Below are 56,967 nucleotides of genomic sequence, written 5' to 3'. Positions count from 1 at the left end.
CCCGCCGCGCTGCACTTGGCGAGCACCGCCTTGACGATGCCCGAATCAAACTCGAACTGCTTGCCGGTTGCAGCCTTATAGCGCCCGCGCAATTTCTCCAGCTTCGCCAGCACAATTCCTTCCAGCGTCGCTTCATCCAGCGGCCGATAGGCGACCACGGTCATGCGCGCCAGAAACGCCGGGCGGAAGGCTTGCAGGAGGACTTTGTGCAGGGCCTCGTTGAAGGCTTCCGAGCCGAGTTGCGCCACGGGCGTATCCAGTAAAAGCTCCGCGCCGACGTTGCTGGTCGCGAGCATCACGGTGTTTTTGAAGTCCACCACCAACCCGGTGCCGTCCTCCATCAAGCCTTTGTCGAAGACGTTGTAGAACGCTTCCAGCACATCCGGGTGCGCCTTCTCGATTTCGTCCAGTAGCACCACCGAGTAGGGCTTGCGGCGGACGGCTTCGGTGAGCACGCCACCGCTGCCGTAGCCGACATAACCGGGCGGCGCACCTTTGAGTTGGCTGACGGTATGGGCTTCCTGATATTCGGAGAGGTTGATGCTGATCAGGTTGCGCTCGCCGCCGTACAACGCATCGGCCAGCGCGTAAGCGGTTTCAGTTTTGCCCACGCCAGTGGGGCCGACCAGCAGGAACACGCCGACCGGTTTCTGTGGATCAGTGAGCCCGGCGCGGTAGGCCTGCAAGCGTTGCGCGATGGTGTTGAGCGCGGTGCTCTGTCCCATCACACGCTGGCCCATGCGGGTGCCGAGGGTGCGCACGGCATGGGCTTCGTCGGCGAGCATTTTGCCGACGGGGATGCCCGTCCATCCGGCAATCACGGCAGCGACGGTTTTGCTGTCGACCTGTTCCGGCACCAGCGGGTCGTCTTGGCGAATCGCATCCAGCCCGGCCTCAAGACGCAGCAATTCTGCAGCCAAATGGTCGATGCGGCTGTCAGTGGCTTCATCCGGTTTGTCGCTGTCGGCACTTTCGCTCAACGCCAGTAATTCGCGTCGTGTTTCAAGTAGCTCGCGCACGGCGACGCGTTCTTCGCTCCAGCGGGTTTCCAGTTCGCGGATGGCCTGCACATTGGTTTTCGATTCATCCTCCAGCAGGGTAATGCGTTCCCTGTGATCCAGGCCGGTAGCCTGTTCACGCCGCAAACGTTCGACTTCATCCTTGAGGCTGTTCTGCCGGTGACGCAGGCTTTCCAGCGGTGGCGGCACGTCGTGCTGGCCGAGGGCGACCCGGGCGCACGCGGTATCGAGGACGCTGATGGCTTTGTCCGGTAGCTGACGGCCGGAAATATAACGGTGCGAGAGTTTCACCGCTTCATGGATCGCCGCGTCGAGCACCTGCACGCCATGGTGCTGTTCGAGTTTGGCGGCGACGCCACGGAGCATTTCCACGGCGGTGATTTCGTCCGGCTCTTCGACCTGCACCAGTTGGAAGCGGCGGGCGAGGGCCGGGTCTTTCTCGAAGTATTTTTTATATTCCAGCCAAGTCGTGGCGGCGAGAGTACGCAGTTCGCCCCGGGCCAGCGCTGGTTTCAAAAGATTCGCCGCATCGCTGCCGCCCTCGGCCCCGCCGGCCCCGATCAGCGTGTGGGCCTCGTCGATGAACAAGATGATCGGTTTGTCGGCGCTGCGTACCGCGTCGATCACGCCTTTCAAACGCTGTTCGAACTCACCTTTGACCCCGGCGCCAGCCTGCAGCAGACCGAGGTCGAGCACGCGCAGACTGACCTCTTGCAACGACGGCGGCACGTCCCCGGCGGCGATGCGCAAAGCCAAGCCTTCGACCACGGCGGTTTTGCCGACGCCGGGTGCGCCAACCAGAATCGGGTTGTTCTGCCGGCGCCGCAAAAGAATATCGATGCACTGGCGAATCTCGCCGTCGCGACCAACGATCGGGTCGATGCGTCCGGCGTGGGCGTCGGCGGTCAGATCCAGGGTGTATTGGACGAGTACTGAATCCTGTCTTGGTGCGGAACCTTTAGACGTGGCGGTTCGGGCACCAACGTGTTCGCGGGAGTTCTCCGTCCACTCCAGCAGATTCGCCCGCAGGGCCTCCTTGGGAATTCGCAGCAGGGACGAAGCACTGTTGAGCAACAGACTGCGGCGCTCGTCACGGTCGATCAATGCCAACAGCAGAAGCCCGGAGCGAATGCTGTCGATCCCCAGCACACTCGCTTGCACCACCGCATCTTCAAGCAATCCCAACGTGTGCGAAGACAGTGCAGGCGTACGCGTGCTGCCAGCCTTGAACAAGTCCAGCGCCTTGTTGATTTCAGCCGTCAGTGCATCCCGTTCCAATCCAAAACGCGGCAGCAGAAAGGCAAAGTCGCCGCCCTCGATGTCGAGTAACTCCAGCAGCAAATGCTCGATCTCGACAAAGTGATGCCCGCGTTGCAAACAGCGTTGCGCGGCGCGTTCGAGGGCGCGACGGTTGTCCGGGTTGAGGCGTCCGATCAGGCTGGCGAGTTCCATGTCAGGTGATCTCCAGCTGACGAAGGCGGGTTTCAATGCGCTGCACGGTGAGGCTGGCCTGCCGTTGCAATCCGCCGTTCCAGCTCAGCAGGGCCGGGGCCTGGCGACCGAGTTTCATCGGCCCGGCACCACGCACCAACATCACCAGTTTCACGTCCAGATCCGGGCCGAAATACAGCGCGGCCAGGCTCGCCAGTGCCGGGTGCGCTTCGCCGTCCGGCAAAAAGCGCCCGGCCTGCGCCGAGGACAATGGCCCTAGTGTCAGGCGAATTCCGGCGTGCTCATCCCAGACCCGAGTGCCGGCGACCGCAGTGCGACCGAGTTGCAGATTGCGCCCGCCAGCCTTCATGACGCTGCGGCTGGCAGCCGGAATCTCACGCCATGCGCCTTCATAGGCGCTCAGCTCCACCGGCACGGCGAACTGCTCGCGGACAATTGCCGCGAACCCGGCCAGTGAGCGCCGGCCATCGGCGAACAAGGCGGTGCAGGCCAGCACCGCGCAATCGGGAATCGCCTGGCGCTCCTGCAAGGCCTTGGGTAACAGGCCGGTAAGGGCACGCAATTGCGCTTGTACCGGCGAGGCGCCCGGTGTGACAAAGCCAAGGGCGATGCGGTGCTTGCGCATCACTTTGTAGAGCAGGCTGAGCAGCCGATGCTGGAACAGATCGAGGAACTCGGCGGGCGCGTGATCCTTGGCCCGCGCGCGTTGTTGCAGCCATTCCTGATAGGCGTAGGGCAGCGGGCCGTCGGGTCCGCCGAGGCCGAACATCGGTGTATTCAGGGTCAGCGGTTCCCCCGGTTTTTCCTCAAGGCTTTCGATCTGGCTGGCGGCGAACACCGGCGTCAATGGTCCGCGCAGCTTTAAGGCTTCGGCCTGCGGGGATGTGCCTGAACCCAGGGAATCGGCCTGCGGCTGTTCGCGCTCCAGCAACAGCAACGCCTGCAACCACTCGAACGCCTGCGGATCGCGGCGCAGTCGCTCGCCCAGCGTCAGAGCGACAGGGGCATGCCGGCTTGGGGTTGCCATGCCTTGATCTCCTTGTCGGCCTGCATGAGCACCGTGCGCACAAAGCGATTAGCCGTGGCGTACACCGAAAAGAATTGCGCCAGCACTGCAGAAAACAACACCGCGCTGCTGCCGACAAAGTGCTGCGGATCAAGCTGCAACTGCACTTGCAGGCCATTGCGCCATCCGCGCCAGGCGTCGGCGCCGACATGGCCGATTACCCGTTCGCAGTTCAGGCTCAACAGTCCTTCGATCTGCCGCAGGGCGCTGGCCTCGTCGCGCAGATTGTGCAGGTGCAGAATCTCTTTCAAAGCATCGAGTGCCTGCGGGCCTTCGACCAGCGACAAGTGATTGAGGGTCAGTTGCGATACCAGCCGCCAGCGTGAGTCACCGTCCAGGCGCGGCAGACTTTGCGGGCTCGGAGGATTGCGCAGCCGCGCCCAGGCCACCGGCCCGGGCCGTTCAAAACCCAGCAGCGTGCCGGCCAACAGGCTTTGCGCCAAATGTCGATTGGTGCACAGCAGCTCGGCGGTGAGGCTGTAGTCGGGCAGGTCGGTCTGCGGTTCGAAACGGGTGTCGACCACACTCACCAACAGGTCACTGCCGAGCCGGTTCGGGGTCATGCCGCTGACCCTGCGTGCGTGCCAGTAACGCTGTTGATCGCCGCCGCTGTGCTGGCTGCCGTAATACGCCGGTAGCCGCTGTACCCCGGTGCTGGAGCTGGCGCGCATGCCGCGAATACTGTGGATCTCGACGCTGTTCTCGCGGTGGCTGTCGGCGATCAAACGGTATTCACTGCGGGTGCCGTCCGGGCGCAGCGGCTCGGAGGTACGCGGGAACAGGTTGATCGCCGGAGCGCAGCCGAGGGCGATGTCACTGGCCTGCAAATGCAGACGACTGTCCGGGGCGCGGTCGAAAACGATGTACAGGTACAGCGTCTGGCTGTCGCTGGAAACTTCGCTCAGCGGCAGATCAAAGAAATGAAATTTGTCCGGGAAGGCAAAGTATTCCGCCAGCAGGCGCATGCCCGGGTGCACGCCGTCTTCGTCGGGCAGCAGCACTTCGTCATCGCTGAAACCGACGATCTTCGGCAAGCCTTTCACCGGCGTCGGAATACTCCCGGGCGAGCCGGCCAGCACCTGCACCGCATGGGCGCCGAGCAGGTCATACAGGCCGGCGTTGATCACCGGAGATGCGGCCAGATGAATACGCAGTTGCTTGATGCCAAGCGCGACCCATTGGCTTTCACCGAGACAACGCAGGCTCAGGCGCAACGCCGAACGCGCTTGCGCCACACCGGTCAGCGCTTGCGCCTCATCGCTGCCAAGCAGCAACGCTTCGCTCACCTCGATCGGCCACAAATGCACAGGGGCCGAGGTGCGAAAGTGAATGCTCTCACCCTTGCCGGTGGTGACAAACAGCGGTGTGTCGGGGGGCAGCGGATAGCCGCCGTCGAGGTTGCCCTTGCTCGGGTCCGGCTCGAACTGGACGATGGCGCAGGACGGCAGTGGCCGCACCGCCAGCGGATAAAGCTGTTCGAGCAAGGCATCGCTGAATTCGGCGTAGTCGTCATCGAGTCTGCGTTGCAGGCGCGCGGCGAGCAGGGCAAAGCCTTCGAGCAAGCGTTCGACGTGCGGATCCGGACACTCGCCGGGTGACAGTTCCAGACGTCGCGCGACCTTCGGATAGCGCTCGGCAAACTGACTGCCGGCATGGCGCAGCCAGGTCAGTTCGCGTTGGTAGTAGTCGAGCAGTTGCGGGTCAATCGAGTCGCTCATGGCGCACCTCCAGCCCTTCGCCGCCGGGCTCGATGACAAACGCCACCGGCCAATACTGCAGACCGCTGCGCAACTCGCCGACGAGACGGATGCTCAGGCGTTGTGGCTGGTCAGGCAGGGGATTGACCTGAACTTCGCCCAGTTTCAGGCGCGGCTCGAAATGGGTGATGGCTTCGCGAATATCCCGCGCCAGTCGACGACGGTCATCGCTGCGCTGTTGTTGCAATGCGCTCCAATCCGCGATGCCGTAGTCGATCACGCTGGGTGGCTGGGTGAGGGGGCGCGGGCCACGACGGCTGTTGAACAGGCGCGCCAACTCGGCATGCACCGAGCCGAGCAAGCCCTGGCGATCAAACGCCTGCACGCTGTCGGCCTCGCCGGATGCGAGGCGTTCGAACAGCGGCGGGAGAATGCCGGTGCCGGCCATGGCCTATGCGTCCGGTCAGGCTGACTTGTTGGCAGCCATGTCCCAGGTCGAGGCGGCCGTACCTTCCTTGGTGCCGTCGTCCTTCTGTGCGGTGAGTTCCCATTTGATCTTGGTGAAGTTCAGGGAAATGGTTTCCACCGGTTTGCCGCCGGTGCCACCGCTGACACTGACGTTCGACAGCACCACGTTGGTCAGGGTGTAGATGATGAACGGCATCAGTTGCCCGCTGCCCTCGGCGGCGTTGCGGCCGATGGTGATCTTGGCTTCGGGGATCGGTTTGCCGGCGCAGCAGTAGCCATTGAGCGACGGCGTGGAGCTGTCGACGAACTTGGTCAGGGTGAACTCGCCGATGTGCGGCTTGCCGGAGGTCCGTTCCGAGTTGCTGACGTCGTTGGTCACCTGCATCGCCACGTTGTGGCTGTAGGACATGACCTCGATCTTGTCCTTGTAACCCTCGAGCAGGCTGTCACCTTTGATGTCGCCGCCGAGGTCGAGAATGATTGCATCCATCGCTTGAAACTCCTGAAGGTTATCGCGCTAGACAAACGGGGGAGCACCCGCAGGAAAATCCTGCGGGCGCAGGCAGGTCAGGCTGCTACCGGAGGCGGCAGGGTGGCGACCAGGCGGATCGATGCCGTCAGTTCTTCCAGCTGGAAGTGCGGGCGCAGGAACACCGTCGCCTTATAGGCGCCCGGCTTGCCGGCGACTTCGGTGACATCCACGCGAGCTTCGCGCAACGGGTACTGCGCCTTGATTTCCTGCGGCGCGTTATCGTTGATCAGCACGTAGTCGGCGATCCAGTTGTTGAGGTAGCTCTGCACGTTGTCGCGGGTCATGAAGCTGCCGACCTTGTCGCGCATGATCACCTTCAGGTAATGGGCGAAACGCGAAGCGGCGAGCACGTACGGCAACATCGCCGAGATCCGCGCGTTGGCGTTGGCCTCGTTGGTGTTGTAGACCTTGGACTTGTTGGTGGTCTGGCCGCCGAAGAACACCGCGATGTCGCTGTTCTTCTTGTGGCACAGGGCGATGAAGCCGAGGTCGTTGAGCTCTTTTTCGCGGCGGTCGGTGATCGCCACTTCGGTCGGGCACTTGAGCGACAAGTCACCGGAGCTGGTGCGGAAAGTGTGCGCCGGCAAGCCTTCAACCGCGCCGCCACCTTCCGCGCCACGGATCGCTGCGCACCAGCCGTACTTGGCAAAGGCTTCGGTGATGCGTTGCGACAACGCCCACGCGGCGTTGCCCCACAAGTATTTGCTGTGGTCGGTGCCGTTGACGTCTTCAACGTAATTGATGCCCTCGACCGGCGAGGTTTCGGGGCCATACGGCAGGCGCAGCAGGAAGTGCGGCAGCACCAGCGACACGTAGCGCGAGTCTTCGCTCTCGCGGAACGAGCGCCACTTGATCAGCTCCTGGCTCTCGAAGACTTTCGACAGGTCACGAGGTACGGCCAGTTCGGTGAAGCTGTTCATGTCGAACAGACGCGGGCTGGCGGCAGCGATGAACGGGGCGTGGGCGGCGGCGGCGACGTTCGACAGTTTCTCCAGCAGGCCGATGTCCTGCGGGTGCCGGCCGAAGGTGTAATCACCCACCAGCAGGCTGAACGGGTGCCCGCCGAAGGTGCCGTATTCCTCTTCGTAGATCTTCTTGAACAGCGCGCTCTGGTCGAACTCGACGGCTTTTTCCAGGTCGTTCTGCAGTTCTTTCTGCGTGACGTTGAGCAGGCGCAGTTTCAGGCGGGTACTGGTTTCGGTGTTCTGCACCAGCATGTGCAGGCCACGCCAGGACGCTTCGAGTTTCTGCAGGTCGGGGTGGTGCAGCACCTCGTTGAGCTGGGCACTGATCAGTTCGTCGATCTGGCTGATGCGGTCGTTGATCATCGCCACGGTGTCCTTGTCGATGGCCATGCCTTCGTCAAGGACCTGGGTGGCGAACTCCGCGAGCATGTCGCGGGCGTAGTCCTGCTGACTGTCATCGTGGGCCATGCGGCCCTCGGCGATGATTCGGTCGAGCAGGGATAAGGTTTCGGCTGCAGCATTGTCGCTGGCTTGATTCTGGGCGGCGGCGGGCATGGCGAATTCTCCCCTCGTTAGGTGGATGATCAGGCTTGCGGTTCGGCCGGAGCCTCGGCGTCAGCGGCCGGGGTAGCGGTGTCTGGGCGAGCCGACTTGATTTCCTGCAGGCCTTCGGTGTTGGCGATGACGTCGCGCAGCAGTTTGTCCAGGTCATCGTTGCCATCAAGTTTGGTCAGCAGATCACGCAGGCGCTGGCGTGCCTCGAACAGGCGACGCAACGGGGTGACTTGCTCCACCACCCTGACCGGGTCGAAGTCGTCGATGTGTTTGAAGTTGAGTTCGATGTTGAGCTTGCTGTCGTCGCCGCTGAGGGTGTTGTTGACCTGCAAGGTCGCACGTGGACCGATCGAGGCGAGCACTTCGTTGAAGTTGTCACGGTCGATTTCGGTAAAACGCCGTTCATTCAGTTTTGCCAATGGTTCGAGCGGCTTGCCCGAGAGGTCGGCGAGTATCCCGACCACCAGCGGCAATTCCTTTTTCTCGATGGCATCGCCGATTTCGACGTCGTAGGTGATTTGCACTCGGGGCGGGCGAACCCGGTCGAGCTTGTGCTGAGTACTTTCTGCCATGGTGGTTGACTCCGATGCGAAGGCGGGCGCAATGCATCGGGGAGGCCCGTTCATCGCTTTCCCTTACTGGACCGTAGGTTAGAAAGGGTGGCAGATGACCTGTCGTTCCTTTGACAAACCTTCCTCATTCGGCTGCGGGAACCGAACTACCCAAGACGCTAGAACAGGTCTATAAAAAAGCAAGCAAAAACGATTTTGGACTGCCACGGGAAAAGGAAAATTCATTTTGTGCGGACGATTTTTTGTAGCGTTTTTGTTGGCGCTGCTGACCGGGTGTTCCCTGTTCGGGCCGAAAGTGGATCTCGACAGCCTGACCCTCGACGTCGCGCCCAAGGCCAATGACGACACGCCGATTGCCGTGGACTTCATCGCGGTCAACGACCCGGACCTGCTCAAGCAACTGTCGGGCATCAGTGCCAGCCAGTGGTTTGCCGAGCGCGAGCAGTATCAGCGCGACTATCGTCAGCTGATGAGTGTGTGGGGTGTGGAGCTGGTGCCGGGGCAATTCATCGACCGCCAACCGTTCCCGCTGGGGGGCAAGAAGGCCGCTGGACTTTTGGTCTTCGCCAGCTATAACACACCCGGAGCACACCGCTTGCGGCTGGACGATCAGAGCGAAGCGTGGCTCAAGTTCGACAGTCGCGAGATGAGCCTGGTCAGCAAGGAAAACTGAAACACACCGTCCGCCGCCGGTTCGCGGTGCAGTCGAAGGGAGTCGTATGAGTCTGCTACCTGACGCGGTCTGCTGGCACGAAGGCATGCAATTGCTGCCCCAGCATTTTCAGTTGCAGGGCCTGCGAGCCGAAGCCCTCGGCGCGCACCTGGCGCACGCCTGCAATCCGTGGTTCTGGGGCGTCAGCCACATGGATTTCGACCCTTCGGCGCTGAGCGGTGGCGTGGTGCGGCTGCTGTCGTTGCAGGGAACGATGCCCGACGGTTTGCCGGTGAATCTGCAAGCCGGCAGCGGGTCGATGCTGGAGCTGGATGTCAGCGCGGCAATCAGCGCCACCGACGATGCCACCGTCACGGTGTACCTGGCGATCAGCCCGTTGTGGCGCGCCGGGCAACTGCTGCCGCTCAAGGGGCGTTTGCAGTCGGTGGTCGGCGAGGCATTGCCGGATCTCACCAGTGGCGAATTCCCGGAATCGATCACCGTGTGGCGGCCCAATCCGCGCCTGTGCACGCAAGCGAACAGGGCCGATTCGATCTGTCTGCCGCTGTTGAAAGTCCGCAAGGAAGGTGGTGGTTTCCTGCCATTGGCCTATACACCGCCAACTCCGGTGCTGTTGCCCGACGCGCCATTGGGCCGGCGTGTCGCCGGGCTATGCGCGCGGGCCCGGGAGAAATGCATGTTCCTCGGGGGCCGTCTGCGTCAGGCGCAACAGGCCGGCAATCAGGACGATGCGCTGGAGATTCGCCGGCAATTGACCGCGTTGTGGGCACGCCTGCCGGAAGTCGAAGGCGCGCTCAACAGCCGCATCGCCCATCCGCAGAGTGTGTATGTGCAACTGCTGGGCCTGGCCGGCGCATGGTCGGCACTCGATCCGCTGGCCGGGGTGCCGGCGTTTGCGCCGCTGGATTTTCTGGAGCTGCAGCGCGGTTACGACGCGGTGCTGCAATGGCTGGAAACCACCCTCGAACTGATCCGTGCCGGTTATCGCAGCCTGCCGTTCGAGCGCGGAGAGCAGAGCTTCTCCATTCAGTTGCCCGATGAGCAACCGAGCCAGCGACTGGTGATCGGCCTGCGCATGCCCAACGGTGCCAGCGAGCAGGCCGCCGGTGACTGGCTGCGGGGCGCAATCATCGCTTCGGCGCCGCACATCGCCTTGCTCAGCCGCCAGCGCATGAGCGGTCTGACGCATCAGGCGATGAGTCGCAGCGAGCAGGTGGCATATAGCGTCGGTGAGGACACGCGGCTGTTCGTGGTCACTGCCCAAGGGGCGTGGTTCGACGCGCAACTGCCGCTGATGATCGCCGCGCCCGCCGCGAAGCTGACCAGCAGTCCCTGGCAAGTGGTGCTGTTTGTCGCCCAGAACAGCGAAAGTGCCTGATCACACAAGGAACGCCGTATGTCCCAAGGAAGTGCCGCAAGCCTGGGGTTGCAGGACGCACCGCTGAGCAGCGCGTTCCGCCAGACCTGGCAGCAATGGCAAGTGGACTGGAGCCAGTTGCCCAAGGACAGCGAAGACGAAGCGGCGCTGGTGGACACCGTGGTCGAGTTGTCGACCCAGGCTTCGCAACGGTTGTGGCGCACGGCGTATTCGCGGGTCGGCGATTCGGCGACCGAACAGGTCAAGGCGCTGGTTTACGCGTTTGTCGCACTGGTCGATGAAACGCTGCTGTTTACGCCCTGGCCCGGACAGGCCGCCTGGCAGGACAAGCCGCTGGAGTCGCGGCTGTACGCCAGTCGGCAGGCCGGCGAGCAACTGCCGGCGGCGATACAGACGCTGCTCGACGAACAGCAGCCCACCAGCCGTGATCTGGCCAACGTCTATCTGCAGTGCCTGATCCTCGGTTTCCACGGTCGTCTGCGCGGCGAACACAGCCAGGCGCAACTGGAGAAATGGCGTCTGGCGTTGTTCAATTTTGCCTGGCAGGACGACGCCAGTTACGCCGATGTCAGCCAGCGGCTGCTGCAGCCCTCACGGGTCGCGCCGCTGCAACTGCCGGTGCGCAGCGCTTTGCCGGACGGTTTTCGGCTGGCGCTGGGCATTCTCGCGATGGTGCTGCTGCTGACCGGCCTCGGGCAGTTTTTCTGGCGTGACATTCGTTCGGAGCTGGAGCCTGTGCTGCAAATCAGCGATCCGGCGGTCACGGCGGAGCAAGACTCATGAGCGTCCTGTCGATGGTCGCGTGGGGCGTCGCGCTGCTGTTGTTGCTGGTGATCATCGCCGTAGCCGTGTGGTGGTTGCGTACTCAGAGCGGGGCGGCAATTCGCAGCTTTTATGCTGCGGTGCGGCACATGGAGCAAGAACAGGGCAGTCACGATCGTTATCAGTTGCCATGGCTGCTGTTGCTCGGCGATGAAGCCCAGGGCACGCAACTGGTCAGCGAATGGCGTTTGCAGCCGACCGACAAACCGGCGTGGTTCGGTCGCTGGTGGTCCGATCCCGAAGGTGCGGTGCTGGTGGTGCCGCAGGCGTTGTTCCTGCCCGAAGACGGCATGCACCTGCAGCGTGGCGGCTGGTGGCGTCTGCTCGGGCTGATGTTGCGTCTGCGCAGCAAACGCCCGCTGGACGGGGTGATCTGGACCGTACCGGCCAATCGTCTGGGCAATCTGGAGCAGGCCACCCAGCTCGGTCTGGCGGCGCGCCGCCGCTTCATCGACCTGTTGCAACGTTTAGGCTTGAGTGTGCCGGTGTACGTGATCATCACCGGCCTTGAGGAGTTGCCCGGGTTTCAGGAACTGATCAGCGCACTGCCCGACGAAGTTCGCGAGCGCACCCTGGGCTGGTCGTCACCCTACGCCCGCGACGCGGTGTGGCAGGGCCAGTGGAGCGATCAGGCGCTGGATTGCCTGCACCGCGCGGTGTCAGAAGCGGTGATCGAAATCGGCACGTTGTCCGGGCACTTGAGTGCCGACCTGTATGCCTTGCCGGAGCGCCTGGAGACATTGCGTCGCGGCTTGCAGAATGTGCTCGAGCCGGTATTTCAGGGTAATGCTCAAGGTGAGGCGCCGTGTTTTCGCGGCGTGTATCTGACCGCCAATCAGCCGTCGGAAGATGCGCTGGACGGTTTTTCCGCGGACGACAGCGGCTTGCAGCGCAGTGCGTTCGTGCGTCCATTGTGGCGCGAGCGACTGGTGGGCGAACGGGGCCTGGCCCAGGGCGTGCCGCGTCTGTTGCGTTTGCGCCAGCGTTGGCAGCGGATCACCGCCGGTGTTGCGCTGGTGGTCGGGGTGGTGTGGGCGGTGGCGCTGGTCTGGATCTGGCGCGATGCGGTGCGCGATGCTCACGAACTGGCGCGGCTGATGCAGGGCGCGCAGAAGAGTTATGTCGCGGTTACCGACGAGGCGCACCGGATCGAGCCGACCCGGCGCAACGTGCAGAGCTTCTGGCGGGTGCTGGAAAAAGCCCCGCACTGGCATTACGCGTCGCTGGTGTTTCCGAGCTCGTGGTTTTCCTCCTTCGACACCCGGCTGGAGCAGGAGCTGTTTCGCTCCACCCAGCGCCACATGCTGGTACCGCTGCACGACCTGCTGGTCGCGGAACTGGCGAAAATCAAGGCAATCCGCAGCACCGACCGACGCAACAGTGTGGAAAGCGAAGACCCGGCGCAGTGGCAGAACTATCAGAAAGCGAGCGACCTGGTGGATCGCGCGCTGCGTCTTGAGCAACAGAACCAGCTGTTCGGTGAAGTGCAGAATAACCAGAGAGTGCCGCTGGATGATCTGGTGCAACTGAGCAACAGCGCGCTGTCACTGAACCTCAACGCCGCCACCTTGCCCCACGCCGCTTACTACAATCGGCTGCTGGCGGCGGGCGACAGCGGCGAGTTGCAGGCGCTGGACCTGAGCGTGGACCGGCCGCTGATCGTCAGCAACTTCACCGGGATGATGGAGCGTTGGCTCGATCAGTATTTCCTCGCCGACAACTTCGTCAGCAAGGCCGGTTACCTCAAGCTGCATCTGGAGCAATTGGAGGCGGGCAGTGGTAACAGCCTGAGCGAGCTGGAGGATCTGCGTGCGCTGATCGACGATCTGCAAGCGGCCATCGCCCTGACCAACTCGACCTGGAGTCGCGGCAAGGGCCAGGAACTGGTGCCGGGCTATCGCGATTTCCTCGACAAGGTGCGCAAGAGCTCATTGCTCGGGCCGGCGGTCGAGCAGCAACTGGACCAGCAGGCGAGCAAGCTGCAACAGAGCTTTCGCGATCAGTGGATTGCCCAGGTCGGTTCGCGCGGTAACTTGCTGGTGCAGCAGGGCAGCGGGCAACTGGCGTTGCAGGAACAGGTGGTCAAGCTCAACAACGCGGTGCAGGCGCTGTTCAAGCGCGACTTCGTGTCGGTTGCGATGCGCGCCAGCCAGGACAACGTCAACCTGCAGGGCCAGACGGTCGACGGTGATGACCTCAATACCTCGCTCAGCTATTTCGCCAGCTACAAGAGTTATGTCGCCGAAGAGTTGCCGCGCATCCCGCCGGCGTATCGCGAAGCCTTGCTGCAGGCCGCCGAAAGCGCCGCCGCTCAGGCGATGTGGCTGAGCCTCAAGGATCACAACGATCAGACTCATCCTTACGCCGTGTTCAACGTGCAGGCAGAGCAGGCGATGGCCCTGCAGAAAGCCTTCGTCGAGGTGCATCGCAGCGATCTGGCGTCGCGCCTGCAGGGGGCGTTGAACCGGCGGGCGTTGGCGCAGATCGTCAGCGGCCTGGAGGAAATCACCGCGCAGCCGTTGTTCGGCGGTCGTACCGAAATCAGCCAGTGGGACGGCTCGAAAAACCTCGGTCTGCAACTGTACGGCGCCAGTGATGTGCAGGACCTGAAGCTGAGCCTCAAGCAGCAATTCAATACCATGCTCGGCATCACCGAGCGGCGCACCTCGGCGTTGCAGTGGCTGATGACGCAGCAGGGCAATCTGTCGGCGATCGATTACGAACGAGTGACCCAGTTCAGCGCGCTCAACGACGAACTGCTCAAGTATAAGGACGCCAACCCGGCCAGCTCGCCCGCGCAGATCGAGCAACTGGTCAGCCGTGACTTTGTCGAGATGGACACCGGCACCTGCGTGCAGCTGTTGCAGTCGGCCAACATCGCCGGTGGCCGTGGCACTCTGGCGATGCGCGCGGTGGAGTTGCAACAGAGCGCCATGCAGCGCTGCCAGTTCCTGCAACAGCAGCAGGCTGCGGCGGCGTGGAACGAGCTGGCGACCTACTTCAACCAATACCTCGCCGATCGCTTTCCGTTTGCCAACGGTGTACAGGCGCAAGATGCCGACCCGGCGCGGGTCCAGCACTTTCTGGAAATCGTCGACAAGCGTCTGGCGGTCGCCCAGGCCGGACTGGTCCTGAGCCAGACTCCGGAGCGGCTGGCCGCCGAAGATTTTCTCAATCGCCTGAAGCAGGCCAGCGTGTGGCTGACGCCGCTGTTCGTGCGTGACAAGAGCGGCATTCTCGGGGTTGAGCTCGACGTGCGCTGGCGCACCGATCGCGAGGAAGAAAGGGGGGCCGATCAGGTGATTGCCTGGGGCCTGCTGGCGGGTAATCAGCAGATCAACTACCCCGGTGCCGAACAGCCGAACCTGCGCTGGATGGTCGGCCAGCCGATTCGCCTGACCTTGCGTTGGGCGCGTAACGGCAAGGAGCGCCCGGTCAACGACCCGCTGCAACCGAACCTGGTGGTGCGCGACATGGAGGCCGGTTGGGAGTACGGCGGCCCGTGGTCGTTACTGCGGCTGATGCGTGCGCATTTTTCCGTGCAGCGTCAGCCAAACCTCGATTACACCGACTTTCCACTGGCGCTGCGCCTGCCGGTGACGGCGGCGACCGACAGCGTCACCAGCGAATTCACGCGGATGTTCGTGCGCCTGTCGCTGATGAGTCAGGGTTCGAAACTGCCGCTGGCGATTCCGCCGTTGCCGACCCGTGCACCGCGTTCGCCGTATCAACTGACCGGCGCCACCGCCGCCCTGGACGTGCGTAAAGAGGAGGGGCTGTGAGCCTGCCATCGACGACTTTGCCGGACCTGATCGATCAGTTGCTGGCGCCCATCAGCGTCGAGCAACCCTGCGGGGTGGATTTGCGCTATGAGCGCGAGTACGACCAGTTGCGTGACTTGCGCCGCGAGGATGACACCAGCCTGCCGACCGGGGTCTGGCAGTCGGCGATCAAGCGGGCGAGCTGGCCGGACGTGGAAGCGCTCACCACGACGCTGCTGCTGGAGCGCAGCAAAGATCTGATGCTTGCCGCGTGGCTGGGCGAGGCGTGGCTGCATCTGCAAGCACTGGACGGCTTGCCCGGCAGCCTCGCGCTGATCGCCGGCCTGTGCGAGCGCTACCCCGAGCAAGTGCACCCGCAAGCCGAGGACGGCGACCAGTCGTGGCGGGTGATTCCGCTGGAATGGCTGGTGCGCCGCTACAGTGAAGTCCTGCTGACGCGGGTGCCACTGTTCGGCGCGCACAACAGTGATTTCGAGGTCTACACCCTGGACGTCTGGCGCCGCTTGCAGGTGCAGCAGGTCAAGGCCAATGACAGCAAAAACGCCAAGACTTCGGCTGACACCGCGCGCAACGAACAGAAGAAACTCGGCGACCAGATCCGCGTTACACCCATGGCGTTCTGGTTGCGCATGCAGGGCAATCTGCTGCTGAGCCTGCAGCATCTGCAGCGGCTGGACGCCTGGAGCGATGCGTATCTGGGTGAGCAGGGGCCGGGATTTCGCCCCTTGCAGGAAACCATTCAAGCGTTGCTGACGCTGGTTCAGGAGTTCATTGCCATGCACCCACAACAGCCGGCACCGCCACCTGCGGTGGTTGAGGTTCCTGTCGCCGTGGCGCAACCGGATGCAGAGGCGCCGGCTGCGCAAGCGTTTCGCGAGCCGGCCAGTCGTGAAGAGGCTTACCGACAACTGCTGCTGATCGCCGAGTACCTGGCCCGCACCGAACCGCACAGCCCTGTGCCGTATCTGATTCGTCGCGGGGTGGAGTGGGGCAATAAACCGTTGAGTGAGTTACTCGGCGAGTTGATCTCGGCGGACGCCGAATCGCGGCGCTTGTGGACCTTGCTCGGGGTGCTTTAGTGCACCCGCTGATTGCCCAGGCGCGGCGGCAGCGCAATTGGCGTCAGCACCGGCTGACCGGAAAAGAACGCCACGAGGTTTTTCCCTACCAGTTCTACCGTGCCTCGGGTGGCTTCCGGTGATAGCCCCGCAACGTGCGGCGTAAGAATCACGTTGTTCAAGGTTTTCAGCGCATCCGGTACTTGCGGTTCGTGATCGAACACATCCAGTGCAGCGCCGGCAATCCGCCGTTGCTCAAGGGCGATGATCAGGTCGGCGGTGGCGATCACGCTGGCCCTTGCAATATTGACGATGAAACCTTTCGGGCCCAATGCGTCGAGCACCGGGCGGGTTACCAGATGCTGGGTACCGATGCCGCCGGGCGTGGCAACGATCAGAAAATCCGCGGCCCGCGCCAGTTCGGTCGGCGTCGAGCAGAATGCGTATGGCACATCGCTGCGAACCTGGCGGTTGTGGTAACTGATCTGCATGTCAAAACCGAGGTGGGCGCGCTTGGCAATCGCCATGCCCACCGCGCCCAGGCCGAGAATCCCCAGGCGTTTATTGGCCAGCGACGGGCGCATGATTTTCGGCCACTCACCCCGGCGCACGGCGGCGTCGCAGCGCGGAATGTCGCGCACCAATGCCAGCAGCATCGCCATCGCGTGGTCGGCCACCGACGAGGCGTTGACTCCAGCGCCGTTGGTCACGGTGATCCCGCGGTCGCTGGCCGCCTGCAGGTCAACGTGTTCATACCCGGCACCGATCACGGTGATGATCTTCAGGATCGGCAGGGCTGCGATTTCATCGGCGGTCAGGCCCAGTGGGCCTCGGGTCAGTACGGCGTCGATTCGCGAGCCATGGGTGGCGATGGCTTGCGCCCGTTCGGCAGGGGTTGGCGCGAGGATCAGGTGAAAACCCTGATGCTCGAGAATCGGCAGATAGTCATTGATGGTTTCAACCAGTACCAGAACGGTGGCGGGCATTGCGCGGCTCCTGTTGATCAATGGCGGTTCGGTCGCGAGAGTCGTGTCAGAGTGCTGATTCCAGAGCGGTTTGGCAATGGTGGCTGCAGCCCCGCTTCAGCCAGTGTAGGAGCTGAAACGGGGGGCGCGTGGACGCTTCGTCAGAAGCTCGCGTCGGCACTGTTGATCAGTCGCGCGAAGGCGCCACCGAGGGTGGCGTTGTGGTGCTCGATGATGGTTTTGGCCGGCAGCACCGGGGTGTCCATGCATGTATGTGCGTCGGCCACCAGCATCGGTTTGAAGCCCAGGTCGGCGGCGGCACGGCAGGTGGCGTCGATGCAGTACTGAGTCTTCATGCCGACGAGGTACAGGTCTTCGATCCCCGCGGCTTTGAGCTGCTGCGCCAGTCCGGTGCCGTGGAAGGCATTGGGCCGGGACTTGTCGAACAGGTGGTCGGCGTCAGCGCGCAGTTCGAGTTCCGGCAGCAATTGCCAGAACGGACTGCCGGCGGCAATCGGCGAACCTTGCGGGCCGGTGTGGCGTGCGGCGTAGACCGGCACGTGCTGCTGACGTGCCAGATTGATCAGGTGCCGGATGTTGGCCAGCACCCGTGCGCCGTCGTGGGGTTTTTCCGGGCCATGGAACAGACCGACCTGCATATCAATGACCAGCAGAGCTGCGGACATGGTGTTTCTCCTTGAGGGTTGCAAGTGCCGCACGGACGGGAGAAACAACAAGGCCCCGTCCTTTGCTGGCGGGGCCTTGGGTTCACTGCGCTGGATTCACCTCAGACAGCCACACCAAGACCCGCCGGTGGCGGTCGTGGTGGTACGGGTGAGGTGCAGCGGGCGCAGGTTCATGGGCCGATCATGCTGGCGGCAGCGAAGGGCTGTCAACTGGCGTATTGCGCGATGCCATTGCCGAACGACCAGTTCTCCTTTTTGACCTCCACCAGATTGATGAACACGTCTTCCAGGCGTATGCCCAGCTGCGTGTTCAGGCTTTGCGCGATGGTCTGGTACAGGGCTTTTTTCTGCTCCAGGGTTCGGCCTTCGTTGAGGGTGATCTGGATGATCACCAGCTGGTCTGTGCGCTGGATGCCGAGATATTGCGGGTCGAAGATGAAATGCTCGGCATCGTGCTCGTTGAGGATCTGGAAGTTGTCATGCTCCGGTACGTTGATGGTGTTGCGCATGGCGGCGTAGATCTGCTCGCCGATGCGTTTGGCGAACGTGGGATCGGCGTGTTTCTTGATTTCGACGCGGACGAGGGGCATGGGCAGAGACTCCATGGGGCAGGGGACTCATTGACGCTAGATGAATTGGACGAAATTGAAAGTATCGGGTGCTTGAACCGACGCCTTCGCGAGCAGGCTCGCTCCCGCCTTTGGAATGCGATCACCTGTGGGTATGAGCCAGCTTGCGAAAGCGTTGGTGGCTACCTACGAAACTTGCGGATTCTGCCTACGAAGTTGGCGGATGCATCTGCTATCGGAACGGCGATGAACGCGAAATCATGTGGGCACAGAGCAGCCCGGGCAGTCACTGCCAACAGCCAAGGAAGGCGAATGCTTCAAAACAATCGAGAACATCTGGAGCTCGAACGGCTAATGAGCGAAACACGCAAGCTTGCGGCTGAACGGAAAAAGCTCATGGCAGAAGAAAAAAAGCTGAGGTGGGAGACGTATTTTTATCCACTCGCGGTAGTCACAGGGGTGTTAACCGCGACAGCGGCAGTAGTAGGCCTTTCACTTAAGTTTTGAGTGTTCGCGTTTCTCACTATTCAGAGCCATGTCCCCAATAAGGAAATCACTATGAACACATTTGACCGTCAGGCCATGATTGAGCGAGCGGATCGAGAGTACGATGAATGCGTTGAAAAAATGCGCATCAAACACAAAGGCGAAATGGTTCCAATCTTGGGACTGTTAGGTTTCGGCCTTTTTTGCATGTCACTCGGATTCCTCCTGGCCCGATCGATCTGATCAAGTCTTCCCGATCGCACATTGCACTGAAGCTTGCCAGAAAACGACATGGCGCATACCTGTTGCCGACAGTCATTTTCCCGAAAACGACAACCCGGTTATCTGATCCGTACAACCATTCCTCAGCTAAGTCTTTGCTTCTGCTCATTTATCGCGGAGAATCGCGCCCCTGTTTCGGCCGGAGCATGTCTGTCGGTTTTTTCCGACGCGTCCTGACCGAGTGGCAAGTGACCGGAATGCGGAGATCCGACCGGATGAATGATCAGGCCAATAGCGTCGACGCACGCTATGAAGCGGCAGCACCAGCTGAACTGTCGAGCTGGAATCGCCATGACACCACGTGGATGTTGGGACTGTTCGGGACGGCCATTGGCGCCGGTACCCTGTTTTTGCCGATCAACGCGGGTCTGGGTGGCTTCTGGCCGCTGGTGATCCTCGCGCTGCTGGCCTTCCCGATGACCTTCTTCGCCCACCGCGGCCTGACCCGCTTCGTGCTCTCCGGTCGTGAAGGCGCCGACATCACCGACGTGGTCGAGCAACATTTCGGCATCAAGGCCGGTGCGCTGATCACCCTGCTGTACTTCTTCGCCATCTTCCCGATCCTGCTGATCTACAGCGTCGGCCTGACCAACACGGTCGCCAGCTTCCTTGAACACCAACTGCATATCACGCCGCCGCCACGCGTGTTGCTGTCGTTCGTGCTGATCCTCGGCCTGCTGGCTGTGGTGCGTTGCGGCGAAACGGCGATCGTCAAGGCGATGAGCCTGATGGTCTATCCGTTCATCGTCGCGCTGCTGTTCCTCGCGGTGTACCTGATCCCGCACTGGACCGGCGGTATTCTCACCACGGCATCGCAAGTGCCAGCGCCGTCGGCATTGCTGCACACGCTGTGGCTGGCGATCCCGGTGATGGTGTTCTCGTTCAACCATTCGCCGATCATTTCGGCGTTCGCGGTGGACCAGAAGCGTCGTTACGGTGCCAATGCGGAGCAGCGCAGCTCGCAGATCCTCTGCCGTGCCCACCTGTTGATGGTGGTGATGGTGCTGTTCTTCGTCTTCAGTTGCGTGCTGACCCTGTCGCCGGAGCAACTGGCTGAAGCCAAGGCGCAGAACCTGTCGATCCTGTCCTATCTGGCTAACCACTTCAGCAACCCGGCCATTGCGTTTGCGGCGCCGTTGATTGCATTCGTGGCGATCTCCAAGTCGTTTCTCGGTCACTACATCGGCGCCAGCGAAGGCCTCAAGGGCCTGATCGTCAAAAGCGGCAAGCGTCCGGGCGCCAAGGCCCTGGATCGCATCGTCGCGGCGTTCATGCTGGTGGTGTGCTGGATCGTTGCGACCCTGAACCCGAGCATTCTCGGGATGATCGAGGCTGTCGGTGGTCCGGTGATCGCGGCGATCCTGTTCCTGATGCCGATGTACGCGATTCGCAAAGTGCCAGCGATGGCGCGCTATCGCGGTCAGGCATCGAACGTGTTCGTTACCGCGGTAGGTCTGGTGGCCATTTCGGCGGTGATTTATTCGCTGACGGCGTAAGCCAAAGCGCCGGATACTCAGCTACAGTGGCCGCTGTGCGTGATGCGCACAGCGGCTTTTTTTCGTCTGGAGACAGTGGATTGTCGAGCGCGCCCCAACCTGTAGCACCACCCAATCGCTGGCAGGACATCCTCGCCGGACTGTCGATTGCCGGTCTGCTGTTGCCCGAAGCGGTCGCTTATTCGACCATCGCCGCGCTGGCGCCGCAGGCGGGGGTGATCGCGCTGTTTGCCGGGCTGCTCTGCTATGGGCTGTTTGGTACCAGCCGCTTTGCCATTGTTTCGGCGACATCTTCATCTGCGGCGGTACTGGCGGCGGCCACCGCGACCATGGCCAATGGTGACCCGCAGTTGCGCGCGACGCTGGCGGTCGGGCTGGTGCTGGTCACTGGCGGGCTGTTCTTGCTGGCGGGGATCTTTCGTTTCGGCAGCGTCACCTCGTTTATCGCCAAACCGGTGTTGCGCGGATTCGCCTTTGGCCTGGCGCTGACCATCATTCTCAAGCAGGTCGCCAGTGTGGTCGGCGTGCACCTGACAGATGCCAATCTGGTGCGTTTCGCCCCGCAACTGCTTGAACAATTGCCGCAATGGAACTGGCCGGCCGCCGCTGTGGCGGCGGTCGCGTTGGTATTGTTGGGGTTGTTTGCCCGCTTTCCACGGGTGCCCGGTGGTTTGCTGGTGGTGGTGATCGGCATCGTTGCCGGGCAATGGCTGAATCTGCCGGCACATGGCGTGCCGCTGATCGGCTTGATCGACCTGAGCCTGGAGGTGCCGAACCTGCCGGTGCTGCCGTTCGCCGATTGGCTGCGGCTGGGCGAAGTCGGGTTTGCGCTGGTGATGATTCTGTATGCCGAGTCTTACGGCTCGATCAGTTCGTTCGCGCTCAAGCACGGTGATCGTGTGACCTCCAACCGTGACCTGCTGGCGTTGGGTGCATCGAACCTGTTGTCCGGGCTGTTTCATGGCATGCCGGCGGGGGCAGGGTATTCGGCGACGTCGGCGAACGAGGCGGCCGGGGCAACTTCACGCTGGGCCGGGGGCGTGGCGGCGCTGGTGGTGCTGGTGATCGTGCTGACCGTATTGCCGTGGATTGCCCTGACACCGGAACCGATTCTGGCCGCCATCGTCATGCATGCGCTGGGCCGTGGTTTGAGTCTGCAGCCGCTGGGACGCTATTTCATCTGGCGCCGGGACCGGGTGCTGGTGTTGTGCGCGGTAGGGGCGGTGCTGGTGTTGGGGATTCTGGATGGACTGCTGGTATCGGTGGCCATCAGCGTGTTGCTGATGCTCAAGCAGATGTCGGCAGCGGATATTCAGGTGCTCGGGCGGATCGATGGCGGGCATGATTTTGTCGATCTGCAGCGCCATCCGACGGCTGTCTCTGAGCCGGGGGTGTTGATTGTGCGGCCCAGTGAGGCGTTGTTCTTTGCCAATGTGGAGCGGATTCTCGGCGCGGCATTGCGTCTGATCCGGCATTCGGACGCGCCGGTGCACACGGTGATCCTCAGTCTTGAAGAAACCCCGGATCTGGATGGCACCAGTATCGAGGCGATGCAGGAGTTTTTTCTGCGGGTGCATCAGGAAGGCAAGCGGCTGATTCTGGCGCGGCTCAAGCATGAAGCGCTGGCGGTGTTGGAGGCATTGCCGGAGGTGACGGCCAACGGGGTGATCCTCAGTGGGTTGAGCGTAGATGGCGCGGTGCAGCAGGCCCGCAAGCTCAACCCATAACCCCCTGTAGGAGTGAGCCTGCTCGCGATAGCGTTGTGTCAGTCGATAAAAATGTAGCTGACACACCGCATTCGCGAGCAAGCCCGCTCCCACAGGTCATTCAGGCATAAAAAAACGCCGCTCATCTGACGATGGGCGGCGTTTTTCATTGCGTTGCAACGTTAGGCTTGAACGACCGGGATCTTGGCGTTCGCAGCAGCTTCACGGAACTCGGCGATCTGGTCGAAGGACAGGTAGCGGTAGACATCGGCCGCCATGCTGTCGATCTTGCCAGCGTATTCCATGTACTCCTCGACGGTCGGCAGGCGACCCAGGATCGAAGCAACGGACGCCAGTTCGGCCGAAGCCAGGTAGACGTTCGCGCCGTCGCCCAGACGGTTCGGGAAGTTACGGGTGGACGTCGAGACCACGGTGCTGTTCGGCTCAACGCGTGCCTGGTTACCCATGCACAGCGAGCAGCCTGGCATTTCCATGCGTGCGCCGGCCTTGCCGTAGATGCCGTAGTAGCCTTCTTCGGTCAGTTGGTGAGCGTCCATCTTGGTCGGTGGCGACAGCCACAGACGGGTTGGCAGCTGACCCTTGACCTGATCCAGCAGTTTACCGGCAGCGCGGAAGTGACCGATGTTGGTCATGCACGAACCGATGAACACTTCGTCGATCTTCTCGCCAGCAACGCTGGACAGCAGACGGGCATCGTCCGGGTCGTTCGGCGCGCACAGTACCGGCTCGCTGATGTCGGCCAGATCGATTTCGATGACTTCGGCGTATTCGGCGTCGGCATCGGCTTCCATCAGTTCCGGGTTGGCAACCCAGGCTTCCATCGCTTGAGCGCGACGTTCCAGGGTACGTGCGTCGCCGTAGCCTTCGCCGATCATCCAGCGCAGCAGAGTGATGTTGGAGTTCAGGTACTCGGTGATCGACTCTTTCGACAGCTTGATGGTGCAGCCTGCAGCCGAACGTTCGGCCGAAGCGTCGGACAGTTCGAACGCCTGTTCCAGGGTCAGACCTTCCAGGCCTTCGATTTCCAGGATGCGGCCGGAGAAGGCGTTTTTCTTGCCTTTCTTCTCGACGGTCAGCAGACCGTTCTGGATGGCGAAGTAAGGAATGGCATGAACCAGGTCACGCAGGGTGATGCCAGGTTTCATCTTGCCTTTGAAGCGCACCAGGATCGATTCCGGCATGTCCAGCGGCATGACGCCGGTGGCAGCGGCGAACGCGACCAGACCGGAACCGGCCGGGAACGAGATGCCCATCGGGAAACGGGTGTGCGAGTCACCACCGGTACCGACGGTGTCTGGCAGCAGCATGCGGTTCAGCCACGAGTGGATGATGCCGTCGCCCGGACGCAGGGAAACGCCGCCGCGGGTCATGATGAAGTCAGGCAGGGTGTGGTGGGTGGTCACGTCGATCGGCTTCGGATACGCCGCGGTGTGGCAGAAGGACTGCATGACCAGATCAGCGGAGAAGCCCAGGCACGCCAGGTCTTTCAGTTCGTCACGGGTCATCGGACCGGTGGTGTCCTGAGAACCTACGGTGGTCATCTTCGGTTCGCAGTAGGTGCCAGGACGTACGCCTTGGCCTTCTGCCAGACCGCACGCCTTGCCGACCATTTTCTGCGCCAGGGTGAAACCCTTGGTGCTTTCAGCCGGTGCTTCAGGCTTTTTGAACAGGTCGAACGCAGGCAGACCCAGTTCGGCGCGAGCCTTCTCGGTCAGGCCACGGCCGATGATCAGCGGAATACGGCCGCCGGCACGTACTTCGTCCAACAGAACCGGGGTCTTCATTTCGAAGGTGGTCAGGACTTCGTCAGTGCCGTGTTTGCAGACTTTGCCAGCATGCGGGTACAGGTCGATCACGTCGCCCATGTTCATGTTGGTAACGTCGAACTCGATTGGCAGTGCGCCGGCATCTTCCATGGTGTTGTAGAAGATCGGAGCGATTTTGCTGCCGAAGCAGAAACCGCCAGCGCGCTTGTTCGGCACGTAAGGGATGTCATCGCCGAAGAACCACAGGACCGAGTTGGTTGCGGATTTACGCGAGGAGCCAGTACCGACCACGTCACCGACGTAGGCGATCGGGAAGCCTTGACCGCGCATTTCTTCGATCTGCTTCATCGGGCCGGTCTTGCCTTGCTCGTCCGGAACGATGCCGTCACGGGCCATTTTCAGCATGGCCAGGGCGTGCAGCGGGATGTCAGGACGCGACCAGGCATCTGGCGCAGGGGACAGGTCGTCGGTGTTGGTTTCGCCGGTGACCTTGAACACGCGCAGGCTGATCTTGTCGGCCAGAACAGGGCGCTTCTTGAACCACTCGCCGTCAGCCCAGGATTGCAGCACGGCTTTGGCGTGAGCGTTGCCGTTCTTGGCTTTTTCAGCCACGTCGTGGAAGGCATCGAACATCAGCAGGGTGTGCTTGAGTTCTTCGGCAGCCACGGGCGCCAGCTCGGCGTTGTCCAGCAGTTCGACCAGGGTCACGATGTTGTAGCCGCCCTGCATGGTGCCGAGCAGTTCTACAGCGCGCTTCTTGTCCAGCAGAGGGGAGGAGACTTCGCCTTTGGCCAGAGCCGACAGGAAACCGGCTTTGACGTAAGCGGCTTCGTCCACTCCAGGTGGTACGCGATTGGTGATCAGGTCAACGAGGAAAGCTTCTTCGCCAGCCGGAGGATTCTTCAGCAGCTCGACCAGGCCTGCAGTTTGTTCGGCGTTAAGCGGCTGGGGAACGATACCCAGGGCTGCACGCTCTTCGATATGTTTGCGGTAGGCTTCAAGCACAGTTATTACCCTCATCAGTGGTCCCAAATGGGTGTCCGGGACGCTCATCCCGAAATTGCCGTACTCATGCACCTCACGACGTTGTGGGTCGTTTGGCCAGAATTACCGGCAATTCCTTACAGAAGCTGCTTTCAAAGTTTTACGCCTGCAGAACGGGGAGCTGATGAGGGTTGGCGTTGGGCTTTTCCCCGCTGGAAAAACCCTTCGCCAACACCGCTCTGAAGGAACGACTGTGCTCGTGACGCTTTGAAAACAGCTTCTAACGGACATTGGCGCCTTAAAAGGCTGGCTGATTCTACGGCAAAAAAAATTTAAAGGTAAGTCGGACTCTATTGGACTTTGGTGGCGTTGTGCGCGGGCGGAGCAAACCGCGATCCAGCGCTTGTCCCTGACGTTTGAGGGGTGATCAATGCCCGACAAAGGGCTAACATGCCGGCCTGTTCCGCGTTTCAGTGTTTTGCCAATTTATGCCCAATCAGACCATCAAGACCCCCTGCGTCGGCCTCTGCTCCACTGTTTACGGAGATCTGGTGTGCCGTGGCTGCAAGCGTTTCCACCACGAAGTGATCAATTGGAATGGTTACAACGAGGAGGAAAAGCGCGCGGTGTGGTTGCGTCTTGAGCAATTGCTGTCACAAGTGATGGCGGGCAAGGTCGAGATCTTCGATTCGGCGCGCCTGCGCCAGCAGCTGGAGCAGCGCAAGATCCGCTTCGTGCCGCACCAGTCGGAATATTGCTGGGCCTATCAGCTGATTGCTCGCGGGGCGCGGGTGATCATTAATCTGGAAGCCTATGGGATGGTGTTGCTGCCGGAGTTCCGCGACTGGAACCTGCCGGAACTGCGCGATGCCATTGATCGGGAATTCTTCCTGCTGTCGGAAGCGCATTACCAGCGCTACATTGCGCCCGGCTTCCTCAAGGACGCCTTTGGCGCCTGAAGATCAAAAGCTTCGCGAGCAAGCCCGCTCCCACAGAGGAATACATTCCAAAGGTAGGAGTGCATTTCAAATGTGGGAGCGGGCTTGCTCGCGAAGGGTCCATCCAATACAGCGCAATTCTCAGTGCTTCACCGCCAGCTCCACCAGATGGTCCTCAACCTCCTGCGGCTTGAGCACCAGCACATCGCTTTCCAGCGAATCAAGCACCACTTCGGCGGTATTGCCGATCAGCGCCCCTGACAACCCGGTCCGCGCCACAGTGCCGATGACGGTCACCGCCGCTTCCAGCTTGTGCGCCATGAACGGGATCAGCACATCCGCCGGGCCTTCTTCGATGTGCAGATGAGCGTCATCGACATCGAATTCGGCCTGAAACGCCCGGCATTGCTCGCGATACCTGGCCTCGATGGTTTCCTTGAGCTGAAAGGTCGGGTCAGCCGCCGAGAGCATCGGCGACGGGTGCGCACTGATTACATGCAGATGCCCTTTGGCCAGGCTGGCGATGTCAAAGCCGTGATCGATGATCGTCGTGTGCAAATGCCGGTGTTCGCCATCGGCGTTGCCCACGTTGACCGCTGCCAGAATCACCCGGTCCTTCCATGGTGTGCAGGTTTTCACCAGCAACACCGGGGTCGGGCAGTGACGCAGCAGTTTCCAGTCCGCCGGGGTCAGCAAGGCTTTTTTCAGCGCGCTGTCAGGAAAGTGCTGTTTGATCACCAGCCCGCAGCCTTCGGCCTGCTGCACATCGATGATGGTTTCGTGCAGGCTCTCGTTCCACGCCTGTTCGGTGGTCACGCTGTAGCCGTCGGCGATCAGCGCGGCTTTGAGCACGCCGAGCATGCCGGCGTGGTCGTGTTTGCGGTCACACACCAGCAGGTGCAGATGCGCCTGGGTCACGCCGGCGATCAACTTGGCGCGCTTGAGCGCCAGGCTTTCCGAATGTTCGGGTTCGATGACCACCAGAATGCTGCGAATGGCTTGCATGAGCGGAGTCTCCAGCAAAGAAAAGGCACGGCGTTGCACAACTATAGTTGCTGCTCATCGGCCTGCGACTTGATGCATATCAACGCCTGCGACTGGTGGTCTGCGGGCAGGCCGGTATAATCGGCGCCCTTCGCGCCAATACCTTTACCGTGAGCCCCATGATCCTGCCCGAAATCCACGAATTCCTTGGCTGCCGCACGCCCGACGCCTGGGTCCAGGCCGCACTGGCCGATCAGGAAACACTGCTGATCGACCACAAGAACTGCGAGTTCAAGGCCGCCAGCACCGCGCTGAGCCTGATTGCCAAGTACCATTCCCACGTCGACCTGATCAACATGATGTCGCGTCTGGCCCGGGAAGAGCTGGTGCACCACGAACAAGTCATGCGCATCATGAAGCGCCGCAAGATCGAGTTGCGCCAGCTGCATGCCGGGCGTTATGCCTCCGGCCTGCGCAAAGTGGTGCGCAGTCACGAGCCGGTGAAACTGGTCGATACGCTGGTGGTCGGTGCGTTCATCGAAGCACGCAGTTGCGAGCGTTTCGAGGCGCTGGTGCCGCATCTTGACGAAGAACTCGGCAAGTTCTATTTCGGCCTGCTGAAAAGCGAGGCGCGGCATTTTCAGGGTTATCTGAAGCTGGCTTACCAGTACGGCGACGCGAAGGACATCGCCCAGGTGATCGAAAAGGTTCGCGCTGCCGAGCAGGAACTGATCGAATCGCCGGATGAAGAGTTTCGCTTCCACAGCGGTGTGCCGGCCGCGGCCTGACACACAAACTGTTAAAAACTCTTAAGAGTATGAAATATCACCGAAAACCGGCCCCAGTGGCCGGTTTTTGCTGCCTGCAACCACGCCACACCCGCGATTGCCGCCATAATGTCGGCCACTTCACACATGGGTTGGCAGACGGTCGTTATGGATAACCTGGGTTTTGGCAAAGTCTTGCTGGTCGAAGACGATGAGCGTCTGGCCACGCTGATTGCGCACTTTCTCGAACAGCATGGCTACGAGGTGCGCGCAGTGCATCGCGGTGATCTGGCGATGGCCGCGTTTCTCGAGTTCCAGCCCAAAGTGGTGGTGCTCGACCTGATGCTGCCGGGGCAGAGCGGGCTGCACGTGTGCCGGGAAATCCGCAGCGTGTCGGACACGCCGATTGTCATCCTCACCGCCAAGGAAGACGACCTCGACCACATTCTCGGCCTGGAATCCGGCGCCGATGACTACGTGATCAAACCGATCAAGCCGCCGGTGCTGCTGGCGCGGCTGCGCGCCTTGCAGCGGCGCCAGGTGCCGGACAGCGGCGTCGTCAGCTCGCTGGAGTTCGGCCGGTTGAGCATTGATCGCAGCTGTCGCGAAGTGCGCCTGGCCGGCGAAATCATTGAAATGACCACCATGGAGTTCGAGCTGTTGTGGCTGCTGGCCAGCGCTGCCGGCAAGACCCTGTCGCGCGATGACATCCTCAACCGCATGCGCGGCATTGCCTTCGACGGGCTCAATCGCAGTGTCGACTTGTACATCAGCAAATTGCGCAACAAGCTCAAGGACAATCCCCGCGAGCCGGTCTGCATCAAGACCGTGTGGGGCAAGGGCTATCTGTTCAATCCGTTCGCGTGGGAGCTGTAGATGCTGCGGTTATTCCTCGGGCTGTTTCTGGTGATGACGGTGGGGCTGGTGCTGGCCCTGCAAACCGTCGAGCACACCTTCAACGCATTGCTCGACAATCAGATGCAGGCCTACAACCGTGAAGCGGTGCGTGGGCAGGCGTGGTCACTGGTCGAGCACATGCGCGATCAGCAAGGCGCGGCGCGCGAGCAGCAACTGGAGGCGCTGCGCCCGCACTACGGCTTGTCGCTGAAGCTGGTGGAGGCTGATCAACTGGCTCTCAGCCCTGAAGAAAAATCCGAGCTGGCGCAGAACCTGCTGGTGATTCGCGACAACTACACCCAGTTCATCAGCAACATCGACGGTGGTTCGCAGTTGCTCAGCATCAAGTTGCCGCCGGAGCCGAGCCTGATGCCGTTCTACATTGCGGTGGCTTACGCGATGCTCGCGGTGCTGATCGGCATCGTCCTGTTCTTCTGGGTGCGCCCGCACTGGCGCGATCTGGAGAGACTGCGCCTGGCCGCCGAGCGCTTTGGCGATAACGACCTGTCGGTGCGCATTCAACTGTCCAAGCGCTCGAACATCCGCGACCTGGCCGAGCACTTCAACCTGATGGCGGCGCGCATCGAGAGCCTGATCGCCAATCAGCGCGAGCTGACCAACGCCGTATCCCATGAACTGCGTACGCCGATTGCGCGGCTGTCGTTTGAGCTCGATCAGCTCAAGCAGCAACCGGACGCCAGCCAGAACCGCGAACTGATCGCCGACATGTACGCCGACCTTGGCGAGCTGGAGGAAATGGTCTCCGAACTGCTGACCTACGCCAGCCTGGAACGCGGTGCAACGGTGATCAAGCGTGAGAACATTCAGGCCGCCAATTGGCTCGACAGCGTGGTCGGCAGCGTGGCGCTGGAGGCAGAAGCGGCGGGGGTGCAATTGCTGATCGGTGATTGTCGGATCGACACAGTGCGCATCGAGCCGCGATTCATGGCGCGGGCGGTGATCAATCTGCTGCGCAATGCTATTCGTTATGCCGAACAGCGCGTTGAAGTAACGCTGGTGCGCACCGGTGATTATTACGAGGTGCGGGTCAACGACGACGGCCCGGGTGTGCCGGTGGACGGACGGGAGAAGATCTTCGAGCCGTTCTCGCGGCTCGATGCCAGCCGTGATCGGCGCACGGGTGGCTTTGGTTTGGGGCTGGCACTGGTGAGGCGGGTGTCGCAATCCCATGGCGGGCAGGTCGAAGTGGGGGAGTCGGTTTGGGGTGGGGCGTCGTTTCGGATGACCTGGGCGCATCTGGATTGATCTGCGTTGCCAGTCCCGGCTTCTTCGCGAGCAGGCTCGCTCCCACAGGTGAATGCATTCCAAATGTGGGTGCGGGCTTGCTCGCGAAGAGGCCATCAATCACACCGCAATTCCCGACTCATTTGACCAGCCCCAACCGTTCATGCCACTGCGCAATCGACTCTTCGGGATAAACCTCAAACTGCTTGTCCCCAGGCGTTGCGTCCACCTCAACCCATGGCGCCTTCGAACCGAGCATCAAATGCGTATGTTCCGGCGGTGTCGGCAATGGCGTGTCGATGGCCGAGGCGAACGGGTGGATCAACTCCGGCCATTGCGGGCTGAACAGCCACAAAGCGCTGCCGCACTGTGAGCAGAAATGCCGTTCGGCGGTGCTGCGGTGGGCGCGCTTTTCGCCTTCGTCCTTCATTTTCGCGTGGTAGATGCTGATGTTCTTGCGACCCTGGACCTTGAGGCTTGTCGAGTCGCCACCGAGGTTGATCGCATAGCCACCACCGCCCTGGGTCTTGCGGCAGATCGAGCAGTAGCAGCGTTGATAAGGGTAAGGGTGGGCGCTGGTCAGGCTGAAGGTGACGGCGCCGCAGTGGCAGGAGCCTTCGAGGTGCATGAGGGGCCTCCGGTGGGCTGAAGTAGTCCGGTTCAGCCTAGAAGGTTTGTGGCGATCATGCTGACGCCTTCGCGAGCAAGCCCGCTCCCACGGGGGAACGCATTTCAAAATGTGGGAGCGGGCTTGCTCGCGAAGAACGATAACGCGCAGCCACTGGACGCCCACCGCCAGCCCGGTCAGCATGGCCCACAAAAAAGGGATCACCCCATGCGAAAACTCCCCTCACTGGCCGCCCTGCGAACCTTCGAATGCGCCGCCCGTCACGCGCATTTCGGCCGCGCCGCCGCTGAGCTGTGTGTCACTGACAGTGCGGTCAGCCACCAGATCCGTCAGCTCGAAGAGCAACTCGGCGTTTCGCTGTTCATCCGCGAAGGCCGGCAGATCCGCCCGACCATCGCCGCCGGACGCCTGATGCAAAGCCTGCAGCAAGCCTTTGAACTGATCGGCGAGGCCTGCGATGAACTGCGCGACCCCTCGTCGTTGGCGGTATTGCGCCTGGCTGTGACGGCAGAACTGGCGCAAAAGTGGCTGATGAACCGCCTCACCGATTTCTATGCGCGCTACCCGCACATCACCCTGCATCTCTACGAACAGCCGATCGACGCCAGCGCGCCCGGTGAAGACATCGATCTGGCGATCACCTACGGCACCGGCCCGGTGGATAGCAGCGCCTACTTCGTGCGGCCGTTGCCGGCGCTACAGTTCTTCCCGGTGTGCAGCCCCGGGCTGTTCAACCAAGGCACGTTGAAAACCCCGAAAGACCTCGCGCGCCATTGCCTGCTGCACGACGACCAGGACGGCAAGACCTGGACCGCGTGGCTCACCAGTCATGCCGGCGATCTACGTCCGCAGCGCCAACTGTATTTCGCCCATGCCGGGCTGGCGCTGGAAGCGGCGGCGCAGGGGCAGGGGGTGGCGATGGGCGACAACCTTACCGCGCACGAGGACTTGCTGAGCGGGCGACTGGTGCGGCCATTCACCTCCAGCATGACCGCGCTCGGCCAATACGCGCTGGTTTGCGAACGGCTGCGCCTGGAGCGTCCGGCGGTCGCGCAGATGCTCGAATGGTTCAACGATCAGCTGGCCGATTGATGAATTGAATTCAACGGTTCCGAAATAATCATCGTTGGCGGGCCACGCGTCCGCGACCGTAGCCTGTGGTCATTCCCATCCCCAAGACGAGGTTTGATCATGGCACGTTTGCTCGACTCTACCCCTAAACGCGACGGCTTCCGCCTGCCCGGCGAATTCGAACGCAAGACCGGCTGCTGGCTCGGCTGGCCGGAGCGCACCGACGTGTGGCGCAACGGCGCGAAACCGGCGCAGAAAGTCTGGGTGCAGATTGTCACGGCGATCTCCCACAGCGAACCCGTCACCGTCTGCGCTTCGGCCGCGCAATTCGCCACCGCCCGCCGCCAGTTGCCGCCGCAAGTACGCGTGGTCGAGATGACCTGCAACGACACCTGGTTCCGCGACAGCGGCCCCTGCTTTGTGGTCAACGATGAGCGCGGCGAAGTGCGCGGCGTCGATTTCGAGTTCAACGCCTACGGTGGCCTGGACGGCGGTCTCTACTACCCGTGGGACAAGGACGATCAGATCGCCAGCAAGATCCTCGAAATCGAGCGTTTCGACCGCTACCGCGCACCGCTGATTGCCGAACTGGGCGGCATCCAGAGCGACGGCCAGGGCAGCATCCTCACCACCGAACAATGCCTGCTCAACCGCAATCGCAACCAGCATCTGGGCAAGGACGAAGTCACCCGGCGCCTGACCGATTACCTCGGTGCCGAGCAGGTGATCTGGCTGCCACGTGGCTGCAAGTTCGACGAAACCGACGGCCATGTCGATGACCTCGCGTGTTTCGTGCGTCCCGGCGAAGTGGTGCTGCAATGGACCGACAACCGCGACGACCCGCAGTGGGAAATCTATCAGGAGGCCTACGACATCCTGCGCAGCACCCGCGACAGTCGCGGTCGCGAGTTGATCGTGCACAAGCTGCCGCAACCGGACGTGCTGGAGTGGACCGCCGAAGAAGCCGAAGGCCTTGATCAGCAGGACAGCACCCACACCCGTCAGGCCGGCACGAAAATCTGTGCGTCGTACATCAACTACTACGCCGGCAACAGCTCGATCGTGGTGCCGCTGTTTGGTGATCGCAACGATCAGGTGGCACTGGCGACCCTTGCCGAACTGTTCCCGCAGCACAAGATCGTCGGCATTGAAAACTCCCGGGAAATCCTTCTCGGTGGCGGCAACGTCGCGTGTATCACCATGCCGCAGTACGCCGGCACGCCTTACAAAAAGGGGGTGTAATGATGGGCCTGCACAAACTGACTCAAGCGTTACTGCTGGTGCTTGCACCCCTGTGTGTGCAGGCCGCCGACACGGCCAAACCGGTGGTTAACCTGTACATCTGGGGCGAATACCTGGCCCCGGATACGCTGAAGAATTTCGAAGCAAAAACCGGCATTCACGTGGTCGCCGATCACTTCGATTCGCTGGAAACCGTGGAGACCAAACTGCTCACCGGGCGTAGTGGCTATGACCTGGTGCTGACCGCCGGCCAGCACCTGTCGCGGGCCATCGAGAGCGGCGCGATCCAGCCGTTGGACAAGGCACGGGTGCCGCACTTTGCCGGGGTGGGTGAAGAGTTTCGCCAGCACATGGCGGTGTTCGATCCGGGCAACCGCTACGCCGGGATCTACGCCTGGGGCACCACCGGGGTGGGTTATCGGGAAGACGCGATCCGGCAGCGCCTGCCGAATGCGCCAACCGACAGCTGGGCGATGCTGTTCGACCCGGCGGTGGTATCGAAATTTGCCGATTGCGGGGTGAGCCTGCTCAACGACCCGAACGAGGTGTTCGCGGCGGTCATGAAATACATGGGCCTGGACATCAACCGGCAGAGCCTCGACGACCTGAAACTCGCCGAGCAGCAACTGGCGAAGATCCGCCCGTACATTCGCTACTTCGACAATGACCTGAACATCAGCGACCTGGCCAACGGCAACACCTGCGTAGCGATGTCGTGGAACGGCAACGTGGCGATTGCGGCAGGGCAGGCGCAGGCGGCAAACAAGCCGTTCAAGCTCAGTTACCGCATCCCGAAAGAAGGCACGCTGATCTGGTTTGACGCCATGGTCATTCCCAAGGATGCACCGCATCCCCAGGCCGGGCTGGCGTTGATGGATTACCTGATGACCCCCGAGGTGATCGCGCCGATCACCGACACCATTCACTACGCCAACGCGATCACGGCGGCGGACGGTTTGGTGGATGCATCGATCCGCAATGATCCTGGGACGTACCCGTCAGAGGCGGTGTGGGCTTCGCTGTACAGCAAGAATGACAATGGCAAGGTGTTCAACCGGGCGTTGATTCGGGCGTTCAGCAAGTTGAAATCAGGTCTGTGAAAAGCCAACCCTCACCCCAGCCCTCTCATGGAGGGTGAGGGCAACGGTTTTGCCACGCGCCACAAATACCACGCTGCCACCGTCCGGTACGGGCTCCACGTCAGGCCGATTTCGATCATCTGCTTGCGCGTCGGTTGCACTTCCAGCCCCTTCAACCGGCGATAACCCTCGCGCACGCCGAAGTCGTCCGCCGGCAGGATATCCATGCGCTCCAGGCTGTAAATCAGCAGCATCTCCACAGTCCAGCGGCCAACCCCGCGCAGGCTGACGAGACGCTCGATCAACGCCTCGTCGTCCATCGCCAGCGCGGTGGGATAATCTGGCACCACGCCGTCCAGGCTCGCCTGGGCGATGCCCTGAATCGTCGCAATCTTGCCCGCCGAGAAGCCACAGCCGCGCAGTTGATCGAAGCCCGCCGCCAGAATCTGCGCAGGTCGGGGGAACGTCTGCCCGGGAAACAACGCCACCAGACGCCCGACAATCGCGTCGCCGGCCTTGGCGTGCAGTTGCTGATAGGCAATCGCCCGCACCAGCGACTCGTAAGGATCACGCGCCGGGTGCGGTTGATGCAGGCAGGGGCCGACAGCGCTGATGTGCCGCTGCCAGTCCTCGTCGAGTGCGGCCAGATGTTTGCGGGCCGCTTGATAACGCTCGGCCATGCTTATTTCAGCAGACCGTTGACTTCGCCGTAGGTCAGCGCCTTGAGCGCATGGGTGTCGAGCTTGCCGCTGGCAAGGAAACTTTTCACCAGGGTATCCATTGCGCCATAGAGGAACTCGGCGATGCCGGAGCCGGCGCTCAAACGGCGCACACCCAGGGCCTGAAGCTCCTCGGGCGAGGGCAGGCAGGCGAACCCCAGGACATTGACCGGCAACGATGTGCCTTTGCAGATCGCCTCGATTTCATAGGCAGCGGTGACGCCGGCCGCGAACAAACCATCGGCCCCGGCCGCCTGGTACAGCGCCGAGCGCCGCAGGGTTTCAGCGACGCGGTCTTGCGCCGGGACCAGGCCTTTTAGGTAAACGTCGGTGCGGGCGTTGATGAACAGCTTCACATCACGCTTCTGAGCGACTTGCCGCGCCACTTCGATCTTGCGCGCCAACAGCTCCGGTGCGCCGCTGCCGTCCTCGATATTGATCCCGACCGCACCGGCGGCCAACACCGCATCGATGACCTCGGCCACGCGCCCCAGGTCATCGGAATAACCGGCTTCGATGTCCACGCTCAGCGGCACCTTGATCACCCGGGCGATGGACTCCACGGTGGACATCAAGCGTTCGAGGGGCAGGGTATTGCCGTCCGGATAACCATGGGCCCAGGCCACCGCCGCGCTGCTGGTGGCGACCGCTTTGCCGCCCGCGTGCTCGACCAGTCGCGCACCGGTGGCATCGGCGACGTTGGTCAGGATCAGCAGGCCATCCTGGTGCAGCTGGTGAAACTGTGTGTCGAGTGTGCTCATCGAAATCCCTTCTCTTATGTTGTGCCGTGGTCAGAAAGCCAGTGGCTGCGTGAGCTGCACGGCGGCGTTTTCCAGCCGCAGCAGAAACGCCTTGCGCGGCTGCCCACCACCATAGCCGGTCAGCGAGCCATCCGCACCGATCACCCGATGGCACGGCACCACGATCGCCAGGCGATTGTGCCCGTTGGCCAGCCCCACCGCACGACTGGCGCCGGGTTTGCCCAGGCGTGCGGCGACACTGCCGTAGGTGCTGGTGCGGCCATAAGGGATGTTCAGCAGTTCGCGCCAGACTTGCCGCGCGAACTCGCTGCCGGGCAGGTGCAAGGGTACGCTGAACACGCTGCGCGTACCGGCAAAATATTCGTTCAGTTGCTGCTCGATCTGCTGCAGATGGGCGTTGTGCCCAGGTGCGACCACGTAGCCGTGGCGGGTCTGCAGCTCATCGATCTCGCGGGTCAGTGCCGGGCGATCGAGAAACTCCAGCAATACCAGCCCGCGATGTTCGGCCATGGCGATCATCGGCCCCAACGGCGTGGTCAGACGGGTGAACAGTAGCGGTTCACTGTTGGCCGCCCGGCCCGGGGTGATGTGGAACGACTTCTGGAACGCATCGCGAAAACCGCTGAGCGATTCGTAGCCGGAATCAAACGCCGCATGGTCAATCGACGTACCTTGGCGGATTCCGCCCAGCGCCATGCCCAGCCGGCGGGTGCGCAGCCAGGCGTGGAAAGTCATGCCGAAATGCTGCTTGAACCAGCGCCGCAGCTTCAGCGGCTCGATGCCTGCGGCCAGCAACTGAGCGTCGCTCCAACGCAGCTCCGGGTCCGCATCGACGGCGGTCAGCAGGCGCTTCACCCATTCGGGGGCAATCGCGGCGGCGTCCAGCGGTTTGCAGCGCAGGCAAGCGCGATAGCCGGCCGTCAGGCATTCATCGGCATGGGCGAAGAATTCGACGTTTTCCGGTTTCGGCTTGCGCGCCGTGCAACTGGGGCGGCAGAAGATCCCGGTGGTTTTCACGGCCGTGAAAAACACCCCCTCATAGGCGGTGTCGCGTTCGAGCATGGCGCGAACCATCTCGGCGTGGGGCGGCAGGATTGCGGTTTGTATGTTCATGGCCAAAGCTTAAATCCAGGATTTCGATGGCTCCACCGAAAAATCGACAATGAATTTTTTTGATTCTGCACCACAATCAGCGGGTCGCCGATTTGAGGAAGCAACCCCATGCAACCGTTCATCATCCAACGTATCGACCACATCGTCCTGCGCGTCGCGGAGCTGCAGCGCAGTATCGATTTTTACGGCCAGGTATTCGGTGCCGAAGTGGTCAGGCACAACGAGAAACTGGGGCTGGTGCACCTGCGTGCCGGCAGTTCGATGATCGATCTTGTCGACTTGCAGGGTGAGTTGGGGCGCAAGGGCGGCGGGGCGGCCGGTGCCGAGCGGCGCAACGTCGATCACTTCTGCCTGCGCATCGAACCGTTCGATGAACCGGCGCTGACCAAACACTTGCAGGCGCACGGCCTGAGCGTCGAAAAAGCCGCCAGACGTTTTGGCGCCGAGGGCTATGGTCTGTCGCTGTACTGCTTCGACCCGGACGGCAATCAGGTCGAACTCAAAGGCCCGTCCGAGGCTTAAGCCCGTTTCGCCATCAGCAGCACCGAAGCCGCCGCCGACAGCAGTCCCGCGCAGCAACGGTTGAAGATGCGTTTGCCGCGCGGTTCGGCGAACCAGCGGCGCATGTGCAGGCCCATCCAGGCGTAGGCGCCGATGGCGATCCATTCCAGCAGCAGGAACAGCGCGCCGAGCACGGCGAATTGCGCCGGCACCGGACGGCTCGGGTCGACGAATTGCGGCAGAAACGCGGTGAACAGCAGGATCGCTTTCGGATTACCCGCCGCCACCAGAAACTCCTGGCGCGCCAGGCGGAAAAAGCCAACCGAGGTGCCTGTTACCTGCTGCTCGGCATCGGGATTGGCCCGCCACAGTTGCCATGCCAGGTACAACAAATACGCCGCGCCGATGATCTTGATCGCATGGAACAGCCATTCCGAGGTCCGCAGCACCACCGACAGTCCCGCGCCAGCGAGGGCGATCATCCCGGCGAACGCCAGAATCCGCCCGATACCGGCCGCGCAGGCACGTCGATAACCATAACGGGTGGCATTGCTCACCGACAGCAGGTTGTTCGGGCCGGGGGCCATGTTCAGGGCGAAACAGGCCGGGAGAAACAGTGTGAGCGTGGCGAGGTCCATGGTGGCACTCCAGAAACGTGGATGCGCATTTTTATCACAGCCCCCGGGCGTAGCGCCCCGTACAGTCAAGCGACGCTGTCGCGGTACAGCGTCGATGCTCGTTGATCAACCCGGTCGAACTTTACGCTGCCACGGCCACTCAGAAAGACTCGAAGGGGGTGGCTGCGGCAGAAAAAAATTGCCTGCCCAGTCAGCATGGGCGGAGGCCGTGATAACTTCGCCCTCTGCCATACCAACCCTGCAAGGCCCCAGGCGGCCCCACCAAGAGCGAAACACATGCAATCAAAGGCTCGTGATGTTTATGTGCCACCAGTGCTGCAAGATCTGCGGGCCGGCACTGCCGAACTGCACATCGCACTGGAAAAACGCCTTCCTTTTTTCTCCGATCAGCTCGATGCGAACGCCTTCCACCGGTTGATGCAGGCCTATTACGGGTTTTACCAGCCACTGGAAACCGCCTTGCTCGACAGCGCCTGCATTCCCGCCGATTTCGATTTCGCCCCGCGACTCAAGACCCCAACCCTGCAACGCGATCTGCACAACATGGGCGAGTCGACCCAGGGGCTGGAACGCTTGCCGATCTGTCGCCAATTGCCGGTCATCGATTCCGGTGCGGCGTGCCTGGGCGTGTTGTACGTGCTCGAAGGCGCGACGCTGGGCGGGCAGATCCTGCGCCGCGAAATCGCCACGCGCCTGGGTCTGGACGCCGACAACGGTGCAGCCTTTCTCGACGTTTACGGCGCCGCCACCGGCCGCCGCTGGCGCGATTTCATTGAATACCTGGGCGCGTGCCCGATGGACGTCGACGAGCGCGCGGCTGTTGTCGCCGCGGCTCAAACCACATTCAGCTGTTTCGAGCGCTGGCTCGAAAGCCGGGAGGTACTGGCATGACCCCGCAAGACCAAGAAGCCTTTGAAGAACTGCTGGCCAACTGCGCCGACGAACCGATCCGCTTTCCCGGCGCGATCCAGCCCCATGGCCTGTTGCTGACCCTGAGCGAGCCTGCTCTGGAAATCATTCAGATCAGCGCCAACGTCGAGTCCTTGCTGGCGCGCCCGGCAGAACAACTGATCGGCCAGCCGCTGCACAGTCTGCTCGGTGACGTGCATGCCGCTGCCGTGCGCGCAGCCATGCAGCAAGCGTCATTCTCCGACGCGGGACCGCTGCATTTTCACCTCAACGGCACCGCGTTCGAAGGCCTGCTGCACCGCCATCAGGGCGTGTTGATTCTGGAACTGGAAATCCACGTCGAGAACTTCCAGCCGCGTAACGTCGCCGGCAACCAGACCCACCTGGGGCGCATGCTCCAGCGTCTGCAAGCGGCGACCACGTTGCAGGCGCTGTACGACATCAGCGTCAAGGAAATCCAGGCGATGACCGGTTACGACCGGGTGCTGATCTACCGATTCGAAGAGGAGGGGCACGGCCAGGTGATTGCCGAGGCGTCCGACCCGTCGATGGAAGTGTTCAATGGTCTGTTCTTCCCGGCCTCTGACATCCCCGAGCAGGCGCGTGAGCTGTATCGCACCAACTGGCTGCGGATCATCCCCAACGCCGATTACCAGCCGGTGCCGCTGGTGCCCAAGCTGCGTCCTGACACCCAGACCGCGCTGGACCTGAGTTTCGCCACGCTGCGCAGCGTCTCGCCGATCCACTGTCAGTACATGAAGAACATGGGCGTGCTGTCGTCGATGAGCATTTCCCTGCTCAAGGGCGACAAATTGTGGGGTCTGATCAGTTGCGGTAACCGCCAGCCGCTGCACGTGCCGCATGAGCTGCGCAGCGCCTGTCAGACCATCGGCCAGGTATTGTCGCTGCAGATCAGCGCCATGGAAGCGCTGGAAATCAGCCGTCAGCGTGAAGAAAAGGTTGAGGCGCTGGCGCTGCTCAATCAGGCAATGATCGATTCGCCGCAAAACGTTTTCGACGGTCTGGCGCAGCAGCCGCAAGTGCTGATGGCGCTGGCCGGGGCGGGAGGTATCGCGATCATCGAAGACAAGCAGTTGCACCGTTACGGCAACTGCCCGGAGCCGGATGACATCCGCGCCTTGCACCGCTGGTTGCAGGACAGCGGCGAGGCGGTGTTCGCCAGTCATCACCTGGCCAGTGTGTACCCGCCCGCCGCGCAGTTTCAGCAAGTGGCCAGCGGCGTCCTTGCGATGAGCCTGCCCAAACCGGTGGACAACGGTGTGCTGTGGTTCCGCCCGGAAGTGAAAGAGAACATCAATTGGAGCGGCGATCCGCGCAAACCGCTGGATCTGGAAAACTCCGACGCCGGCCTGCGGCTGCGCCCGCGCACGTCATTCGAAATCTGGAAAGTCGAGATGGCCGGAATCTCCACCAAATGGAGCCACGGTGACCGGTTTGCCGCCAATGACCTGCGCCGCTCGGCCCTGGAAAACGATCTGGCCCGGCAAGTGCGCCGCGAGCAGGAGGCGGTGCGAGCACGGGACGAGCTGGTGGCGGTGGTCTCCCACGACCTGCGCAACCCGATGACGGTGATTTCGATGCTCTGCGGCATGATGCAGAAAGCCTTCAGCTCCGACGGCCCGCATACCTCACGGCGGATTTCCACAGCCATCGACACCATGCAGCAAGCGGCCGGGCGCATGAACACGCTGCTCGAAGACCTGCTCGATACCTCGAAAATCGACGCCGGGCGCTACAGCATCGCACCGCAGACTCTGGATGTCGGGCAGATGTTCGAGGAGACCCAGGCGCTGCTCGGGCCGCTGGCGCTGGACAAGGACATCAGCATCTCGTTTGAAGCCGACGCCGATCTGAAAATCCATGCCGATCCGGAGCGTCTGTTTCAGGTGCTGTCGAACCTGATCGGCAACGCGATCAAGTTCACGCCACACAGGGGCTCGGTGGGCGTGCTGGCGAAGTCGGTGGGTCACGAAATCGTGTTCACCGTGCGTGATACCGGCGAAGGCATTCCCAAGGAAAACCTGGCGCATGTGTTTGACCGCTACTGGACGGTGAAGGAGGGCAATCCGACCGGAACCGGGCTGGGTTTGTACATCACTCAGGGCATCGTTGAAGCCCATGGCGGGCGGATCGAGGCCAGCAGCGAGCCGGGAAAGGGCACCGAGTTTCGGTTCACCGTGCCGGTGAGTGTTGAAAACCGATGAATAGTCCGTGCCCCGGCGAACGGGGCACGGACCCGGGGTCAACCCAGGTCACTCAACAATATGAATACGTGTTTCGGCATCGGTGTAAATCGGTGGTTGCGTAGCTGGCTGATCGCGTACACCGCGCTGGCGGTGCGGCCATTGCCATCGCCGAAGCCCTGAAAACCTGCAATGGCTGCCAGCAAGTGCTTGTCGAAGTGATCATGGGCGGCATCCAGTTGCTTCAGATGTTGCTCCAACAAGGCATAACCACTGACGCTGCTGCCATATTTTGAGGGCGCCCCGGCCTCACGCACAGTCCCTGCCAGTTGAGGAACCAGTCGGCTGTGGATCTCTTTGACCACGGCCGCGTCGGTCAGGGATTTGTTGTTGCCCGTGTATTCACGCAAGATCGCAACGATGTGTTCCAGTTCGTTATCGGAGGTCGAGCCCTTGACCATCCAGGCTCCGGCCCTCTGTGCATGGTCGGTGAAACCCCGGGGGTTGAAAGCAGACTCCGGCATTACGTCGGTGTAGGGCGGCTTGCCCAGATCCAGCTTCAAGACGCTTTGCTGATGACTCTTGAGGTAGTTGATTTTCTTTGTTTCGAGCTCGGCCAGGAAGCCAAGTGTGTCGGAATAGTCACCCGCGTTTGTAGTGAACTTGGTGCCGTTGAACTGAGGGCCTTTGCTTTTTGTGAAGGTGATCAGTACGTCGTTCGCTGCGGCATGGCCGATCAATGACTCCAGGTCTCGGAAACCTTTCGAGGACTGAGTCGCTTCTCTCGTCGCATTGTTGAACAGATGCTGCAGTTCTGCCGAGGACGTGCCTTTGGGGACGGAAACCGCCTCGCCACTCAGTCGTGCGACGATGTGTTCGACCGTTTCCAGCGCATCATCGTTGAACAGCGCCCGGGCGTGAGCCACTGTCGGCAGCGTCATGCGAATATCGGCGGCGACGCCAGTCTTGTTCAGCGCCCTGACCAGGTCATACGAGCCACTGGTTGTTGCGGTCAACGCACGCAGTTGGCCTGCACCAGCCTTGGTCACGGAATGGCCGAAGTGACTCAGTTTCATCGCTCCTTTGCCAACCAGTTTGGCTCCTCCGTAGGCCAGTGTTGGCACGCCATCAAGCGGATTGAACGCCGATAACAAAAATCGTGAGCCGACCTTGCTCAGATTCAGCAGCTTTGAGCTGCTGGCCAGCGCTTTACTGAAGGGGCCGACCGCTCCGGCAAAGACAAAGAGGATGGCGGTAAGGTCCATGACACAGCTGAATACAGTCTCGCTGTGACGCTCTCGGTCTCCCGAAACGATGCCTTCGATGCACTGTTTGAACGGAATGATGACATTAAGAATGGTATCCACGATGTTGTCGTTTTGATCGAGCCTCTCTTGGAGTTTGGTTTTGTCGTAGCCCGTGGCATAAAACTGATCGTAAGTGGTGGGTGGATTATGCTCGGCAACCTTCTCTCCAATCATGTTGAAACGTTCGGAGTGGAAACTTTGCAGCGGGCTGCGAAGGTACGGAGGTCTATCAGGCAGGCTTTCAAGTTCAGCAAAGCGCTCGAGCAAGACCCCCGTTGTTTTATATTCTTCTTCATCCCTTTGCTCGCTTCCTTTGAAATACTCGTCCATATCGACAACGGCGTTATTCAGAAAGGTCAAAGACTTGAAAGGGTCGTCATCACCATTAGGGCCGACGGTGTACCACCCACCAATATCGAGAGTCCGGCCTTGCGTGTAGGCTTTAGCCAGTTCTGGATTGCGGCGGCATATGCCCTGTAACGGGAATAATTCATAACCGCTTATTTGCGTGCCGAGTCGGCATAGAATCACCACGCCAAAACTTCCTGTATTGGCGGCATCGCGCGGTGGATTGTTGCTTCCTAATCCTGCGCGCGGCGTTGTATTGCGCACATGATAAATAGCCAGCTCACCGTGCTCGATCGCCAATCGGTCTCGCAGGGGAAGGCGCGACAACGCCAGCCGTGAAACCGTAGCGATTGCAGATTTATATTTCTCGAAGTGCTCTTTTACCTTGGTTGTATAGAGGGTGTCGATCGGCTCCAGCGCTAACAGGCTTGGGGATCTTTTGTAGATGCTCTTGCCCGTTCTGGTGTCGTATTCCTGTCGACGTAATAAATCACGCGTCATGTAGATATCCAGCACGGAATGGTACTGGCTTTTGTAACGGCGATCGCGAGGCAACTCTACTTGCGTCAGCGGTGGGCAGCTAGTTTCATTCAGTACATCAATTGCCCACTTCCGCCGACTGACGGGTGGGGTGGCGATCACGTCGAGCGCTGTTGTTACGGCCTCTATGTGTGCGTTGTAGTGAATGGCGGCCTGCTTGATGATTTCCTGTGTCGGAAGTACATCGGCGTTGACCGGGTTGACTTCATTAAGGGTCGCCCAGTCCCTGATTGCGTGCAGGTTTGCCCAGTCGTGCAGCATCTCTTGTTGAGTGCTGACTGGCGTAATTGCCCCAAGCTCAAGCAGTTTTTCATAGGACATCTGACGGGAAAGTCCGGGGGCAACGCTCTCGGCCAGCAATACTGATTTGCGCAACATCACCCAGCCGGGTGTGCCAAGCTGCAGTGCCGCCGGAGCCCTGACCAGACACTCCGGTGCGAGCCCGGCAAGAATCAGCTGGGTTGCCAGCGGTACGGCAGGCTCATTGACTCCGTGCCTGGTGAGCAACTGTTGCAGGGCCTTGCGGATCTCATAGGCGTTGGCGTGAACATGGCTCGATGTGTAGATGTTATGCGCGATAAAACTCTGGTTTTTGTCGGCGCGGCCCAATGAAAAGTCCAGCATCAATGCGGCAATCAAAAGACGGCTGCGTTGTTCTGTACTGATGGGCGATGCGCTGGCTGGTAGCGGCAGGTCCAATGCATCAAGGCAGGATTGCGCGAATGCCTTGGCTTCGTCTGTCTCGATCAACAGCGTCCAGCTTTGTTCCGGATATTCACGCAGAAACGTCGCCGTCTCTTTTTTAAGTAACGCGTTGGTCAAGTAGTTGATCAGCGGCTCTCGGCGTGTATCACCGCGTTGCAGCAGCTTGTAGATGGTTTGATAGATCTGCGAATGGTCATCGTCGTCGATAACGAGCTTCGTTTCGCCGGTTTCACCACAGACGCCCCAGTAGTTACCGTGTGTCGGCGCAGAGGGTAATGTCAGCTCGAGCAGTGCGATCAGGTTGTGCGCTTCGTCGATCGTCTTCGGCATACTCAATTGCTGGAACTGTAACCAGTTGAGCAGTGGCACGCGGTTGCTGGAAGAAACGATTGCGCCGGTCAGAAACGCATTTTTTGCCACCAGTTCGGCATCGGTCTTGAGCGAAGCGTCGGCGCGGACCTGTTCTGTAATGTTGATGAATTCGAGAAAAATGCCGCCCCGCTTTTCAACTTCATAAACCTGAAAGATCAACCCTTCTTCGCTGATCAGAGTCCAATTGTCGCTGGTCAAGTTTAAGGCTCTGACAATGGCAGTGAACGGCGGTTGTCGGACTAACTGACGCAGCACAATATGCGCCGAAAGCTGAGAGGCGTAGAACTGGCTTTCTTCGGTAATCGATACGACCAGTTGTTTTAGATCAATAAGATTGGTGGGGTAGCGATAAGGGTCAGATGCTTTAAGTTTCTTCAGCGCGTCCAGTGTGGTTCTGATTGTTTCGGCTGCTGCGCGGCGCTCTAGTTGATGTGCGGATAAGGGTGCGCCGGGAAAAAGATTTGCGGGGATTTTCATTGCCGAAGTCCGTCCGTGGTTTAGAGAGTTCTATTTGAATCCGGTAGAAGTTGATGTCCGGGTGGGAACTATATCCATCTCTATGTTCTTTTGACTTGCGTGATTGGTTTCAGGCTGTGTTTGAGTGGGTTGTTTTAATCGTTATTGAGTCGGGACGTTTTCAGGTGCGCGGGCCGGATGCGCAATAGTGGAGGCGAAGGAGATTGTGTCAGGGTAATTTTGTGCAATATCGCAGGCGCGCTACTCGCTACCGTGGTCATCTTGTTCCTCGTTTTGAAGCAGGTGTGCGATGAGTCTGATTGTTTCAATGGCCGCATTTGCCCTGGTGGCGTCCATCACTCCGGGGCCGGTCAATATCGTCGCGCTGAGTTCCGGTGCGCGGTTCGGCTTCCGGGCCAGTCAACGGCATGTGGCCGGGGCGACGTTGGGCTTTGTGCTATTGCTGGTACTGATGGGCCTTGGGCTGCATGAAGTCCTGACACTGTGGCCGTCACTGGCCCGTGTGGTGCAACTGGCCGGGGTCGCGTTTCTGTTGTTCATGGCCTGGAAACTGGCGATTGATGATGGACAGTTGAGTACCGGGGAAGTGGGATGTGCACCGACGATGCTCTATGGCGCCGTGATGCAATGGCTCAACCCCAAAGCCTGGCTGGCCTGCGTGGCGGGGATGGGCGCATTTGTGGCCGATGGCGAGGCGCGACTGGTCTGGCAGTTTGCGGCGGTGTATCTGGTGATCTGCTATCTGTCGGTGGGTTGCTGGGTGTATGCCGGGACGTTTTTGCGCGGGTATCTGGGCAATCCGACGGGGATGCGTCTGTTCAATCGGCTCATGGCGTTGCTGCTGGCGGTGAGTGCAGGGTATCTGCTGCTGCCTTGAATCCTGGGTATTCGGCGTATCTGCTTTGCAGCATGGCCACCCACTCTGCGGCGAATCGGTGACAATCACCGGGCCAGCGAGCCGTGAGCAGTTGGCCGTCGCGCACCACAAACCCGGTTTGCGGCGCTTGTGCACTATCGCGCTTGGCGATGAGCGGGCCACGTACAAAATCGGCCTTGTGCGACAGCGCCGCGGTGACCTCTGCCTCGACGGTCTGCTTGTAAGTGCGGTAGTAGCGCCCGAGCCAGACTGCCGTCATCAGCCAGGCCGGAAGCTCCATGGTCGAGCCCAGCAATGCCGTGACTTTGCGCCCGAACAGTATCGAACGTCCGGTGTCGGGGTCGAGGGTGCGGGCCAGCAACAGCACGCCATGACACACCGCCGCCACGGGTTTTTGTGCGTTGAAAAACTGCAGGGCGATGTCTCGTGCCTGCGCCGATTCCAGCAGGCTGCGCATGCCTTTGGCATGACCACCGGGGATCAGCAAACCGTCGAACTGCGTCGAGTCGACATCAGCGTACGCCAGGGGCTGAAGGAACGACGGGCTGTCGATCATCTGCGCGTAACTGTGCAGATCGGCCTTGCGTGTCATCAGCATGGGGTTCAGTGGCCCGAACCCGGTGCTCACCAGCCGTGGGTCGGCGTAGGCAGCCAGGCCTTGCGGCGTGGCAAAGCGTGCCTCGATGCCCGCGTCGCGCAGCGCCTGCCACGGCACGCTGCTTTCAGTCGGGTCGTAATCGGCGGACGGTAAAAGAATCAGGATCATCCAGGGCAAACTCCCAGGCCAGGGCGGGTGGTTGATCTGCAGCGTAGCCGGTTTTGGCTGTCAGCCGCGATATTGACCCGGAGTGGCGGCCAGGTGCTGTTTGAATGCCCGCTGAAAATGCGCCTGATCGGCGAACCCCGCTTCAAGCGCCACATCGGCGATCAATTGCCCGTTGCGCAGGCGTTCGCGGGCGAACTGGATGCGTTGGTTGACCAAAAAGGCATGCGGGGTCATGCCGTAATGCAGCTTGAACGCGCGGATCAGGTAGGACGGCGACAACTGCGCCGCCGTGCAGATGTCGTCCAGGCTCAGCAGGGCAGTGCAGCGTTCGCGGATGAAGTCGGCGGCGCGTTCGAGCTTGAAATTCGGCTCGCGCAACGGTCGTTCCGCCGGGTTCAGGTGCCCTTGCAGATCGCTGAAAAACTCGACCGCTGCGCTCTGTTTGCGCAGCGCATCCTGCTGCTCATCGACCAGCGTGTCGTAAAGCCCTTGCAGGTCCCGGAACAGTCGCGGGTCATTCAAGTGGGTGGTGGAGAATCGGCGAAACGCGAGTTCGGCACTGAATCCCAGTTGATGCTGCAAATCCGTCAGCCAAGGCGTCTCCACATACAGCATCAGGTACGACCACGGCTGGTCATCGATCGGGTTGCAGGCATGCACGTCACCCGGATTCATCAGCACCACGGTGCCGGCCGCGACCTCGAACTGCGCGTGTTCATGCACATAAATGCTACGCCCGGCGGTGATTGCGCCAATCGAGAAATGCGCATGGGAATGCCGGGCGTAGCAGACCTCACGGCCATCAGCGATGGCCCGCGCTTCGATAAACGGCAGGGCGTCATCGCGCCAGAAGCGCGGGGCTTTTTCAGGGTTCTTGGCGGCAGCGTGTTTCATCGTTATTGTTCCCGGCAAGCCAGTCCCGGAGTGTATTAGTTCTGGCCGGCAAAGGCCCGCTCCAGTTCGGCGATGTCGAGTTTTTTCATTTTGAACATGGCCTGCATCGCCCGCTGTGACTTGCTGGTGTCGGCGTCTAGCATCATGTGCATGAACGCCACCGGCACGATCTGCCACGATACCCCGAACTTGTCCTTGAGCCAGCCGCATTGCTGGGCCTCGACCGGGCCGCCGGCAGACAGGTTGCCCCAGAAGTGGTCGACTTCTTCCTGATTCTGGCAATTGACCTGAAACGAGATCGCCTCGCTGAACTTGAACATCGGCCCGCCATTGAGGCCAGTGAAGCTCTGGCCGTCGAGCTCGAAACTGACGGTCATCACCGCGCCCTCCGGTTTACCGTGAAATTCCTGACCGACCTTGCTGTAGTGGGTCAGGCCGGTGATTTTCGAGTGATCGAAGATCGAGCAGTAGAACTTCGCCGCCGCTTCGGCCTGATCGTTGAACCACAGGCACGGCGTGATTTTTTGAAAGCGTTGCATGGCAGTCATCCTCGGCAGGTTAGACACGCAGGATTAACAGCGTAGTCAGTCCTTGGTCGACTGGCGGTGCCGTAGATCGACAATTCGAACAATTGAAGTCAAACCCCTTGTAGAGGAGTGAGCCTGCTCGCGATGGCGTCGGCACAGCCTGCATGGGCGTCGCCTGACCCAGCGCCATCGCGAGCAGGCTCACTCCTACAAAGGGCTCGAGCTGCCGAGTCAGCGCGATTCGGCGATCATCAGCAACGACTGCGGCACCGCGCTTTGCGGATGCTGCGGTTCCTGCAGGCCTATCAGCCTGAATCCCGCGATGTCCAGGGCATTCAGCCAACTCGACAGCGTGCGGAAGTACCACGGCATCGGCTGCCACTGGCCCTTGAACCCGGTGAAGGATTCTTCACGCCAGCCGTCCTGATAGTCGCCTGCTGCAACCGTCCACGGGTGCAGCGTCTGGATGATCAAGGCGCCGCCGGGGACGAGTAATGCATTCATCGCCGTGAGCAGCGCAATGATGTCCTGATGCAGCAGCGAGAAGTTCGCGCAGATCAGCTCGAAATCGCGGCCGACATCGACCTTGGCGTCAACCAGCTCTTCGTAACTGGCGACCTGTACCTTGGCCGACCCTGCCGCGCGTGCCGCCTCGACCAGCGTCGTATCGCCATCCACTCCTGTCGCATCAATGCCCCGATCGGCCAGCGTCCGTAACAACCAGCCTTCGCCGCAACCCAAGTCGAGCACACGTTCCGGCTGACGGCCCATGATTGCCAGCAGGATCGCCTGATCGGTGACCTGCCGGCGGCTTTCGATGGCACCGCTGCGGATCACCTCGATCCAGGCGTCAGCGTTGATGTGCCAGCTCTGCAGAAGGGTGGCTTCGGGGGAGGGCATGTCAGTGTCCGAAATGTGGGGATGAGGAATGCAGTATGGACTGCGCAAAGCAGCGCGCGGGGTGGGGGACGGATTTTGCCGCAATGATTCATGTAATTTAAACGCGTGCGCAGTGTTGCGTTCAGACACTGAAGACATAAGCAATCAGAGGAGGTGCGACATGGATCAATTCATCGGCGGTTGCCTGTGCGGCAATGTACGTTTCGAGGCAACCGGGCAACCTTACCGCGTCGGCCTCTGTCACTGCCTCGATTGCCGTAAACATCACGGCGCGCTGTTTCATGCGTCGGCGATATTCCCCGAAAGTGCGGTGACCGTCAGCGGCAACACCGGGGAATATCAAGGGCGAGTATTCTGCCCGCGCTGTGGGTCACCCGTGCTGGGGCGTTCGGGTGATGAAGTTGAGGTGAATGTCGGCTCGTTTGATGAGCCGAACCAGTTCAAACCCACTTATGAACTCTGGACTGTCCGTCGCGAGGCGTGGCTACCGGTGCTGCCGCTGGCTCACCACTACGAACGTGACCGTGAAAGCACGGGCCGAACAGAAGAATAATGGCAGCCCAAAACCAGCCTTCGCGAGCAAGCCCGCTCCCACAGGGTTTTGTGTGGCTTGGATATTTGTGTGTGCACCGCATGTAGGAGTGAGCCTGCTCGCGAAAGCGCTGGTTCAGTCAGCCCAGTATCAACTGACAAATTGCCTTCGCCAGCAGGCTGGCTCCCACAGGGTTTTGTGTGGGGTGGATATTTGTGTGTACGCCGCAGACAAATGTGGGAGTGAGCCTGCTCGCGAAAGCGGTGGTTCAGTCAGCCCAGTATCAACTGACAAATTGCCTTCGCCAGCAAGCCCGGCCCCACAGGGTTATTTGTGTGTACGCCGCAGACAAATGTGGGAGCGAGCCTGCTCGCGAAAGCGGTGGTTCAGTCAGCTCAGTATCAACTGACAAGTTGCCTTCGCGAGCAAGCCCGCTGCCACAGGTTTTGATGGTCTGTCAGGGACTCGTCGGTGGTTTCGCCAGCGCAATGCCGGCATCGCCCAACCGCTTGAGAATCTCGAACAGCAGATCACTCTTGGTCCCGCCGACGATCCGCGGGCTGCCGACGTAGCCCGTCACCGTCAGGGTAATGCCCTCTGGCGACAGTTTGCTGAAGCGCACGTAGGAGGCCGGTTTGTCGAGGATGTTCTCGTTTTCCCGGTAGGTGTTCAGCAACAGTTCCTTGACCTGCTCAGGGTCGATGTCCAGCGGGAACATCAGCTCCAGGCTCGCTACCCCTTGGGCACTGCCGCCGAGGGTGACGTTGCGCAGGTTCTGCGAGATCAGTTGAGAGTTAGGCACGATGACGATGGAGCGGTCGCTGAGCTGGATCTCCGTAGCCCGCACATTGATCCGGCGGATGTCGCCCTCGACGCCGCTGATGCTGATCAGGTCGCCGACCTTCACCGGGCGCTCGGTGAGCAGGATCAGCCCGGACACGAAGTTCTTGACGATCTCCTGCAGGCCGAAGCCGATCCCCACCGACAGCGCGCTGACGATCCACGCGAGGTTGGTCCAGCGCACACCCAGTGACGACAGGGTCAGCAGGATGACCGCGGCATAACCGATGTTGGAAAACAGCGTGCTGAGCGACGCGCACATGCCCGGGTCCATGTCGGTCTTGGGCAGGAACTCGTGGTCGAGCCAGCGGCGCAGGGCGCGGATCAGGTAGATGCCGATCAGCAACGCCAGCACCGCATTGATCAGATGGCCGGGCACGATGTTTAGCTTGCGCAATCCGGCGCCGCCGAGGATGCCCATGATGTTGGTGGTCAGTTGGCCGAGCGTGGTGCCGATGCCGCCGACGAACAGCGTGATCACCGCCAGCAACAACAACCCGGCACGGCTGACGCCGGACAGCACGATCGAGATCTGCTCCAGGCGCCGGTCGCCCAAGCCCAGGGTCTGCTTGATCGCCTTGCCCGCCGAATAGCGCGGCGAGAACAGGTATTCGCAGGCGTCCTTGACCACCTGGATCAGCAGATAGAACCCCGACAGCACGATATAGGCCCACACCAGTTCATAGGTGATGAACCGTGCCAGCGACACATAGCCGGTGAGCAGGGCCAGCGCCGACACGCACATCGACACCGTGGCAATGCTGTAGATCACCCCGGCAAACGTGCTGCCCGCTGCCGGGTCATTGGCGGTAATCAACGCCTTGCGAACCTTGCCAGTGCGCAACAGCATCGGCACCAGAACCGCGATCACTACAATCGCGATCACCCCGCGCTGGGCGATCACGATCTGACTGCTCATGCCGGTGGCGTTGCTCACTTGCACCAGCGTCACCAGCACCAACAGGGTCGCGGCGAGAATCCGCGGGAAGGGCTTCAGTGTCAGCGCGACGGCATCGGCAATTGCCGGCAGACGCCAGGAGGGATGCTGTGTCGACAGCAGCGCGCGGCTCAGCGCGGTGATCATCACGCAGGCATAAACGGCTTTCTCGAACTCCTCGGAAAAAGTCGAAAGCATCGGCGGCAACGGCTCGTGGCGGGTGCAGGCATAAAACAGCAGGTGCAGGGCAATGGCCGTGGTGCCCACGGTCGCCAGGGCCGAGGCGAACGCCAGTGCGCTACGGCGCAGGCGACCTTCAGGCATGCGGTGGATGCACAGCCAGGTCAGCCCACGCTCGGCAAGGCGGCGTCCGGCAGTCCAGAACACGGCCGCCAACAGCACCAGCACGCAGGTGAAAAAACGCTGTCCGGGCGCCCAGACCATGGCCCAGGCGCTGTTCACCTGATCGATGAAAAAATCCAGCCGTTGCCGGTCGTCCGGTTCCGGCGAAACCAGAGGTGACCAGAAGTCCGGACTCAGGATGCTGTCGGTTCGCAGCGTCAGTTCACTTTCGAGCAGCGTGCGCCGGATGCCGGCGATTTGCGTGATCAGGTCGGCAGCGCTTTGTTTGAGCGTAGCGAGACTCTTGAGCGTGGTATCGACCCTGGTCTTTTGCTCACTGAGTGTCGCCCGTTGCGCGGCGATATCGACTTGTTCAGCGGCGATCTGCGTATCCGGCGCGGCACCGAGCACACCCAGTTGCACCGCCAGTTGCGCCTGCTGTGGCAACAACGACGCGGACAACCGGTCGACATCCAGGATGAACGTCTGCACCCGGTCCTGCGGGCCTTCGAGCTGGTTGTAATTGTTGGCAGCGGAAATCTGCTGCTTCAAGCCGTCGAGGCGCAGTTGCAGAGCTTGCAGATCACTTTGCGAGACTTCCACCAGCGGTACCGTGGTGGTCATCGATGGCGTCAGTATTTCTGCCGCCCACAGCGCCGAACCACCCGGGGCAAGCAGGATCAGCGTCACAAAAAACAATGACTTCAAGGCGTTGCGCATGAGTAGGGCCGGTTCTCGTTGATCACACACGCTATGAGGTTAGGTGATCGAACCGGCAGCCGAGAAAAATTTCAGGCGAGCAGGGCTGGCCGGTACATCAGCCGCGGCCTGTGTGCGTCCGGCTAAGGGGGGCTTTTCGGATTATTGGTCGCCCGCGATGCCTTGCGAAACGGCAGCAACATGCCGACGCGTTGCTGATACTCCAGGTATTGGCGGCCGAAAGCGCTGACCAGATCTTTCTCTTCCAGATGCGCGCCGATCAGGATGTACACGCTACTGGTCAGGGCGAACAGCAGATGCCCGACGCTCATCACCGGCGTCGCCCAGAAGGCAATCAGAAAGCCCAGGTACATCGGGTGCCTGACAACCTTGTAAAGCGATGGCGTGAGGAACTGCGAAGATCGCGGCTGAGCATCCTGAAAGGCCCGAATGGCCTGCTTCAGACCAAACAGTTCGAAGTGGCTGATCAGAAACGTCGCCAGTAACACCAGCCCCCAGCCGAGCCAGAACAGGCCCGAGAGCAGGGCGCCGGTCACTGTCGACGTAACGTCCCAGACCGGTGTGGCGATCGGTCGCCAGGCGTACAACAGCAGCACCAGCACCAGGCTGCTGCATAACACGTAAGTGGCGCGCTCGATCGGGGCGGGGATTACCCGGGCGAGTCTGGCCTTGAAGCCTTTTCTGGCCATGACGCTGTGCTGAACGCCGAACAGGGTGATGAGCAGGATATCGACAACTATCGAAACCACGAGAGCGTGCTGCGGCCCCGAGTCGATGTGCCTGGGCACCAGCAATCTGCCCAGAAAACCGATCAGGTACAGGGTGGTGAGGAGAAACAGCAGATAGCTCGTCAGGCTGTATAGCAGATAGAGCAGGTGAGTGGCCCGGCGAGTTGATCGCTGGGGTGTTGGCGAAGGGGTATTCATGATCCATGCCTCGCGGTCATGGCGTGGACTGCAAACTCGCACCTTGGGGTCGGGATTGAAGAAGGCTGATCCTTCAGTCTGGCAGCGTATGCCCATTGCGGCCGGGTGGCGAGGAGAAATCGGTTGAGGCCCTCAGTCTCAGCTAAGTATCGGGCCGTATCTTTTGTTCAGCGCAAGTTCGACGCTGCTCAGGAGAGGTTACCCGCACATGAATCCCGCTAAAGCCGGATGGCTGAATAAAGTCCCCGAAGTGACACTGGCCTTCTGGGTGATCAAGATTCTATCGACGACCGTAGGGGAAACCGGCGCCGACTTCCTCGCCGTGGATGCGGGGTTCGGCGCTGGCTGGACCAGCATCGGCATGGCGCTGCTGCTCGGTGGCGCGCTGTTCCTGCAAATGCGCAAAAGCGCCTACTCGCCGTGGATCTACTGGTTGACCGTGGTGCTGGTGAGCATCGTCGGCACGCAGATCACCGACATCATGACCGACATGCTCGACATCAGCCTGTACGTCAGCACAGCGGTGTTCTCGGTGCTGTTGGCGTTGAACTTCCTGCTCTGGTTCAGCCTGGAGCACAACCTGTCGATCCGCGAAATCAACACGCCGCGGCGCGAATTTTTCTACTGGTCCACCGTGCTCTGCACCTTCGCCCTGGGCACCGCCGCCGGGGATCTGGCGACCGAAGCGCTGGGGTTGGGATTCACCGTCGGTGCGGTGATTTTTGGTGCGCTGATTGCGGCGACACTGCTGGCCTGGCGTCTGGGGGCCAACGTGGTGCTGACTTTCTGGATCGCCTACATCTTTACTCGCCCGTTCGGTGCTTCCCTTGGTGACCTGCTGACTCAGGCCAAGACTTACGGCGGCCTTGGTATGGGCGCCGCCTGGACCAGCGCAATTTTCCTGACCGTCATCGTGCTGTTGGTGGCGGTCGCGCAAATCAGCCTCGGCAACCGCAAAACCGCCATTCAATAACCTTCAGACACTTATCAAGGAGTCAACATGCGCGCCTTCCTATCGACTTTTCGCCATGTAGCAATCATCTCGTCTCTGGTGCTGCTCGGCAGCCTGACCGGCTGTTCGAAACCCGTCGACAAACCTGCTGCCGGTACCCCCACCAGCTCGATGAGTGCGCCGGCGCAGTCGGGCTCGAAACTGGGCGATCTGAGTGAGTTCCGCAGCATCGCTGCCGACGTCACCGCGCTCGTCGACAAAAATGATTTGCCCGCCGCCAAGACCCGCATCAAGGATCTGGAAACCTCCTGGGATTCCGCCGAAGCCGGCATCAAGCCTCGGGCCGCTGCTGACTGGCATGTGCTGGACAAAGCCATTGACCGCGCACTCGACGCCCTGCGCGCCAGTACGCCGAAGCAGGCTGACTGCAAGTCGGCCATGGACGACTTGCTCAAGGCGTTCGATGCGATGAAAGGCCAGCAGTGAGCCTGCACTGAGCCGGCGGCGGACAAACGCCGGCTCAAGTGCTTCAATACAGGCGCGACGGGGATCACCGTCGCGCCTTTTCTGTCGGAGCGGTGCATGCGGATTCTGCTGGTCGAAGATGACCTGATGATTGGGGATGCCATCGAAGGGGCGCTCAAGGAGGCGAGCTACGCCACCGACTGGGTGAAAAACGGCCTGACTGCGCTGGCGGCGCTCGACACCCAGACCTACGATCTGGTGCTGCTGGACCTCGGCCTGCCGGGCAAGGACGGGCTCGATGTGCTGGATGCCATTCGCGCACGCAACAACCCCGTGCCGCTGCTGATCATCACCGCCCGCGATGGTCTGGATGACCGCCTGCGCGGGCTCGATGGCGGCGCTGATGACTTTCTGCTCAAACCCTTCGCCATGGCCGAATTGCTGGCACGCATGCGCGCGGTACTGCGCCGTCGCGGTGGCAACGCGCAATCGTTGCTGGAAAACGGCGAGGTGTCGTTGAACCTGGTTTCCAAACAAGCTTCCACCGTTGACCTCGCCGAGGTGCAACTTTCCAGTCGCGAGTTCGCACTGTTGCAGGCGCTGTTGATCCGCCCGGGAGCGATTCTCTCGCGCAGTGAACTGGAGGACCGGATCTACGGCTGGGGCAACGAAGTGGAAAGCAACGCGGTGGAGTTTTTGATTCACGCGTTGCGACGAAAACTGGGGAACCATGTCATCAAGAACGTCAGGGGGATGGGATGGATGGTTTCAAAAGGCGTCTGAGCGACTCGGTGCAGTTGCGGCTTTCCGTCACGCTGTCGCTGGCGATTCTCATCGTCGCCGTGCTGGCCGGGGCGTTCGCGTTCATCTCTGCACTCAAAGAGGCGCACGAGATGCAGGACGAAAGCTTGCACCAGGTAGCGGTGTTGTTCGATCGCCAGCACATGACCTTGCGCTATCCCGGTGCCGAACGGATCGTCGGCGACGACGAAGAGTCGCGGATCATCGTGCAGTACCTGGCCGACAGCACCAAAGCGACCGGCAACGATGACGCCAGCATTCCGTTGCCGTTTCCGGTGACACTGGCCGACGGCCTGTCGACACTGAACATCGCCGGCGAAGACTTTCGCGTTCTGGTCAGGACCACTTCGACAGGCGAACGCATCGTGGTCGCGCAAGAGGCCGACGTGCGCGACAAGGAGGCGCGGGAAAGCGCCTGGCGCAGCCTGCTGCCGTTTCTCATTCTGTTCCCGGTGTTGCTGTTGGTGGTCGGGGACCTGGTGCGCAAGCTGTTCCGGCCTATCGCGACGCTCTCGGCAGAGATTGATCAGCGCGACCAGCAGGCGCTGCATCCTGTCGATGAACAGCACCTGCCGAGCGAAATCAGGCCTTTTGTCGTGGCGATCAATCGGTTGCTCAAGCGCGTTGCGCAGGCCATGGAAACGCAACGGCGGTTTATCGCCGATGCCGCCCATGAACTTCGCTCGCCGATGACCGCGCTATCGCTGCAGGCAGAGCGATTGGCGTCCACGCCCATGTCCGAGGCGACCCGGCAAAGCTTTATGCCCTTGGCCCAGGGCATTGAGCGCAGCCGCAAACTCATCGAGCAACTGCTGGCGTTGGCCGCCGCGCAATCAGTCGTGCAACGCTCAGAGGTAACGGTTTCGGTGCACGCCGTGTTTCGTCAGGTGCTCGAAGATCTGCTGCCACTGGCAGAAAACAAGGGCATCGATCTCGGTGTGGAAAGCGTCGAGGACGTGCAAGTCGTGATCAACGAACTGGACCTGTTCATCCTGATCAAGAACCTGGTGGACAACGCCATCCGCTACACCCCGGCGGGCGGCCGGGTCGACTTGAGTGTCGAACCCGCGGGGCAGGGCGCGCTCATTGACATCAAGGACTCGGGGCCGGGTATCCGCGTTGAAGAGCAGGCGCTGGTGTTCGATCCGTTTTACCGCAGCCTCGGCACGGGGGAGGCAGGGTCCGGGTTGGGGCTGTCCATCGTCATGGCAATTGCCGAGCGAACCGGGGCACGGGTGGGCCTGGGGTATGTGGATGAGGTGGGGCAGCGTGGCTTGCGGGTTTCGGTGTGGTTGAAAGGCCGGTCGTGAGGATCGCGGCACCTGAAATACTCCACCGAAACGCTTTTTGAATGGTCAAAAAATGTGCTCATCTTCGATCCAGAGTGGGAGTTAGAGCTTGCTCGCGATGGCATCGGCTCAATTCTCCTGTTTGTCCCGAATCTTTCCTGGTACTTACCCGTGCAGGGACGTTTTTAAGCTTGCTGAAACGTTTCATCAAGTTTATAAAAAGGGCACAACTCCAAGAAAGGCTGCTGCCATGACCCCGCTCAAACTCGTTGTTGCCCTCAGCGCGCTGTCCGCTGCCTCCCACGCCATGGCCTGGGATTACGTTCTGCTCGACACCGACAAAGCCGCCCAGAACTGGCAGATCACCAGCCAGCAACTCGGCATGAAAACCGACAAACCCTTCAGCGTTACCCTGCGCACCTTGCATGGCGGTCGGCAGGAAGGCGTCAGCATCGTCGACATCGATAACGGCACGATGAAGCTCTCGGTGGTGCCGACACGGGGAATGAACGTCTTGCAGGCCTCGGTCGGCAATGTGCGAATGGGCTGGGACTCTCCGGTCAAGGAAGTGGTCAATCCGTCCTTCATCGAACTCAATGGCCGCGGTGGTCTGGGCTGGTTGGAAGGTTTCAATGAACTGGTCACCCGTTGCGGATATGAATGGGTCGGCCACCCCGGTGTCGATAACGGCGAACTGCTGACTCTGCACGGTCGGGCCGCCAACATTCCTGCGAACAAAGTCACCCTGCACATC

50 protein-coding genes (2 of these 50 running past the window's edge) are annotated in these 56,967 nt (G+C 61.2%); 26 read left to right on the top strand and 24 right to left on the bottom strand.

The genetic code is table 11. From position 1 onward, the window contains the following. From tssH to tssB, 7 genes are all read right to left on the bottom strand, one after another. A protein-coding gene (gene tssH / locus AC0J41_RS14575; protein WP_473012818.1) for a type VI secretion system ATPase TssH crosses the window boundary here: on the bottom strand, window positions 1–2,471 show its 5' portion. Its footprint begins 70 nt before the window's first position; 2,471 of the gene's 2,541 nt are visible here — the first part of the coding sequence; the start codon lies at window positions 2,469–2,471; its stop codon lies off the left edge, out of view. A 1-nt stretch (window position 2,472) separates the two neighbouring features. Then, on the bottom strand, window positions 2,473–3,498 hold the full coding sequence (gene tssG, locus AC0J41_RS14570; protein WP_473012817.1) for a type VI secretion system baseplate subunit TssG: 1,026 nt from the start codon (window positions 3,496–3,498) through the stop codon (window positions 2,473–2,475). Then, on the bottom strand, window positions 3,462–5,255 hold the full coding sequence (gene tssF, locus AC0J41_RS14565) for a type VI secretion system baseplate subunit TssF (protein WP_473012816.1): 1,794 nt from the start codon (window positions 5,253–5,255) through the stop codon (window positions 3,462–3,464). Before tssF ends, tssG begins: the two co-directional genes overlap by 37 nt. Next, window positions 5,239–5,682 carry a type VI secretion system baseplate subunit TssE gene (gene tssE / locus AC0J41_RS14560; protein ID WP_473012815.1) on the bottom strand — a complete coding sequence of 148 codons (444 nt, stop codon included), beginning with the start codon at window positions 5,680–5,682 and terminating at the stop codon, window positions 5,239–5,241. Before tssE ends, tssF begins: the two co-directional genes overlap by 17 nt. A gap of 15 nt (window positions 5,683–5,697) precedes the next feature. Further along, window positions 5,698–6,192 (bottom strand): Hcp family type VI secretion system effector, encoded by a 495-nt coding sequence (locus tag AC0J41_RS14555; RefSeq protein WP_473012814.1) that lies wholly within the window; start codon window positions 6,190–6,192, stop codon window positions 5,698–5,700. Between the two features lie 77 nt (window positions 6,193–6,269). After that, window positions 6,270–7,754, bottom strand: coding sequence for a type VI secretion system contractile sheath large subunit (gene tssC, locus AC0J41_RS14550; RefSeq protein ID WP_320328514.1), 1,485 nt, complete (start codon window positions 7,752–7,754; stop codon window positions 6,270–6,272). Between the two features lie 29 nt (window positions 7,755–7,783). Beyond that, complete coding sequence (tssB, locus tag AC0J41_RS14545) at window positions 7,784–8,326, bottom strand: type VI secretion system contractile sheath small subunit (protein ID WP_025111455.1); 543 nt, start codon at window positions 8,324–8,326, stop codon at window positions 7,784–7,786. Window positions 8,327–8,552: 226 nt separating this feature from the next. Here tssB and AC0J41_RS14540 point away from each other — a divergent pair, with 226 nt between their 5' ends. From AC0J41_RS14540 to tssA, 5 genes are read left to right on the top strand one after another with little or no spacing between them, the layout of a single operon-like run. Next, window positions 8,553–8,999: a hypothetical protein gene (locus AC0J41_RS14540; RefSeq protein ID WP_025111456.1), complete on the top strand. Its 447-nt coding sequence runs from the start codon at window positions 8,553–8,555 to the stop codon at window positions 8,997–8,999. 46 nt (window positions 9,000–9,045) lie between these two features. After that, window positions 9,046–10,377: a type VI secretion system baseplate subunit TssK gene (tssK, locus tag AC0J41_RS14535; protein WP_473012813.1), complete on the top strand. Its 1,332-nt coding sequence runs from the start codon at window positions 9,046–9,048 to the stop codon at window positions 10,375–10,377. A gap of 18 nt (window positions 10,378–10,395) precedes the next feature. Beyond that, entirely contained in the window at window positions 10,396–11,160 is a 765-nt protein-coding gene (locus AC0J41_RS14530; RefSeq protein WP_473012812.1) for a DotU/TssL family secretion system protein, read from the top strand. Next, entirely contained in the window at window positions 11,157–14,981 is a 3,825-nt protein-coding gene (locus tag AC0J41_RS14525; protein ID WP_473012811.1) for a type VI secretion system protein, read from the top strand. The genes AC0J41_RS14530 and AC0J41_RS14525 overlap by 4 nt, the downstream gene beginning before the upstream one ends. Then, a complete protein-coding gene (gene tssA, locus AC0J41_RS14520) occupies window positions 14,978–16,060 on the top strand; it encodes a type VI secretion system protein TssA (RefSeq protein ID WP_473012810.1) in 1,083 nt (360 codons plus the stop codon). The genes AC0J41_RS14525 and tssA overlap by 4 nt, the downstream gene beginning before the upstream one ends. Here the strand turns inward: tssA and AC0J41_RS14515 are convergent. The 3 genes from AC0J41_RS14515 to AC0J41_RS14505 all read right to left on the bottom strand — a co-directional run bounded on the left by AC0J41_RS14515 (window position 16,057) and on the right by AC0J41_RS14505 (window position 18,280). Beyond that, on the bottom strand, window positions 16,057–17,025 hold the full coding sequence (locus AC0J41_RS14515; protein WP_473012809.1) for a 2-hydroxyacid dehydrogenase: 969 nt from the start codon (window positions 17,023–17,025) through the stop codon (window positions 16,057–16,059). The two genes, tssA and AC0J41_RS14515, sit on opposite strands and share 4 nt — an antisense overlap. Before the next feature lie 140 nt (window positions 17,026–17,165). Continuing rightward, window positions 17,166–17,690, bottom strand: a complete 525-nt coding sequence (locus AC0J41_RS14510; RefSeq protein ID WP_473012808.1) for a cysteine hydrolase family protein — start codon at window positions 17,688–17,690, stop codon at window positions 17,166–17,168. Between the two features lie 206 nt (window positions 17,691–17,896). Then, window positions 17,897–18,280, bottom strand: coding sequence for a tautomerase family protein (locus AC0J41_RS14505; RefSeq protein WP_473012807.1), 384 nt, complete (start codon window positions 18,278–18,280; stop codon window positions 17,897–17,899). A gap of 291 nt (window positions 18,281–18,571) precedes the next feature. Between AC0J41_RS14505 and AC0J41_RS14500 the strand changes: the two genes are divergently transcribed. The 4 genes from AC0J41_RS14500 to AC0J41_RS14485 all read left to right on the top strand — a co-directional run bounded on the left by AC0J41_RS14500 (window position 18,572) and on the right by AC0J41_RS14485 (window position 22,250). Next, window positions 18,572–18,766, top strand: coding sequence for a hypothetical protein (locus AC0J41_RS14500; RefSeq protein WP_473012806.1), 195 nt, complete (start codon window positions 18,572–18,574; stop codon window positions 18,764–18,766). Window positions 18,767–18,817: 51 nt separating this feature from the next. Next, a complete protein-coding gene (locus AC0J41_RS14495; protein ID WP_178082144.1) occupies window positions 18,818–18,988 on the top strand; it encodes a hypothetical protein in 171 nt (56 codons plus the stop codon). A 254-nt stretch (window positions 18,989–19,242) separates the two neighbouring features. Then, on the top strand, window positions 19,243–20,523 hold the full coding sequence (locus AC0J41_RS14490) for a serine/threonine transporter (RefSeq protein ID WP_025111464.1): 1,281 nt from the start codon (window positions 19,243–19,245) through the stop codon (window positions 20,521–20,523). A gap of 80 nt (window positions 20,524–20,603) precedes the next feature. Next, window positions 20,604–22,250, top strand: coding sequence for a SulP family inorganic anion transporter (locus AC0J41_RS14485; protein WP_025111465.1), 1,647 nt, complete (start codon window positions 20,604–20,606; stop codon window positions 22,248–22,250). 161 nt (window positions 22,251–22,411) lie between these two features. Here AC0J41_RS14485 and acnB read toward each other — a convergent pair whose 3' ends face one another. Then, window positions 22,412–25,021 (bottom strand): bifunctional aconitate hydratase 2/2-methylisocitrate dehydratase, encoded by a 2,610-nt coding sequence (acnB, locus tag AC0J41_RS14480; RefSeq protein ID WP_025111466.1) that lies wholly within the window; start codon window positions 25,019–25,021, stop codon window positions 22,412–22,414. 467 nt (window positions 25,022–25,488) lie between these two features. Here acnB and AC0J41_RS14475 point away from each other — a divergent pair, with 467 nt between their 5' ends. Then, window positions 25,489–25,959, top strand: a complete 471-nt coding sequence (locus AC0J41_RS14475; RefSeq protein WP_025111467.1) for a DUF1289 domain-containing protein — start codon at window positions 25,489–25,491, stop codon at window positions 25,957–25,959. Between the two features lie 120 nt (window positions 25,960–26,079). On the opposite strand, the gene AC0J41_RS14470 is transcribed toward AC0J41_RS14475, so the two are convergent. Beyond that, window positions 26,080–26,943, bottom strand: coding sequence for a universal stress protein (locus AC0J41_RS14470; protein ID WP_473012805.1), 864 nt, complete (start codon window positions 26,941–26,943; stop codon window positions 26,080–26,082). 158 nt (window positions 26,944–27,101) lie between these two features. Here AC0J41_RS14470 and AC0J41_RS14465 point away from each other — a divergent pair, with 158 nt between their 5' ends. From AC0J41_RS14465 to AC0J41_RS14455, 3 genes are all read left to right on the top strand, one after another. Then, window positions 27,102–27,710, top strand: coding sequence for a MiaE family protein (locus AC0J41_RS14465; RefSeq protein ID WP_025111469.1), 609 nt, complete (start codon window positions 27,102–27,104; stop codon window positions 27,708–27,710). 147 nt (window positions 27,711–27,857) lie between these two features. Next, window positions 27,858–28,565 carry a response regulator gene (locus AC0J41_RS14460; RefSeq protein WP_473012804.1) on the top strand — a complete coding sequence of 236 codons (708 nt, stop codon included), beginning with the start codon at window positions 27,858–27,860 and terminating at the stop codon, window positions 28,563–28,565. Then, window positions 28,566–29,852 (top strand): ATP-binding protein, encoded by a 1,287-nt coding sequence (locus AC0J41_RS14455; RefSeq protein ID WP_473012803.1) that lies wholly within the window; start codon window positions 28,566–28,568, stop codon window positions 29,850–29,852. A gap of 118 nt (window positions 29,853–29,970) precedes the next feature. Here AC0J41_RS14455 and AC0J41_RS14450 read toward each other — a convergent pair whose 3' ends face one another. Beyond that, complete coding sequence (locus AC0J41_RS14450; RefSeq protein WP_473012802.1) at window positions 29,971–30,459, bottom strand: GFA family protein; 489 nt, start codon at window positions 30,457–30,459, stop codon at window positions 29,971–29,973. 207 nt (window positions 30,460–30,666) lie between these two features. On the opposite strand from AC0J41_RS14450, the gene AC0J41_RS14445 reads away from it, so the two are divergent. From AC0J41_RS14445 to AC0J41_RS14435, 3 genes are all read left to right on the top strand, one after another. After that, window positions 30,667–31,551 (top strand): LysR substrate-binding domain-containing protein, encoded by an 885-nt coding sequence (locus tag AC0J41_RS14445; protein WP_473012801.1) that lies wholly within the window; start codon window positions 30,667–30,669, stop codon window positions 31,549–31,551. A gap of 99 nt (window positions 31,552–31,650) precedes the next feature. Then, complete coding sequence (gene aguA / locus AC0J41_RS14440; protein ID WP_025111474.1) at window positions 31,651–32,772, top strand: agmatine deiminase; 1,122 nt, start codon at window positions 31,651–31,653, stop codon at window positions 32,770–32,772. 2 nt (window positions 32,773–32,774) lie between these two features. Beyond that, window positions 32,775–33,872, top strand: a complete 1,098-nt coding sequence (locus tag AC0J41_RS14435; protein WP_473016005.1) for an extracellular solute-binding protein — start codon at window positions 32,775–32,777, stop codon at window positions 33,870–33,872. Window positions 33,873–33,883: 11 nt separating this feature from the next. On the opposite strand, the gene AC0J41_RS14430 is transcribed toward AC0J41_RS14435, so the two are convergent. From AC0J41_RS14430 to AC0J41_RS14420, 3 genes are read right to left on the bottom strand one after another with little or no spacing between them, the layout of a single operon-like run. Beyond that, window positions 33,884–34,531, bottom strand: a complete 648-nt coding sequence (locus tag AC0J41_RS14430) for a DNA-3-methyladenine glycosylase family protein (RefSeq protein ID WP_473012800.1) — start codon at window positions 34,529–34,531, stop codon at window positions 33,884–33,886. A 2-nt stretch (window positions 34,532–34,533) separates the two neighbouring features. Beyond that, a complete protein-coding gene (locus AC0J41_RS14425; RefSeq protein WP_473012799.1) occupies window positions 34,534–35,331 on the bottom strand; it encodes an isocitrate lyase/PEP mutase family protein in 798 nt (265 codons plus the stop codon). A gap of 30 nt (window positions 35,332–35,361) precedes the next feature. After that, a complete protein-coding gene (locus AC0J41_RS14420; RefSeq protein ID WP_473012798.1) occupies window positions 35,362–36,444 on the bottom strand; it encodes a bifunctional transcriptional activator/DNA repair enzyme AdaA in 1,083 nt (360 codons plus the stop codon). Between the two features lie 108 nt (window positions 36,445–36,552). Here AC0J41_RS14420 and AC0J41_RS14415 point away from each other — a divergent pair, with 108 nt between their 5' ends. Then, window positions 36,553–36,966 carry a VOC family protein gene (locus tag AC0J41_RS14415; protein ID WP_473012797.1) on the top strand — a complete coding sequence of 138 codons (414 nt, stop codon included), beginning with the start codon at window positions 36,553–36,555 and terminating at the stop codon, window positions 36,964–36,966. On the opposite strand, the gene AC0J41_RS14410 is transcribed toward AC0J41_RS14415, so the two are convergent. Further along, window positions 36,963–37,583 (bottom strand): LysE family translocator, encoded by a 621-nt coding sequence (locus tag AC0J41_RS14410; protein WP_473012796.1) that lies wholly within the window; start codon window positions 37,581–37,583, stop codon window positions 36,963–36,965. The genes AC0J41_RS14415 and AC0J41_RS14410 overlap by 4 nt on opposite strands. A 276-nt stretch (window positions 37,584–37,859) precedes the next feature. Between AC0J41_RS14410 and AC0J41_RS14405 the strand changes: the two genes are divergently transcribed. Together AC0J41_RS14405 and AC0J41_RS14400 are read left to right on the top strand one after the other, a co-directional pair. Then, on the top strand, window positions 37,860–38,474 hold the full coding sequence (locus AC0J41_RS14405; protein ID WP_473012795.1) for a biliverdin-producing heme oxygenase: 615 nt from the start codon (window positions 37,860–37,862) through the stop codon (window positions 38,472–38,474). Beyond that, a complete protein-coding gene (locus tag AC0J41_RS14400) occupies window positions 38,471–40,717 on the top strand; it encodes an ATP-binding protein (protein ID WP_473012794.1) in 2,247 nt (748 codons plus the stop codon). The genes AC0J41_RS14405 and AC0J41_RS14400 overlap by 4 nt, the downstream gene beginning before the upstream one ends. 38 nt (window positions 40,718–40,755) lie before the next feature. Here the strand turns inward: AC0J41_RS14400 and AC0J41_RS14395 are convergent, their stop codons facing one another. Next, window positions 40,756–44,445 carry a hypothetical protein gene (locus AC0J41_RS14395; RefSeq protein WP_473012793.1) on the bottom strand — a complete coding sequence of 1,230 codons (3,690 nt, stop codon included), beginning with the start codon at window positions 44,443–44,445 and terminating at the stop codon, window positions 40,756–40,758. A gap of 289 nt (window positions 44,446–44,734) precedes the next feature. Between AC0J41_RS14395 and AC0J41_RS14390 the strand changes: the two genes are divergently transcribed. Next, window positions 44,735–45,322, top strand: a complete 588-nt coding sequence (locus AC0J41_RS14390; RefSeq protein ID WP_473012792.1) for a LysE family translocator — start codon at window positions 44,735–44,737, stop codon at window positions 45,320–45,322. On the opposite strand, the gene AC0J41_RS14385 is transcribed toward AC0J41_RS14390, so the two are convergent. From AC0J41_RS14385 to AC0J41_RS14370, 4 genes are all read right to left on the bottom strand, one after another. Continuing rightward, window positions 45,273–46,088: a type 1 glutamine amidotransferase domain-containing protein gene (locus tag AC0J41_RS14385; protein ID WP_473012791.1), complete on the bottom strand. Its 816-nt coding sequence runs from the start codon at window positions 46,086–46,088 to the stop codon at window positions 45,273–45,275. The genes AC0J41_RS14390 and AC0J41_RS14385 overlap by 50 nt on opposite strands. 60 nt (window positions 46,089–46,148) lie before the next feature. After that, the gene (locus tag AC0J41_RS14380) at window positions 46,149–46,982 is read right to left on the bottom strand and encodes a helix-turn-helix transcriptional regulator (RefSeq protein WP_473012790.1); all 834 of its coding nucleotides are present in this window, start codon (window positions 46,980–46,982) and stop codon (window positions 46,149–46,151) included. A gap of 35 nt (window positions 46,983–47,017) precedes the next feature. Beyond that, window positions 47,018–47,521, bottom strand: a complete 504-nt coding sequence (locus AC0J41_RS14375; protein ID WP_473012789.1) for a VOC family protein — start codon at window positions 47,519–47,521, stop codon at window positions 47,018–47,020. 219 nt (window positions 47,522–47,740) lie between these two features. After that, complete coding sequence (locus AC0J41_RS14370) at window positions 47,741–48,409, bottom strand: class I SAM-dependent methyltransferase (protein ID WP_473012788.1); 669 nt, start codon at window positions 48,407–48,409, stop codon at window positions 47,741–47,743. A gap of 160 nt (window positions 48,410–48,569) precedes the next feature. On the opposite strand from AC0J41_RS14370, the gene AC0J41_RS14365 reads away from it, so the two are divergent. Next, window positions 48,570–48,962 carry a GFA family protein gene (locus tag AC0J41_RS14365; protein WP_473012787.1) on the top strand — a complete coding sequence of 131 codons (393 nt, stop codon included), beginning with the start codon at window positions 48,570–48,572 and terminating at the stop codon, window positions 48,960–48,962. Between the two features lie 436 nt (window positions 48,963–49,398). Here AC0J41_RS14365 and AC0J41_RS14360 read toward each other — a convergent pair whose 3' ends face one another. Then, window positions 49,399–51,780, bottom strand: coding sequence for a DUF3772 domain-containing protein (locus AC0J41_RS14360; protein WP_473012786.1), 2,382 nt, complete (start codon window positions 51,778–51,780; stop codon window positions 49,399–49,401). A gap of 122 nt (window positions 51,781–51,902) precedes the next feature. Continuing rightward, window positions 51,903–52,706 carry a methanethiol S-methyltransferase gene (gene mddA / locus AC0J41_RS14355; protein WP_473012785.1) on the bottom strand — a complete coding sequence of 268 codons (804 nt, stop codon included), beginning with the start codon at window positions 52,704–52,706 and terminating at the stop codon, window positions 51,903–51,905. 208 nt (window positions 52,707–52,914) lie between these two features. Between mddA and AC0J41_RS14350 the strand changes: the two genes are divergently transcribed. The 5 genes from AC0J41_RS14350 to AC0J41_RS14330 form a co-directional block, all read left to right on the top strand. After that, window positions 52,915–53,679, top strand: coding sequence for a COG4705 family protein (locus AC0J41_RS14350; protein ID WP_473012784.1), 765 nt, complete (start codon window positions 52,915–52,917; stop codon window positions 53,677–53,679). A 27-nt stretch (window positions 53,680–53,706) separates the two neighbouring features. Beyond that, window positions 53,707–54,144, top strand: a complete 438-nt coding sequence (locus tag AC0J41_RS14345) for a hypothetical protein (protein ID WP_473012783.1) — start codon at window positions 53,707–53,709, stop codon at window positions 54,142–54,144. 96 nt (window positions 54,145–54,240) lie between these two features. Then, on the top strand, window positions 54,241–54,906 hold the full coding sequence (locus AC0J41_RS14340) for a response regulator (RefSeq protein WP_473012782.1): 666 nt from the start codon (window positions 54,241–54,243) through the stop codon (window positions 54,904–54,906). Next, window positions 54,882–56,234, top strand: coding sequence for an ATP-binding protein (locus AC0J41_RS14335; RefSeq protein ID WP_473012781.1), 1,353 nt, complete (start codon window positions 54,882–54,884; stop codon window positions 56,232–56,234). Before AC0J41_RS14340 ends, AC0J41_RS14335 begins: the two co-directional genes overlap by 25 nt. 229 nt (window positions 56,235–56,463) lie before the next feature. Then, window positions 56,464–56,967 carry the beginning of an aldose 1-epimerase family protein gene (locus AC0J41_RS14330; protein WP_025113477.1) on the top strand. 711 nt of this gene lie beyond the right edge of the window, so 504 of the gene's 1,215 nt are visible here — the first part of the coding sequence; the start codon lies at window positions 56,464–56,466; the stop codon falls past the right edge of the window.

It is taken from the genome of Pseudomonas sp. Arb-4-2C, assembly GCF_055755015.1.
This window is presented reverse-complemented; position numbering and strand designations above follow the sequence as displayed.

Coding starts and splice junctions, on each gene's coding strand:
- tssG (WP_473012817.1), bottom strand. CDS start 3,498: ATGGCAACCCCAAGCCGGCATGCCCCTGTCGCTCTGACGCTGGGCGAG.
- tssF (WP_473012816.1), bottom strand. CDS start 5,255: ATGAGCGACTCGATTGACCCGCAACTGCTCGACTACTACCAACGCGAA.
- tssE (WP_473012815.1), bottom strand. CDS start 5,682: ATGGCCGGCACCGGCATTCTCCCGCCGCTGTTCGAACGCCTCGCATCC.
- AC0J41_RS14555 (WP_473012814.1), bottom strand. CDS start 6,192: ATGGATGCAATCATTCTCGACCTCGGCGGCGACATCAAAGGTGACAGC.
- tssC (WP_320328514.1), bottom strand. CDS start 7,754: ATGCCCGCCGCCGCCCAGAATCAAGCCAGCGACAATGCTGCAGCCGAA.
- tssB (WP_025111455.1), bottom strand. CDS start 8,326: ATGGCAGAAAGTACTCAGCACAAGCTCGACCGGGTTCGCCCGCCCCGA.
- tssK (WP_473012813.1), top strand. CDS start 9,046: ATGAGTCTGCTACCTGACGCGGTCTGCTGGCACGAAGGCATGCAATTG.
- AC0J41_RS14530 (WP_473012812.1), top strand. CDS start 10,396: ATGTCCCAAGGAAGTGCCGCAAGCCTGGGGTTGCAGGACGCACCGCTG.
- AC0J41_RS14525 (WP_473012811.1), top strand. CDS start 11,157: ATGAGCGTCCTGTCGATGGTCGCGTGGGGCGTCGCGCTGCTGTTGTTG.
- AC0J41_RS14515 (WP_473012809.1), bottom strand. CDS start 17,025: ATGCCCGCCACCGTTCTGGTACTGGTTGAAACCATCAATGACTATCTG.
- AC0J41_RS14510 (WP_473012808.1), bottom strand. CDS start 17,690: ATGTCCGCAGCTCTGCTGGTCATTGATATGCAGGTCGGTCTGTTCCAT.
- AC0J41_RS14505 (WP_473012807.1), bottom strand. CDS start 18,280: ATGCCCCTCGTCCGCGTCGAAATCAAGAAACACGCCGATCCCACGTTC.
- AC0J41_RS14500 (WP_473012806.1), top strand. CDS start 18,572: ATGCTTCAAAACAATCGAGAACATCTGGAGCTCGAACGGCTAATGAGC.
- AC0J41_RS14495 (WP_178082144.1), top strand. CDS start 18,818: ATGAACACATTTGACCGTCAGGCCATGATTGAGCGAGCGGATCGAGAG.
- AC0J41_RS14490 (WP_025111464.1), top strand. CDS start 19,243: ATGAATGATCAGGCCAATAGCGTCGACGCACGCTATGAAGCGGCAGCA.
- AC0J41_RS14475 (WP_025111467.1), top strand. CDS start 25,489: ATGCCCAATCAGACCATCAAGACCCCCTGCGTCGGCCTCTGCTCCACT.
- AC0J41_RS14470 (WP_473012805.1), bottom strand. CDS start 26,943: ATGCAAGCCATTCGCAGCATTCTGGTGGTCATCGAACCCGAACATTCG.
- AC0J41_RS14465 (WP_025111469.1), top strand. CDS start 27,102: ATGATCCTGCCCGAAATCCACGAATTCCTTGGCTGCCGCACGCCCGAC.
- AC0J41_RS14460 (WP_473012804.1), top strand. CDS start 27,858: ATGGATAACCTGGGTTTTGGCAAAGTCTTGCTGGTCGAAGACGATGAG.
- AC0J41_RS14455 (WP_473012803.1), top strand. CDS start 28,566: ATGCTGCGGTTATTCCTCGGGCTGTTTCTGGTGATGACGGTGGGGCTG.
- AC0J41_RS14450 (WP_473012802.1), bottom strand. CDS start 30,459: ATGCACCTCGAAGGCTCCTGCCACTGCGGCGCCGTCACCTTCAGCCTG.
- AC0J41_RS14445 (WP_473012801.1), top strand. CDS start 30,667: ATGCGAAAACTCCCCTCACTGGCCGCCCTGCGAACCTTCGAATGCGCC.
- aguA (WP_025111474.1), top strand. CDS start 31,651: ATGGCACGTTTGCTCGACTCTACCCCTAAACGCGACGGCTTCCGCCTG.
- AC0J41_RS14435 (WP_473016005.1), top strand. CDS start 32,775: ATGGGCCTGCACAAACTGACTCAAGCGTTACTGCTGGTGCTTGCACCC.
- AC0J41_RS14430 (WP_473012800.1), bottom strand. CDS start 34,531: ATGGCCGAGCGTTATCAAGCGGCCCGCAAACATCTGGCCGCACTCGAC.
- AC0J41_RS14425 (WP_473012799.1), bottom strand. CDS start 35,331: ATGAGCACACTCGACACACAGTTTCACCAGCTGCACCAGGATGGCCTG.
- AC0J41_RS14420 (WP_473012798.1), bottom strand. CDS start 36,444: ATGAACATACAAACCGCAATCCTGCCGCCCCACGCCGAGATGGTTCGC.
- AC0J41_RS14415 (WP_473012797.1), top strand. CDS start 36,553: ATGCAACCGTTCATCATCCAACGTATCGACCACATCGTCCTGCGCGTC.
- AC0J41_RS14410 (WP_473012796.1), bottom strand. CDS start 37,583: ATGGACCTCGCCACGCTCACACTGTTTCTCCCGGCCTGTTTCGCCCTG.
- AC0J41_RS14405 (WP_473012795.1), top strand. CDS start 37,860: ATGCAATCAAAGGCTCGTGATGTTTATGTGCCACCAGTGCTGCAAGAT.
- AC0J41_RS14400 (WP_473012794.1), top strand. CDS start 38,471: ATGACCCCGCAAGACCAAGAAGCCTTTGAAGAACTGCTGGCCAACTGC.
- AC0J41_RS14395 (WP_473012793.1), bottom strand. CDS start 44,445: ATGAAAATCCCCGCAAATCTTTTTCCCGGCGCACCCTTATCCGCACAT.
- AC0J41_RS14390 (WP_473012792.1), top strand. CDS start 44,735: ATGAGTCTGATTGTTTCAATGGCCGCATTTGCCCTGGTGGCGTCCATC.
- AC0J41_RS14385 (WP_473012791.1), bottom strand. CDS start 46,088: ATGATCCTGATTCTTTTACCGTCCGCCGATTACGACCCGACTGAAAGC.
- AC0J41_RS14380 (WP_473012790.1), bottom strand. CDS start 46,982: ATGAAACACGCTGCCGCCAAGAACCCTGAAAAAGCCCCGCGCTTCTGG.
- AC0J41_RS14375 (WP_473012789.1), bottom strand. CDS start 47,521: ATGCAACGCTTTCAAAAAATCACGCCGTGCCTGTGGTTCAACGATCAG.
- AC0J41_RS14370 (WP_473012788.1), bottom strand. CDS start 48,409: ATGCCCTCCCCCGAAGCCACCCTTCTGCAGAGCTGGCACATCAACGCT.
- AC0J41_RS14365 (WP_473012787.1), top strand. CDS start 48,570: ATGGATCAATTCATCGGCGGTTGCCTGTGCGGCAATGTACGTTTCGAG.
- AC0J41_RS14360 (WP_473012786.1), bottom strand. CDS start 51,780: ATGCGCAACGCCTTGAAGTCATTGTTTTTTGTGACGCTGATCCTGCTT.
- mddA (WP_473012785.1), bottom strand. CDS start 52,706: ATGAATACCCCTTCGCCAACACCCCAGCGATCAACTCGCCGGGCCACT.
- AC0J41_RS14350 (WP_473012784.1), top strand. CDS start 52,915: ATGAATCCCGCTAAAGCCGGATGGCTGAATAAAGTCCCCGAAGTGACA.
- AC0J41_RS14345 (WP_473012783.1), top strand. CDS start 53,707: ATGCGCGCCTTCCTATCGACTTTTCGCCATGTAGCAATCATCTCGTCT.
- AC0J41_RS14340 (WP_473012782.1), top strand. CDS start 54,241: ATGCGGATTCTGCTGGTCGAAGATGACCTGATGATTGGGGATGCCATC.
- AC0J41_RS14335 (WP_473012781.1), top strand. CDS start 54,882: ATGGATGGTTTCAAAAGGCGTCTGAGCGACTCGGTGCAGTTGCGGCTT.